Source organism: Pseudomonas baetica (genome assembly GCF_019733355.1).
Taxonomy (GTDB): Bacteria; Pseudomonadota; Gammaproteobacteria; order Pseudomonadales; family Pseudomonadaceae; genus Aquipseudomonas; species Aquipseudomonas baetica_A.
Window position 1 is genome coordinate 1 of record NZ_JAIHLQ010000044.1, and the last position, 52,314, is coordinate 52,314.

Below are 52,314 nucleotides of genomic sequence, written 5' to 3' on the forward strand. Positions count from 1 at the left end.
AGCCCGCTCCCACAGGGGAACGCATTCCAAATGTGGGAGCGGGCTTGCTCGCGAAGGGGCTGGTCCAGACACCACAAAAACCACTGCCCATCAGAGGCAGAGCACCTCAATAACCGTGAGGCAAAAAACCGTGATCGAGACCCTGAACCATCTTCCGCATCCGCACGAAAGCGCAGCCGCCCTCGCCGGCCACTTCACCGATCTGGCGCCGCCGCTCAATGCCCGGCAGGCGCATCTGGAAGCGTCGCGCTGCCTGTATTGCTACGACGCGCCCTGCGTCAATGCGTGCCCGAGCGAAATCGACATCCCGTCGTTCATCCGCAATATCCATCAGGACAACGTGCCCGGCGCGGCGCAGAAAATCCTCTCGGCGAACATCCTCGGCGGCAGTTGTGCGCGGGTTTGCCCGACCGAGATCCTTTGCCAGCAAGCCTGCGTGCGCAACAACGCTCAGGAATGCGCGCCGGTGCTGATCGGCCTGCTGCAACGTTACGCCGTGGACAACGCACACTTCAGCGAACACCCGTTCCAGCGCGCCGCCACCACCGGCAAACGCATTGCCGTGGTCGGTGCCGGCCCGGCCGGGTTGTCCTGCGCGCACCGCAGCGCGATGCACGGCCATGACGTGGTGATTTTCGAAGCGCGGGAGAAGGCAGGTGGCCTCAACGAGTACGGGATCGCCAAGTACAAACTGGTCGACGACTACGCGCAAAAGGAATTGGATTTCCTCCTGCAGATCGGCGGCATCGAAATCCGTCACGGGCAGAAACTCGGCGACAACCTGACTCTGAGCGAACTGCATCAACAGTTCGATGCGGTGTTCCTTGGCCTCGGCCTCAATGCCAGCAAACAACTCGGCCTGCACCACGAAGATGCGCCTGGCCTGCTCGCCGCCACCGATTACATCCGCGAACTGCGCCAGGCCGATGACCTCACACAACTGCCATTGGCTGAGCGCTGCATCGTCCTCGGCGCTGGCAACACCGCCATCGACATGGCCGTGCAAATGGCCCGTCTCGGTGCTCGCGACGTCAATCTGGTGTATCGCCGTGGCGTCGCGGACATGGGCGCGACCGGTCACGAACAGGACATCGCCAAAGCCAATCAGGTACGCCTGCTGACCTGGGCACAGCCGGAAGAAGTCTTGCTCGACGATCAGGGCAAGGTACGCGGCATGCGTTTCGCCCGTACCGATCTGGTCGACGGTCGCCTGCAAACCACGGGCGAAACCTTCGAACTGGCCGCTGATGCAATCTTCAAAGCCATCGGCCAGGCCTTCGACAGCAGCGCCCTCACTGACCCGCTGGCTCGCGAACTCAAGCGTCAGGGTGAACGGATTCAGGTCGACGCCAATCTGCGCACCAGCATTCCCGGCGTGTATGCCGGTGGCGACTGCACCAGCCTCGACCAGGATCTGACCGTGCAAGCCGTGCAGCACGGCAAACGGGCCGCCGAGGCCATCAACGCTCAACTGATGCTCAATGTGGAGGCTGCTTAAATGGCCGATCTCTCGATTGTCTTCGCCGGCATCAAAGCCCCCAACCCTTTCTGGCTGGCCTCCGCGCCGCCGACCGACAAGGCCTATAACGTGGTGCGCGCCTTCGAGGCAGGCTGGGGCGGCGTGGTCTGGAAAACCCTGGGGGAAGACCCGGCGGCGGTCAACGTGTCGTCACGGTATTCAGCCCATTACGGCAACAACCGCGAAGTGCTGGGCATCAACAACATCGAGCTGATCACCGATCGCTCGCTGGAAATTAATCTGCGCGAAATTACCCAGGTGAAAAAGGACTGGCCGGATCGCGCACTGATCGTCTCGTTGATGGTGCCGTGCGTGGAGGAGTCGTGGAAACACATCCTGCCACTGGTGGAAGCCACCGGCGCCGATGGCATCGAGCTGAATTTCGGCTGCCCTCACGGCATGCCCGAGCGTGGCATGGGCGCGGCGGTCGGTCAGGTGCCGGAATATGTCGAGCAAGTAACCCGCTGGTGCAAGACGTATAGCTCGTTGCCGGTGATCGTCAAACTGACCCCGAACATCACCGACATCCGCGTCGCCGCCCGCGCCGCCCATCGCGGTGGCGCCGATGCGGTGTCGCTGATCAACACCATCAATTCAATCACCAGCGTCGATCTGGAACACATGGTCGCCCTGCCGACCGTCGGCAGCAAAAGCACCCACGGTGGTTACTGCGGCTCAGCGGTCAAGCCGATTGCGCTGAATATGGTCGCGGAAATCGCCCGCGATCCGCAGACTCAAGGCCTGCCGATCTGCGGGATCGGGGGCATCGGCAGTTGGCGCGATGCGGCGGAATTCATGGCGCTGGGCAGCGGCGCGGTACAGGTGTGTACGGCGGCCATGCTGCATGGTTTCCGGATCGTCGAGGAGATGAAGGACGGCTTGTCGCGGTGGATGGACAGTCAGGGTTACGCCAACATCGCCGAGTTTTCCGGGCGTGCGGTGGCCAATACCACCGACTGGAAGTACCTGGATATCAACTATCAGGTCATCGCGAAAATTGATCAGGAGGCGTGCATTGGTTGTGGGCGTTGCCACATTGCTTGCGAGGACACGTCACATCAGGCAATCAGCAGCCTGAAGCAGGCTGACGGGACGCATAAATACGAAGTGATTGATGACGAATGTGTGGGCTGCAATCTGTGTCAGATCACCTGTCCGGTGGCTGATTGCATCGAGATGGTGCCGATGGAAACAGGCAAGCCATTTCTGGACTGGAATCATGATCCGCGCAATCCGTATCACGTTTCGGCTTGAGGCTTGAGGCGTCTGATCTGACGCCTTCGCGAGCAAGCCCGCTCCCACAGTTGGAATGTATTTTCCTGTGGGAGCGGGTTTGCTTGCGAAGAGGCTGGCAGCCACGCCACACGTCTCAAGGCTCCAACCCGATCCCGCGCAAGATCACGCTGGTCACCGTCTGCACGGCCCGCTCGAACTGCATGTCCGACAGCGGCTGGTGATCGTTGAGAATGTTCACCTGATGGTCGAAGTCGGCGTAGTGCTGGGTCGAAGCCCAGATCATGTACAGCAGGCTCGACGGTTCCACCGGCAAAATCCGCTTGTCCTCGACCCACTGCCGAATCTTCGCTTCTTTCATCTTCGCCCAGTCGTACAGGCTGGCGTCCAGCGCTTCGCCCAGCGTCGGCGCGCCGTGGATGATTTCGTTGGCCCAGACTTTCGAACCGTACGGCCGGCTGCGCGAGTGGTTCATCTTGGCGCGGATATAGCTGCTGAGCACCACACGCGGGTCGTCGAACATCTCGAAGCACAACGCATCCTGCTTCCACACTTCCAGCAGGTCGAACAGCACGGCGCTGTACAACTCACTCTTGGTACTGAAGTAGTAATGCAGGTTGGAGCGCGGCAGTTGCACTTCGGCGGCGATGTCGGCCATGGCGGTGCCACCGAAACCTTTTTCGGCGAAAACCTTTTCCGCCGCCAAGAGAATTTTCTCGACGTTACTGCGACGAATCTCGATCTTGTGATTGCCCATGTGGGCTCCCTGACAACAACGTTGTTGCAGACTAGCACCCGCTCTGCCACTGGGGCGACCGCTGAAAACAAAACTTCGTATACACGCAGTCGCATGGCTAAACTGCCCCCTTCTTCGATCCTGCCCCAGAGGTACCTTCGATGCTGTTCAAGAACGTTCTGACCACCACGGCCCTGCTCGCCTCGCTGTTCGCCGCCTCTTCGGTATGGGCCCACGCCCACCTGAAAAGCCAGACCCCGGCTGCCGACAGCACCGTCGCCGCACCTGCGGATCTGCGCCTGACGTTCTCCGAGGGTGTGGAAGCCAGTTTCACCAAAGTCACTCTGACCAAGAATGGCGTACCGGTCGCGGTCAAAGCGCTGACCACCCAGGACAAAGACAAGAAAACCCTGATCGTCACCCCAGCTGCACCGCTGACTGGCGGTGAGTACAAAGTCGAATGGCACGCGGTGTCGGTCGACACGCACAACAGCGAAGGCGCCTATCAGTTCAAGGTTGGTCAGTAATTCATGAGTGAAGCGCTGGTGCTGTGCCGCTTTGTACATTTCAGTGCGGTGTTGATGCTGCCTGGCGTCTGGTTGTTCAGGCCGAGGCTGCTCAAGGCGCCAGTGCCGGAGCTGGATCGGCAACTGACGCGACTGGCACGCTGGCTGACGAGCATTGCACTGTTGAGCGGTGTCGCCTGGGCATTGTTGATCACCGCGAGCATGGCCGGGTCGGCGGCGGCAGCGTTCGATCGGGACACCATTGGCGTCGTGCTGGGCGATACATTTTTCGGTCAGGTCTGGCGCTGGCATCTGATGATCAACGCGTTGTTGCTCGCATTGTTGTTCACGCCGTGGCGCTCCAGCCTGCCGTTGCGCCAGGGCTTGAGCATTATGCTGTTGTGGACACTGGCGCCGGTGGGCCATGGCGCGATGCTTGATGGCCTCAGTGGGCAGTTGCTGATCCTCAACCAGATCATTCACCTGACCTGCGTGGCCGTGTGGCTCGGCGGTTTGTTACTGCTGGTGCTGATACTGCGCCAACCGAGCGAACCGATGAGCCACATCCTGCGGCGTTTCAGCGGTGTCGGTTATGCAATGGTGGCGGGCTTGCTGATCACCGGGTTGATCAGCGTGCGTGTATTGACGGGCCAGTGGTGGCCAACGCCGCTGCTGAACGGGTTTGCCTTGATTCTGCTGATCAAATCCACGCTGGTGGTGTGCATGTTGGGATTGGCGCTGTTCAACCGCATGCAGATCAACCATTGCGAGCCGCGCATGGGCGCGCTCAAACGCAGTGTGATGCTGGAGTGGTTGTTGGGAATTGGTGCTGTGGCGGCCGTCTCACTACTCGGCACCCTGCCGCCGATGATTGCTGCCTGAACACCACCGCAAAGCCTTTGTAGGCGTTGTATTGATCAATGAGGCTGCGTGTCGCGCGCCGCCGTATCAATGCTCACCACCACCGACATCCCGGGCCGCAACCGTTCCTCGTCTTGCTGCCCTCATCAATTGCGATCCGCACCGGTTGCCAGTTGCGCGGGGCGCATCGACCCATTGAAAGACCTTGTGCTGATTTGGCTTGAGTGTGCCGTAAATCGTCCGGCAAACCCATCTCCCTTGAAGGAGCAGGCTCACGCCTACACAGCAATCATGTGAAGCCGGATTCGTAAAATTTGTTTAAAGGTCCTCTCGCCGACAGCGGATTTTTCCCGCGTCGGACGACTGCCATCCTTGCAACCCTTCTCAATCTGCAAGGTGCTCGTTATGAACACGCCCCACCCACAACGCTCACACGGCTTGCTGAAAAGCCTTCTGGCAGCCGCCCTGCTAATCCCCCCCCTCACCTTTGCTCAGGAACGCCCGTGGCCGGACGGTTCGCAACTGGTGATCTCGGTGTCGATGCAATTCGAAACCGGCGGCCAGCCCGAGGGTGCCGAAAGCCCGTTCTCAGGTAGCCCGCTGCCCAAGGGCTACCCCGACCTTCCGGCGCAGACCTGGTTTGATTATGGCTACAAGGAAGGCCTGTGGCGCATGCTTGACCTGTGGGATCGCACCGGAATCAAAGTCACCTCCCATGTGGTCGGCGAAGCGGCGCTCAAGCACCCGGAATTGGCCAAGGCAATAGCCCAGCGCGGGCATGAACTGGCCGCCCATGGCATGCGTTGGGCCGACTCCTACAACATGAGTTACGAGCAGGAAAAGCAGTTCATCGGCGACGGTGTGAGCGCGGTGGAAAAACTCACCGGCCAGCGCTCGGTCGGCTACAACGCCAATTGGCTGCGGCGCAGCCCGAACACGTTGAAGGTGCTGCAGGATCTGAACTTCACGTATCACATCGATGACGTCAGCCGCGACGAACCTTTCGTGACGATGGTGCGTGGGCACAAATTCGCCGTGGTGCCCTACACCCTGCGCAACAACGACATCGTCCTGGTCGAAGGTCGCCATTTTTCCGCAGACCAGTTCTACCGGCAACTGGTGCTGGAATTCGATCGCCTCTACGCCGAGGGCGCCAGCAAGCGACGGATGATGTCGGTGAGTCTGCATGACCGGATTGGCGGCACACCCGCGATGGTCGAAGCCATGGAGCGGTTCATCCGTTACGCGCAGTCTCATACGAAAGTCAGCTTCATGCGCAAGGATCAAATTGCGCAGATCGTGCTGACAGAGAAAAATCCGCTGATAGATAACAGCGAAGCGCTCTACAACAATTGATTGCGCCGAAAACAGCCCTGCTCAGTCCATGATCAGGGCTGCCCGCACTTTGAGAGTCATCGTATAACTTCCTGTTGACATTCCCCTGAAGCTCCGCAAATATCGCCTCCTAATGTTGTACGACAACGCACAACATAAATAAAAACAAGAAACAAGGGAGCGCCATAGTGAGCACATACGTCCGCAAATCCGTTCGTCATTCCCGCACGACTTTCATCCGCTCTCCCCTGAGCCTGATTGGCTGCAGCAGCCTCGTCTTGTTGGCGCCGCTGAGCGCCAGCGCTGAAGGCTTCGCCGATGATGCCAAAGCCACGCTGAACCTGCGCAACGCCTACTTCAACCGCAACTTCACCAACCCCAACAACGCACAAGGCAAGGCTGAGGAGTGGACGCAAAGCTTCATCCTCGACGCCAAGTCCGGCTTCACTCAAGGCACCGTCGGTTTCGGCCTGGACGTGCTGGGACTGTATTCGCAGAAGCTCGATGGCGGCAAAGGCACCGGCGGCACGCAGCTATTGCCGATCCACGATGATGGGCGTCCGGCCGACAATTTCGGTCGCCTGGGTGTGGCACTCAAAGCCAAGGTATCGAAGACCGAATTGAAGGTCGGCGAGTGGATGCCGGTGCTGCCGATCCTGCGCTCCGACGATGGTCGCTCCCTGCCGCAGACCTTCCGCGGGGGCCAGATCACCTCCACCGAAATCAACGGCCTGAGCCTGTACGGCGGCCAGTTCCGCGCCAACAGCCCGCGTAACGATGCGAGCATGGAAGACATGTCGATGAACGGCAAAGGTGCGTTCACCTCAGACCGTTTCAACTTCGGCGGTGGCGAATACACCTTCAATGACAAGCGCACGCTGGTCGGCGTATGGTACGCCGAACTCAGCGACATCTATCAGCAGCAGTACTTCAACCTCAGCCACAGCCAGCCTATGGGCGACTGGACCCTGGGCGCCAATCTCGGCTTCTTCAACGGCAAGGAGAATGGCAGCGCGCTGGCCGGCGATCTGGACAACAAAACCGCATTCGCCCTGCTCTCGGCCAAATACGGTGGCAACACTTTCTATGTCGGCCTGCAAAAGCTCAGTGGCGATAACGGCTGGATGCGGGTCAACGGTACCAGCGGCGGCACCCTGGCCAACGACAGTTACAACGCCAGTTACGACAACGCCAAAGAACGCTCCTGGCAGGTCCGCCACGACTACAACTTCGTCGCCCTCGGCATCCCCGGCCTGACCCTGATGAACCGCTACATCAGCGGCGATAACGTGCACACCGGGACAATTACCGACGGTAAGGAATGGGGTCGCGAGTCTGAACTGGCCTACACCGTACAGAGCGGGCCGCTGAAAAATCTCAACGTCAAATGGCGCAACGCGACGATTCGCCGGGACTTCAGCAACAACGAGTTCGATGAGAACCGGATTTTTATCAACTATCCGATTTCGTTGCTGTGAACCACTGAAGCCTCATCAAATCCCCTGTGGGACCGGGATTGGTCGCTCCCACAGTAGATCGCATGACGAGGCAGTTTTTTTGATTTGGCCCTTGCGTCATTTACACCAAAAGTCGCGTTGACAAGACCGGGAAACCCTACCGATACTTCGACGCAGTCATACGACAACCTACAACAAACCTAATAACAATGTGTTCAGGGATTGCCATGACGTCTGATTCTGATTCCCGCGCCCCCTTCAACCGCCTGCTGCTGACCGGCGCCGCTGGTGGTCTGGGCAAAGTTCTGCGTGAACGCCTGCGCCCGTACGCCCATGTCCTGCGGCTGTCGGACATCGCCGCCCTCACCCCGGCCGCTGATGATCGCGAGGAAGTCGTGCTCTGCGATCTGGCCGACAAACAGGCGGTTCACCAACTGGTCGAAGGCGTGGACGCGATCCTGCATTTCGGCGGTGTCTCCGTCGAGCGCTCGTTCGAAGAGATCCTTGGCGCCAACATCTGCGGCGTCTTCCACATCTATGAAGCGGCACGTCGCCATGGTGTGAAACGCGTAATCTTCGCCAGCTCCAACCACGTCATCGGCTTCTACCAGCAGGACGAGCACCTCGACGCCGGTTCTGCTCGCCGCCCCGACAGCTACTACGGATTGTCCAAGTCCTACGGCGAAGACATGGCCAGTTTCTATTTCGATCGCTACGGCATTGAAACCGTCAGCATCCGCATCGGATCTTCGTTCCCTGAGCCACAGAACCGTCGAATGATGCACACCTGGTTGAGCTTCGACGACCTCACCCAACTGCTCGAACACTCGCTGTATACCCCGAACGTCGGCCACACCGTGGTGTACGGCATGTCCGATAACAAGGACGTCTGGTGGGACAACCACTTGGCCAGCCACTTGGGTTTCGAAGCCCGGGACAGCTCCGAAGTGTTCCGCGACAAGGTCGAAGCGCAGCCAATGCCGGCGGCCGATGACCCGGCGCGGATCTATCAGGGCGGCGCTTTCGTCGCGGCCGGCCCCTTCGGTGACTAACCACTCTGCTGTCCACTTGATCCCCCTCCAATAAAAACCAAGGGAATGAGTATGCAAGCCGAATTGATCGTCGACGCCCGCAACGCGGTCGGCGAAAGCCCGGTCTGGGTCGCGCAGGAAAACGCTCTTTACTGGGTGGATATTCCCAATGGCGGGCTGCAACGCTGGAGCGCTGACAGCGGGCATGTCCACGCGTGGAAAGCCCCCGAAATGCTCGCCTGCATCGCCCGTCACAGCCGTGGCGGCTGGGTGGCGGGCATGGAGAGCGGTTTCTTTCACTTGCACCCGCATAGCGATGGCAGCCTCGACAGCGAATTACTCGCCCAAGTCGAACACAGCCGTGGAGACATGCGCCTCAACGATGGTCGCTGCGACCGTCAGGGCCGTTTTTGGGCGGGCAGCATGGTGCTGAACATGGGTTTGAACGCCCCCGAAGGCCGGCTCTATCGCTACGGCGCCGGCCAGTCTGGAGTGATCGAAGCGCAACTCGATGGCTTTATCGTGCCCAACGGCCTGGGCTTCAGCCCGGACGGCAAGACGATGTACCTGTCCGACTCGCACCCCAACGTGCAACGGATCTGGGCATTTGACTACGACACCGCCAGCGGCACGCCGTCGAACCGCCGCATGTTCGTCGACATGAATCACTACAGCGGTCGCCCCGATGGCGCCGCCGTTGACGCCGACGGTTGCTACTGGATCTGCGCCAACGACGCCGGACTCGTTCATCGTTTCACCCCCGACGGGCGACTCGATTACTCACTGCCCGTGCCGGTGAAAAAACCGACCATGTGCGCCTTCGGCGGTAGCCGGATGGACACCCTGTTCGTCGCCTCGATCCGCCCCGGCGACGATCACGACCCGCAGTCTCTGGCCGGGGGCTTGTTCGCTTTGAATACCGGCGTCAAAGGCTTGCCGGAACCGATTTTCGACAATTTGCTGTAACCCGCCTCTGCTGCACCGCTTTGCCTTGAACACAAAAATAACAAGACTGGAGACACCCTCATGGACTTCAAACGCACCTTGCTCGTCGCCGCATTTCCCCTCGCGTTCACCCTCAGCAGCGCCGTTCAGGCGCTGGAAATCAAGTTCGCCGATGTCCACCCGGCCGGATACCCGACCGTGGTCGCCGAAGAGCAACTGGGCAAAACCCTGGTCGCCGAGAGCGACGGCAAACTGACCTTCAAGATGTTCGCCGGTGGCGTGCTCGGCTCGGAAAAAGAAGTGGTCGAACAGGCTCAAGTCGGTGCGATCCAGATGGCCCGCGTCAGCCTCGGCATCGTCGGCCCGGTGGTGCCAGACGTGAACGTGTTCAACATGCCGTTCGTGTTTCGCGACCAGGCCCACATGCGCAAGATCATCGACGGTGAAATCGGCGACGAGATTCTCGACAAAATCACCAATTCCGAATTCAACCTGGTCGCCCTGGCCTGGATGGACGGCGGCACCCGTAACCTCTACACCAAAAAACCAGTGCGCAAACTTGAAGACCTCAAGGGCATGAAGATTCGTGTGCAGGGCAACCCGATGTTCATTGAAACCATCAACGCGATGGGCGGCAATGGCATTGCGATGGACACCGGCGAGATCTTCAGCGCCTTGCAAACCGGCGTGATCGACGGTGCAGAAAACAACCCGCCGACCATGCTTGAACACAACCACTATCAGAACGCCAAGTTCTACAGCCTGACCGGGCACTTGATCCTGCCCGAGCCAATCGTGATGTCGAAAACCACCTGGAACAAACTCACCCCGGATCAACAGACCCTGGTGAAAAAAGCGGCCAAGGCCGCGCAAGCCCAGGAGCGCACGCTGTGGGACGCCAAGACGGTGAGCAGTGAAGAAAAACTCAAGGCTGCCGGTGTCGAGTTCATTACCGTCGACAAAAAACCCTTCTACGAGGCCACCGCTTCGATCCGCGAGAAATACGGCGCGCCTTACGCCGATCTGATCAAGCGTATCGAAGCCGTTCAGTAACCCTCCCTGCCCTCAACGAAAGGCCCGGCAGCGCAGACCTTGATGGATGTCTGCGCCTGCCCGGTTACGGTGGAACCCGATGAAGAATCTGCTGCTGGGCATCAACGACCGGATCTACATGGCCTGCATATGGGTCGCCGGTCTGTCGGTGCTGACGATTTCCCTGATCATCCCTTGGGGTGTGTTTGCCCGTTACGTCCTCGGTACCGGTTCGAGTTGGCCGGAGCCGACGTCAATCCTGCTGATGATGGTCTTTACCTTCGTCGGCGCCGCCGCCAGTTATCGCGCTGGCGCACACATGGCCGTGGCCATGCTGACCGACCGCATGCCAGCGCCACTGCGCAAATGCATGGGCATCGTGTCGCAATTGCTGATGGCCACCATTTGCCTGTTCATGACCATTTGGGGCGCCAAACTGTGCCTGTCGACCTGGAACCAGTTCATGAGCGCCCTGCCCACTTTGCGCGTGGGTATCACCTACATGCCCATCCCGATCGGTGGTGCGCTGACCATGATTTTCGTGCTGGAAAAATTGTTTCTGGGTGACCAGAGCAACCGCCGCGTGGTGCGGTTCGATCTGGTTGAAGAAAACGAAGGGGCTGCCTGATGGACGCGTTGATTCTGTTGGGCAGTTTTATTGTCTTGATCCTGATCGGCATGCCAGTGGCCTACGCCCTCGGGCTGTCGGCGTTGATCGGCGCGTGGTGGATCGACATCCCGTTCCAGGCCCTGATGATTCAGGTGGCCGGCGGGGTGAACAAGTTTTCGCTGTTGGCGATCCCATTCTTCGTCCTCGCTGGCGCGATCATGGCCGAAGGTGGCATGTCGCGGCGGCTGGTGGCGTTTGCCGGGGTGCTGGTGGGATTCGTGCGCGGCGGCCTGTCGCTGGTCAACATCATGGCCTCGACGTTTTTTGGCGCGATCTCCGGCTCCTCGGTGGCCGATACCGCTTCGGTCGGTTCGGTGCTGATCCCGGAAATGGAGCGCAAAGGCTATCCGCGCGAGTTCTCCACGGCGGTCACCGTCAGTGGTTCGGTGCAGGCGTTGCTGACGCCGCCCAGCCATAACTCGGTGCTTTATTCCCTGGCGGCTGGCGGCACTGTGTCTATCGGCTCGCTGTTCATGGCCGGCGTCGTGCCCGGCCTGATGATGAGCGCGTGCCTGATGGCGCTGTGCTTGATCTTCGCGAAAAAACGCAACTACCCCAAAGGTGAAGTCATACCGCTGCGTGAGGCCCTGAAGATCTGCGGCGAGGCGATGTGGGGCATGATGGCGATGGTGATCATCCTGGGCGGGATTCTCTCGGGGATTTTTACCGCCACCGAGTCGGCGGCCATCGCCGTGCTGTGGTCATTCTTCGTGACGATGTTCATCTATCGCGACTACAAATGGAGCGAACTGCCGAAACTGATGCACCGCACCGTGCGGACCATTTCGATCGTGATGATCCTGATCGGCTTTGCCGCCAGCTTCGGCTACATCATGACCCTGATGCAGATCCCGGCGAAGATCACCACGATGTTCCTGACCCTGTCGGACAACCGCTACGTGATCCTGATGTGCATCAACGCCATGCTGCTGTTACTGGGCACGGTGATGGACATGGCGCCGCTGATCCTGATCCTGACGCCGATCCTGATGCCGGTGATTCTGGGCATTGGCGTTGACCCGGTGCAGTTCGGCATGATCATGCTGGTCAATCTGGGGATCGGGCTGATAACGCCGCCGGTGGGCGCGGTGCTGTTTGTCGGTTCGGCGGTGGGCAAGGTGAGTATCGAGAGCACCGTGAAAGCGCTTATGCCGTTTTATGCGGTGCTGTTTCTGGTATTGCTGCTGGTGACGTATGTTCCGGCGATTTCGCTGTGGTTGCCGCATTTGGTGCTGTAAACCGTAACGGTGGTGAGGGAGCGTGCGCCCCTCACCACAAGTTTCAACTCAAGCCCGCAGCAACATATAAGCGGCCACCACCACACACACACTGGCAAACCCCACCTGCAAGGCCCGCGCCGGCACCCGCGCGCTGAGCTTGCGGCCGATGATCATGCCGACAATGCTGGCGACGATAAACGCTACGCCCTGACTGTCGATTCGAACGCCGGCATGAAGCGCGCCGATCACACCGATGGCGGAAATCAGACTGATCACCATCAACGACGTCGCGACAATCCCGCGCATCTGCACATCGGTCAGTTGCTTGAATGCCGGCACGATCAGGAAGCCGCCCCCCACACCAAGCAACCCTGACACCACACCGGTAATCGCGCCCAGCGCCGCAAGCGTGGCGGTGCATTTGGCCGTCCAGTCCAAGCGCCCGGTTTGTTCATTGAGCATGCAATTCTTCTGGCCCCAACTGGCGTGGCCATGATCGCTGGGGCCCTGCTCCTGACGCTCACGGCGCAGCATGCGCCAGGCCACCATGACCATCAGCAGGCTGAACAGAATCATCAGGATCTTTTCCGACAATTGATGCGCGAAGTAGATCCCCAGCGGCGAAAACACGGCGCCCAGTGCGGCAATCAGCAGCGCCGCACGATAACGCACCAGGCCATGGCGCAAGCCGTCGATGGCACCGACCGCCGCCGCACTGCCGACCGCAAACAACGCCACCGGCGCTGCCTGGGTCATCGTCCAGCCAAGCCCGAGTACCAGCGCCGGCACCGCGAGAATCCCGCCGCCCGCACCCGTCAGCCCAAGAACCAACCCCATCAGCACACCAAACAGACTTGCCAGCAACATAAGGAGTCCTCAGTCAACTTTGGACAGGGAAGTTAGCCACTCGCGTCCCTTGAGCATGCCGTGCCAGTAGAACCACGGCAGCAACGTTGCCTTGAGTAACCACGCCGAACGACGCGGTACCGTTGGGTCAAGGGGAAAGGTCGGCAACAACTTCCCGGCATAACCGAACTCGGCGAGGATCACCTTGCCCTTCTCCACCGTCAGTGGGCATGAGCCATAACCGTCGTATTTCAGCGGCAGCGGCTGTTGCTTGCGTTGGGCCAACAGATTTTGCGCCACCACCACGACTTGCTTGCGCACCGCCGCCGCGGTTTTCGCATTGGTTGTGCCGCAGATATCACCCAGTGCGAACACCTCGGGATAACGCGGGTGCTGCAGGCTGTGCTGATTGACCTCGCACCAGCCGACGGCGTCGGCCAACGCACTTTGTGCGATGAAATCCGGGGAGACCTGCGGCGGCACGACGTGCAGCAGATCGAAGGTTTTTGCCTCACGGGTGACGTTGCCGTCAGCGTCCTTGATCTCGAACCATGCCGTTTTCCCGGGGCCGTCGACCTTGACCAGATTGGAATTGAAGGCCAGTCGGGCGTTGTACTTGTCGATGTACTTCATCAGTGGCGGCACGAACGTCGCTACGCCGAACAATGCGGCGCCAGCGAGGTTGAATTCAACATTGACGTTATTCAGCACGCCGGTTTTGCGCCAGTGATCACAGGACAGGTACAGCGCCTTTTGCGGCGCCCCGGCGCATTTGATCGGCATCGCCGGTTGCGTGAACAGCGCTTTGCCACCCCGCAATTTTTGCACCTGGTCCCACGTGTATTGCGCGTGCTGATAGCTGTAGTTGGAGGTCACGCCGTGCTGACCAAGGCTTTGCTGCAAGCCTTCGATTTTTTCCCAGGCCAGACGCAGGCCGGGGCAAACGATCAGGTTTTGATAGCTGACGATACGTTGATCGTTGAGGGTGAGTTGGCGAGTCTCCGGATCGACGTTGGTCACCGCTGCCTGCACCCAGTTGACTTGACGCGGTAGCACCTTGGTCATCGGTCTTAGAGTGTCTTTTACGTCGTAGGCGCCAGCGCCGACCAGCGTCCACGCCGGTTGGTAGTAGTGCTGGGCGCTCGGTTCAATCACGGTAACGTTCAAGTGCGGATCGCGCTTGAGCAAACTGGCGACGAAAGCGATGCCGGCCGTACCGCCGCCGATGACCACGATATCTGCACTGATGGATGGGCCACCGTGTTGATCGTTCATTGCTTGTTCCTTTTGCTGCACGCAAGAATGGTGTCGCCTTGACGCAAATCCAGATATGGCAGCGGGCTTGCTCGCGAAGGGGTTGCGTCAGTCAATCGAGAGGTCGACTGATCCACCGCTTTCGCGAGCAAGCCATCCCCCACACTGAGTTTGTGGGATGGCTGACATTTATGAGTGGCCCCAGCTTTTGACTACCGCCCCGCAATACAAACCGGAGAGGGTTTTCATCACCTGAATGACTTCAGGACTGGCCAGGCCGTAAAAAATGTATTTGCCTTCGCGGCGCGTCGCGACCAAACCTTCATCACGCAGGATGCCGAGTTGCTGAGACAAGGTCGGTTGACGCACGCCGGTCATTTTTTCCAGTTCGCCGACGTTGCGCTCGCCCTGAGTCAACTGGCACAGGATCAACAAGCGGTCCTCGTTGGCCAGGGCCTTGAGCAAGGCGCAGGCCTTGGAGGCCGAGGCGCGCAATTGCGCAACTTCACATTCGCTCAAACTGGATTGCATTTGCAGGAAGCCCTCAACGTCACTTAAGCTGCGAACATTATGTTTTTACATAAAGTGTTGCAAGCGACTTTTCGCCGCCTGACTTTTCTCCCCTCTGCACAGGTTCATGCCCATGCCCGCGCTGATTGAAGCTTTCCTCGACCCCACCTCCTGCACCTACACCTATGTGGTCTATGAGGCGGATGGCGGGCAATGCGCGATCGTCGACCCGGTGCTCGATTACGACGGCGCCGCCGGGCGCACCTGCACCGCTCAGGCCGACAAAATCATCACCTTTGTCCGCGCGCACAACCTGCAAGTGCAATGGCTGCTGGAAACCCACGCCCATGCCGATCATCTGTCCGCCGCACCGTATCTGCGTCGGGAACTGGGCGGGAAGATCGCCATTGGCGAATCAATCAGCAAAGTGCAGAACGTGTTCAAGGCATTGTTCAATCTGGAGCCGGAGTTCTGCGTCGACGGCTCACAGTTCGATCATCTGTTCGCGCCGAACGAGTCATTCAGAATCGGCAACCTCAAGGCCACCGCCCTGCATGTCCCCGGTCACACCCCAGCTGACATGGCTTACCTGATCGACGGCGAACAGATTCTGGTCGGCGACACGTTGTTCATGCCCGACGTTGGCACTGCGCGCTGCGACTTCCCCGGCGGCAATGCTCATCAGTTGTTCAACTCGATCCATAAACTCCTGGCCTTCCCGGCGAGTGTGAAACTTTACGTTTGCCACGATTACCCGCCTGAAAGTCGCCAGGCACACTGCCAGACAACCGTCGGCGAGCAGCGCAAAAGCAATATCCATGTGCATGACGGCATCGATGAAGCGGCGTTTGTAGACATGCGCACAAAACGCGATGCCGGGTTGGGCATGCCGACGCTACTGCTGCCGGCGATCCAGGTGAATGTGCGAGCTGGGAATTTTCCGGCGCCAGAGGACAATGGCGCGGTTTACCTCAAGATCCCCCTAAATCTGTTGTAGGAATATTCTCCTAACTATCTGAAGTAACAGACTTTCCTACATTCTCTGGCGATAGAGATGAACTGGAGAAAATCCCGCAGGCAGCCAGACTTCATTGGGCATACATTCAATGGAGTCTTTACAACATGGATATTCGTCAAAACCACCGTGACATGACAACGGCGCAAAAATCCGCCTTCATCGATGCGGTTCTGCTACTTAAAAACAACGTCGACAGCGTCCTGCGCCCCGGGCAACAAAGTCGCTACGATGACTTTGTACAAATCCACAAAAACTCGATGGGGCGAGGCAACCCACTGACGCCTGCCCCACATCGCAGCCCCTTGTTCTTCCCTTGGCACCGAATTCTGATCCGCCAGTTTGAACGGGCGTTGCAGGTTGCCGCCAACAACCCAGGCATTACCCTCCCTTATTGGAACTGGCAAATCACAGGGGCGGACAATCCCTTCACCTCAGGTTTCATGGGCGGGAACGGTGACAACACACAAGATCAGCGCGTAACAAGCGGCCCATTTTCCAGTGAGCAATCCCAATTCAACGTCGCCGTTTGGGACGAAGGCACCGGCAATCCGGGAATCCGCCGCAATCTGGGAGCAGTCGACACCTTGCCCTTACCCGAAACGGTTATTTCTGCCTTGAACAGAACGCCCTATTGGCAAGCCACCGATCAAGCAGGCTGGGAAAACTTCGCTGAACGCGAGCTTCACAATCCGGTGCATGCCTGGATCGGTGGCAGCATGGCCGAAGCCTCCTCGCCCAACGACCCGATCTTTTTCCTGCACCACTGCTACCTTGACCTGCTGTGGGAGCGCTGGAAGCACCAGCACCCCAACACCCCTTCCTTTCCATCGGATGAAGTGAGCGGATCGATACTGGTGTTTCACCCCGCCAACGAGCCTGCGCCCTGGACGCAAACCTACACCGTGCAGCAGACGCTGTTCACTGATGAACTCGATTACCGCTACGAATACGTCTGACGGTACCTGACGCTCAGTTGCCCAAGGTCAAACCGTTCGCCGGCAATGGCAACGCGGTTTTGTAGCGCACTTGCTTGAGTGCAAAGCTCGACCGGATGTTCGCCACTCCCGGCACCTTGGTCAGAAAATCCATCATGAACCGCTCCAGCGACTGAATGGTCGGCACCAGGACCCTGATCAGGTAATCCGGGTCGCCGGCCATCAGGTAGCACTCCATTACCTCGGGGCGGTCGGAAATCGCTTCCTCGAAATGCTGCAGCGCTTCCTCGACCTGCTTTTCCAGGCTGACATGAATGAACACATTGACGTGCAGGCCGAGCAGATCGGCGTCCAGCAAAGTGACCTGCTCACGAATCAGCCCCAATTCTTCCATTGCTTTGACCCGGTTGAAGCACGGGGTTGGCGACAGATTCACCGAGCGTGCGAGGTCGGCGTTGGTGATACGCGCATTCTCCTGAAGGCTGTTGAGAATGCCGATGTCGGTACGGTCCAGTTTGCGCATGAGACAAAACCACCTGTTTTTTATGTTTATGCAGAATATTTATCTGCAAATGATCTTCGGTGCAATAAAACAGAGATAAATATTCTTCTTGGCCGGGCCTATGATTGTTGTAGGACAAGATTTCTTTTATCGAAGAATGACTGCCAGCTCACTACAAGAAATTCACAAGATCGAGCGTAGAAGCCATGACCCAAGCGTATGAACCGCTGCGTCTGCACGTCCCTGAACCTTCAGGCCGCCCAGGCTGCAAAACCGACTTTTCCTACCTGCATCTGACCGATGCCGGTACGGTGCGCAAACCTCCCATCGACGTAGAACCTGCCGACACCGCCGACTTGGCCCGTGGCCTGATTCGCGTGCTCGACGATCAAGGCAACGCTCTTGGCCCTTGGGCTGAAAACGTGCCGGTGGAGATTCTCCGCAAGGGCATGCGCGCCATGCTCAAGACGCGGATCTATGACAACCGCATGGTCGTCGCCCAGCGTCAGAAAAAGATGTCCTTCTACATGCAGAGCCTCGGCGAAGAAGCCATCGGTAGCGCTCAGGCCCTGGCGCTGAATATCGACGACATGTGCTTCCCGACCTACCGCCAGCAAAGCATCCTGATGGCTCGCGAGGTACCGCTGGTCGACTTGATCTGCCAACTGCTGTCCAACGAGCGCGATCCGCTCAAGGGCCGTCAGTTGCCGATCATGTACTCGGTGAAAGACGCCGGGTTCTTCACTATTTCCGGCAACCTCGCGACCCAGTTCATTCAGGCCGTAGGCTGGGGCATGGCTTCGGCAATCAAGGGCGACACCAAAATCGCCTCGGCGTGGATCGGCGACGGCGCCACCGCCGAATCGGACTTCCACACCGCCCTGACTTTCGCTCACGTTTATCGAGCGCCAGTGATTCTTAACGTGGTCAACAATCAGTGGGCCATTTCGACCTTCCAGGCCATCGCCGGGGGCGAAGCCACCACCTTCGCTGGACGCGGCGTCGGTTGCGGCATTGCCTCGTTGCGCGTCGATGGCAACGATTTCTACGCGGTCTACGCCGCCTCTGCCTGGGCTGCCGAACGCGCCCGCCGCAACCTTGGTCCGACCATGATCGAGTGGGTCACCTACCGCGCCGGCCCGCACTCGACCTCCGACGATCCTTCCAAATATCGCCCTGCCGATGACTGGAGCCACTTCCCGCTGGGCGACCCGATTGCCCGCCTGAAACAGCACCTGATCAAAGTCGGCCACTGGTCGGACGAAGAACATGCCGCCGTCAGTGCCGAACTCGAAGCTGAAGTGATTGCCGCACAGAAACAGGCCGAACAGTACGGCACCCTCGCCGGCGGCCAGATCCCGAGCGCCGCAACCATGTTCGAAGACGTCTACAAAGAGATGCCGGAGCACTTGAAGCGCCAGCGTCAGCAGTTGGGGATCTGACATGAACGATCACAACAACAATATTCAGTTGGAAACCGCCATGACCACGACCACCATGACCATGATCCAGGCCCTGCGCTCGGCCATGGATGTGATGCTTGAGCGTGATGACAACGTCGTCGTGTTCGGTCAGGACGTCGGCTATTTCGGTGGTGTGTTCCGTTGCACCGAAGGCTTGCAAACCAAGTACGGCACCTCGCGAGTATTCGACGCGCCGATCTCCGAAAGCGGCATCGTCGGCGTCGCCGTCGGCATGGGCGCTTACGGTCTGCGCCCGGTGGCCGAGATCCAGTTCGCCGACTATGTCTACCCGGCTTCCGACCAGATCATTTCCGAAGCGGCGCGCCTGCGTTACCGCTCGGCTGGCGAGTTCACCGCACCGATGACCCTGCGCATGCCTTGCGGTGGCGGCATCTACGGCGGCCAGACCCACAGCCAGAGCATCGAGGCGATGTTCACTCAAGTCTGCGGCCTGCGCACCGTCATGCCATCCAACCCGTATGACGCCAAGGGCCTGCTGATCGCCTCCATCGAAAACGATGACCCGGTGATCTTTCTTGAGCCAAAGCGCCTGTACAACGGCCCGTTCGATGGGCACCACGACCGCCCGGTCACGCCGTGGTCAAAACATCCCGCCGCACAAGTGCCGGACGGCTACTACACCGTGCCGCTGGACGTCGCCGCGATCACCCGTCCGGGCAAGGATGTGACCGTGCTGACCTACGGCACCACCGTTTATGTGTCGCAAGTCGCCGCTGAAGAGAGCGGTGTCGACGCCGAAGTCATCGACCTGCGCAGCCTGTGGCCGCTGGATCTGGAAACCATCGTCAAGTCGGTGAAGAAAACCGGGCGCTGCGTGGTGGTCCACGAAGCCACCCGCACCTGCGGTTTCGGCGCCGAGCTGGTGTCGCTGGTGCAAGAGCATTGCTTCCATCACCTGGAAGCGCCAATCGAACGCGTCACCGGTTGGGACACCCCCTACCCGCACGCGCAAGAGTGGGCGTATTTCCCTGGGCCGTCCCGAGTGGGTGCGGCGCTGAAACGGGTCATGGAGGTCTGAATGGGCACGCACGTTATCAAGATGCCGGACATCGGCGAAGGCATCGCAGAAGTAGAACTGTCGCAATGGCACGTCAAGGTGGGCGATCTGGTCGTTGAAGATCAGGTGCTGGCCGATGTGATGACCGACAAGGCGATGGTCGATATTCCGTCGCCGGTACACGGTAAGGTCATTGCGCTCGGCGGTCAGCCGGGCGAAGTGATGGCAGTCGGCAGTGTGCTGATCAGCATTGAAGTGGAAGGCGCGGGTAACTTGAAAGAGTCCGCACCCCCTGCCCCCGTCAAAGAGGCAGCGGTTGCCGTACCTGCGAAAGCCGAAACTCCCGTTGAAAACAAATCCGCCGCCGCAGCGCGTCCAGCCCCTGCCTGCCAAGGCCCGATGGTCGCCCGTGAGGCCGATGAACGCCCGCTGGCCTCACCGGCCGTGCGTAAACATGCACTGGATCTGGGTATTCAATTGCGTCTGGTACGCGGCACTGGCCCGGCCGGCCGCGTCTTGCACGACGACCTCGAAGCCTATCTGGCGCAAGGTCAATCCAACGCCTCGGCGCCTGCATCGGCGGCCTACGCCCAGCGTCACGACGAAGAGCAGATTCAAGTGATCGGCATGCGCCGCAAGATCGCCCAGCGCATGCAGGACGCCACTCAGCGTGCCGCGCACTTCAGCTATGTCGAAGAAATCGACGTCACCGCGATCGAAGAACTGCGCGTGCATCTGAATGAAAAGCACGGGGCGAACCGTGGCAAGTTGACCTTGCTGCCATTTCTGGTACGCGCTCTGGTGGTTGCCCTGCGCGACTTCCCGCAGATGAACGCCCGTTACGATGACGAAGCCCAGGTCATCAACCGCCTCGGCGCAGTGCATGTCGGCGTCGCCACGCAAAGCGATGTCGGCCTGATGGTGCCGGTGGTGCGTCACGCCGAGGCGCGCAGCCTGTGGGACAGCGCCGCTGAAATTTCGCGCCTGGCCAACGCGGCACGCCATGGCAAGGCCAGCCGTGATGAACTGTCAGGTTCGACCATCACCCTGACCAGCCTCGGGGCGCTGGGTGGCATCGTCAGCACGCCGGTGCTGAACCTGCCGGAAGTGGCAATCGTCGGCGTCAACAAAATCGTCGAGCGGCCAATGGTCGTCAAAGGCCAGGTGGTGATCCGCAAGATGATGAACCTCTCCAGCTCCTTCGATCACCGTGTGGTCGATGGCATGGACGCGGCGCTCTTCATCCAGGCCATCCGTGGCTTGCTCGAACAACCCGCCACTTTGTTTGTGGAGTAAGGCGCGCATGCAAACTTTGAACACCACGCTGCTGATCATCGGCGGCGGCCCCGGCGGTTATGTGACGGCGATTCGCGCCGGACAACTGGGTATAGCGACGATACTGGTCGAAGGCCAATCGCTGGGCGGCACCTGCCTGAACATCGGCTGCATTCCGTCGAAGGCACTGATCCATGTGGCTGAGCAGTTTCATCAGACTCAGCATCACCATCAGCATTCGGCGCTGGGCATCAGCGTTTCGGCACCGACGCTGGACATTAACAAGAGCGTCGAGTGGAAGGATGGCATTGTTGATCGCCTGACCACAGGCGTCGCCGCCCTGCTGAAAAAGAACAAGGTTCAAGTCATCCAAGGCTGGGCCGACGTCATCGACGGCAAAACCGTCGAAGTGGCTGGCACTCGCATCCAGTGCGAACACTTGGTGCTCGCCACCGGTTCCACCAGCGTTAACTTGCCGATCCTGCCCATTGGCGGTCCGATCATTTCCTCCACCGAAGCACTGGCGCCAAAGTCAGTGCCCAAGCGTTTGGTGGTGGTCGGTGGCGGTTACATCGGTCTGGAGTTGGGTATTGCTTATCGCAAGCTCGGTGCCGAGGTCAGTGTGGTCGAAGCACAGGATCGCATCCTGCCGGCCTACGACGCCGAACTGACGCAACCGGTGCACGAAGCGCTGAAGCAACTGGGCGTAAAACTGTATCTCAAGCACAGTGTTCTGGGTTTCGACGGCACTTTGCAGGTGCGTGATCCGAACGGCGACACCCTGAATCTGGAAACCGATCAGGTGCTGGTCGCAGTCGGTCGCAAACCCAACACTCAGGGCTGGAACCTCGAAGCGCTGAATCTGCAGATGAACGGCTCGGCGATCAAGATCGACAGCCGCTGCCAGACCAGCATGCGCAACGTCTACGCCATCGGGGACCTGAGCGGCGAGCCAATGCTGGCTCACCGCGCCATGGCTCAAGGCGAAATGGTCGCCGAGCTGATCAGCGGCAAAACCCGCGAATTCAACCCGACCGCCATCGCTGCCGTGTGCTTCACCGACCCGGAACTGGTGGTGGTCGGCAAGACGCCGGACGAGGCCAAGACAGCCGGGCTGGACTGCATCGTTGCCAGCTTCCCGTTCGCCGCCAATGGCCGGGCGATGACTCTGGAGTCGAAAAGCGGCTTTGTGCGGGTGGTCGCTCGTCGGGACAATCATGTAATTGTCGGCTGGCAGGCGGTGGGTGTCGGCGTTTCCGAATTGTCGACTGCGTTTGCGCAGAGCCTGGAAATGGGCGCGCGCCTGGAAGACATTGGTGGCACGATTCACGCGCATCCGACACTGGGTGAAGCGGTGCAGGAAGCGGCGTTGCGTGCCCTTGGACATGCGTTGCATCTGTAAAGGAGGGTGGCAGTGATGGCCTCTTCGCGAGCAAGCCCGCTCCCACTGGGGGAATGCATTTCAAATGTGTGCGGGCTTGGTGGCGAATTCTTGAGGCCAACACGATTTATCTGTCTGTCATCCGATAGTCCGGGCTGCGAAACCGCTCAAGAATGAAGTATTGTTGTGCCCATCCAAAAAACGTCAGAAGCCTTGAACCGTTTCGACGGTTGTTCAGTGATAGAGGGTGTCATGGGTAACGAAAGCATCAATTGGGACAAGCTGGGTTTTGACTACATCAAGACCGACAAACGCTATCTGTCGTACTTTCGCGATGGCGAGTGGGACAAAGGCACCCTGACCGAAGATAACGTGCTGCACATCAGCGAAGGCTCGACGGCCCTTCACTATGGCCAGCAGTGCTTCGAAGGCATGAAGGCCTATCGTTGCAAGGACGGTTCGATCAACCTGTTCCGCCCGGACCAGAATGCCCTGCGTATGCAACGCAGCTGCGCGCGTCTGCTGATGCCAATGGTGGAAACCGAGCAGTTCATCGAAGCCTGTAAGGCTGTGGTTCGCGCCAACGAGCGTTTCATCCCGCCGTACGGCACTGGCGGCGCGCTGTACCTGCGTCCGTTCGTGATCGGTGTGGGTGACAACATCGGCGTGCGTACTGCTCCCGAGTTCATCTTCTCGATCTTCTGCATCCCCGTTGGCGCCTACTTCAAAGGCGGCCTGACCCCGCACAACTTCCAGATTTCCAGCTACGACCGCGCCGCCCCACAAGGCACCGGTGCAGCCAAGGTCGGCGGTAACTACGCGGCCAGCCTGATGCCCGGTTCCAAAGCGAAGCAGGCCCACTTCGCCGACGCTATCTATCTGGATCCGATGACCCACACCAAGATCGAGGAAGTCGGTTCGGCCAACTTCTTCGGGATCACCCAGGACAACAAATTCGTGACCCCGAAGTCGCCATCGGTACTGCCGGGCATCACTCGTCTGTCGCTGATCGAACTGGCCAAATCGCGTCTGGGCCTGGAAGTGGTTGAAGGTGATGTGCTGATCGACAAGCTCTCCGACTTCAAGGAAGCCGGCGCTTGCGGCACTGCTGCCGTGATCACCCCGATCGGTGGCATCAGCTACAACGACCATCTGCACGTATTCCACAGCGAAACCGAAGTCGGCCCGGTGACCCAGAAGCTCTACAAAGAGCTGACCGGCGTGCAAACCGGCGACATCGAAGCGCCAGCGGGCTGGATCGTCAAGGTTTGATCTAACCGCTGATGTACGAAAGCCCCCGCGGAGTGATCCGTGGGGGCTTTTTATTTGATCTTTTATTTATGCGCAATACGTTTACCCGACCGACCAGCAATCCCGCTCGCTTGCCCATCCTGTTGCTTGCCCATGCGCGCCTGAGTAATAAGCCCGGGAATCAACTCCCCCTCCGGCAGGTTCTTCCAGAAGCGCACCGGCAAATGCCCTTGCATGACTTTTGGATTCAACCGCGCCGGGTTGAAGATGTGGCTGTAATAGGTCAACCAGAGATCGCCATGCGGATCATCGACGTTCTGCGCCAATTGCTGCCACTCCACGGGGCACCGGCGCTGATGAATCAATTGTTCGCCGTCGTAATACACCCCATCACGGGGTGTGGCAATCAACCAGCGATGGCGGCCCATGCGTGCGACGAAATGCTCACTGGCGCGGTGCAGGATGTCGTGGGCCGGTTCATGCCACGCCACGTATTGCGGCCCTGGCAGATCTTTCGGTCGCTCGATGAAGCGCACGAATGCATGGAGGTGATGCGCTTCGCGCTGTACTTGCTTGATCCGTCGCTGCAATTCACTGCCCAGTTTGTCGCCCGCCATCATCGCCGTGCGGTCGCCATGACTGACGCGCCACAACACTTCATACAGCAGGCTCCAGCGCTGATCGCCCCGATAACTGGCCGCACGCTCCAGGGTGTCGAGCAAGGTACGCGGGATGCGTGCCTGAAACGGCCCTTGGCCTTTAGGCACAGACTGGTCGCCGGCAAACAGATCGCCCACCCCTTCCGAGGCCCAGCTCACCAGGCTCGGATCGATTTCATGGCTCAGTAACCAGCGAGCCTGTTGCCGCCAGGTGTCGAACAGGTCATCGCAATCCAGATCGATCATCCCCACAACCCCATCTGTTGCGGCATCGGCCGGTCGCGCAATTGCTGATACAGCATATGACTGGTGACCTCGGCTTGCTGCGGATGGTAATCGCTGGTGATGATGAACGGCTTGGCTTTGGCCAGTACGCACCGCATGCGCGCCACGTCCTCGTAGCGAATCCGCCGCTGTCGGCGCAGCTCCACCAGGCGTTCGGTGGTGCGCAGGCCAATGCCGGGAATACGGGCGATCAGGGCCGGTTCAGCACGATTGAGGTCCAGCGGAAACACCTCGCGATTCTGCAACGCCCACGCCAGTTTCGGATCGATATCCAGCGCCAGATTCCCCGGCCCCTTGAGCAGCTCACCGGCGCTATAGCCATAGCTGCGCAAGAGAAAATCGGCCTGATACAACCGATGCTCACGCATCAAGGGGGGCGCAGCAAGCGGTACGCTTTTCGGGCTGTCGGGGATCGGACTGAACGCCGAATAGTAAACCCGGCGCAGCCGGAAGTTGCCGTACAACGCCTGCGCACTGTGGAGGATGGTGCTGTCGTCGGTGTCATCGGCCCCGACGATCATCTGGGTGCTTTGTCCGGCCGGCGCGAATTTAGGCGCGCGTGGTTCGTTGCGCACGGTCTGCTCACCGGTGTAGATGGTCTGCATCGCCTGTTTGATCGAGACAATCTGTTTCTCCGGCGCCAGGGTTTGCAGGCTGGCATCGGTGGGCAACTCGATGTTGACGCTCAAGCGATCAGCGTAACGTCCGGCCTCCTCGATCAGCGCCGGGTCGGCTTCGGGAATGGTCTTGAGGTGGATGTAACCGCGAAACTCGTGCTCTTCACGCAGAAGCTTCGCAACCCGCACCAGTTGCTCCATGGTGTAGTCCGCCGAACGGATGATCCCGGAGCTGAGAAACAGCCCGCTGACACAGTTGCGCCGATAGAAATCCAGGGTCAACGCCACGACTTCTTCCGGCGTGAAACGGGCACGCGGCACGTCGCTGGAACGGCGGTTGACGCAGTATTGGCAGTCATAAAGACAGAAATTGGTCAGCAGAATCTTCAGCAGCGAGACGCAGCGCCCGTCCGGCGTGTAGCTGTGGCAAATGCCCATGCCATCGGTCGAGCCTAATCCGCTCTTGCCCTCGGAACTGCGCTTGGGCGCACCGCTGCTCGCGCAGGATGCGTCGTACTTGGCGGCGTCGGCGAGGATGCTGAGCTTGTCGATGATTTGCATGGCGAAGGCTCTTTACTGGTTGCATATACAGTATCGAGTCTATTGGATTGGCACAAGCTGCAAAAACAGATCAAAAGATCGCAGCCTACGGCAGCTAAAGGGGAACGCTGTGATCTGCAGGCGTTGCCGCGACTTGCGATTTTTTGATCTTTGCTTGCGCCGCCAACTCGATACCGAATCGCGCACTGAGCGCTCTGTGCCCCGCTGCTGTCAGCGCCAATGCCCGACTGTCCAGATCCTGCGTCACCCATTTGCGCTCCAACGCTGTTTGCAGCAGCGCAGCGCCCAGCGAACCCCCCAAGTGCGGCCGGCGCATGCTCCAGTCCAGGCACGGGCAGGCAAACTTGCGGCGCAGTGCATTCAAGTTCTGCACTTCAATACCCAACCCTGCAAATAACGCCGCGCCACTGTCACTCAAGCGATACGCCTGCTCGTCGGTATCCACCAGCCACCCGGCATCGATCAAACGGTCATGCAGCAACACCGCCAACGTTCCGGCCATGTGGTCGTAACAGGTGCGGGCAAATTGCAGGCGATCCGGCGTGTCCGGCTTGAAGGTCGGCGCGGCGCTCTGGCCAATCACCATCAGGGCTTCCAACGCCCGGGCGACGCGTTTGTCGGCGAGGCTGTAATAACGATGGCGGCCCTGCACATGCAGTCGCACCAACGCCAGATCCTTCAGTTTGCTCAGGTGCGCGCTGGCGGTGGACGCACTGACTTCGCCGATAGCCGCCAGCTCCGTGCTGGTGCGGGCGTGACCGTCCATCAGCGCGCAGAGGATTTTCGTCCGGGCCGGTTCCGCGATGGCGGCGGCCACTTGCGAGACGCCGATGTCTTGATGTTCTGCGTGCATATTTCGCTCCCCGACGAATCATCGCCGTTACGGACTGGAGATAGTAGCAACACTTTCCCCTCCGACAAGGCTACAAACATGGACCCGATCATCGCTGCGACTCATGCCGACCCCTACCCGTATTACGAAACACTGCGCGCCGAGGGTGGGCTGATGTTTCATCCCGAACTGAAATTGTGGGTCGCCAGCACAGCCCGTGCAGTTTGTGCGGTACTGGCTCATGCCGAGTGTCGGGTGCGTCCGGCACACGAGCCGGTGCCCAAAGCGATTGCCGAGGGCATGGCCGGTAAAGTCTTCGGCCAGTTGATGCGGATGAACGAGGACGAACACCAGCGCTGTCCACGTTCGGCCATCGAGCCGGCATTGACGCTGATCAACAGCGGTGAAGTTCAGGCGTTGGTGAACGCACGCCTGATCTGCGCGAACGCCGATGGCGTACACAAAGCCATGTTCAGGGGGCCGGTCTGTGTGGTCGCGGTGTTGCTCGGGTTCGCTCCCGCACAGGCTCGGGCAATCAGTGAGTTGACCGGGGATTTTGTCGCGTGCCTGTCACCGTTGAGCAATGACGTGCAACTGGCGGCCGCCCACGCAGCGGCGCAGCAGTTGCACGGATATTTCACTGAGTTGCTCGCCGGCCCGCGGGAGCAAACGACTTTGCTTGCCGGCATCACGCAGCGATTCGAGGGGAGCGAGCAAACCCTGATCGCCAACCTGATCGGTCTCTGTTCACAGACGTTTGAAGCGTGCGCAGGATTGATCGGCAATGCGCTGGTGGCTTTGCGGCGAGCGCCAGCGCTACGCACAGCCTCCATTGAGGCGCTACTGGCTGAAGTGCAGCGCTTCGACCCTGCGGTGCAGAACACCCGGCGATTTGTCGCGACCTCCTGCGACATCGACGGGATTCGCCTTGAGGCGGGCGAGGTGATTGTGCTGCTACTGGCCTCGGCCAACCGTGATCCTGCACTCAATGAAAACCCCGACCGGTTTGCACTGGATCGCCCCAACCGCCGCAGTTTCAGTTTTGGCAGCGGTCGCCATCAGTGTCCGGGGCAAGCGCTGGCGATGACGATTGCCAGCGCAACGGTCAAGGCAATCGTCGATCTCGGCATCGATCTTGATCGCCTGAGCTGGCACTACCGCCCTTCTCTTAACGGGCGCATTCCACTGTTCAGCGAGGTACAGCGTTAGGCGCTGTGCAATTCGATGGTCAGGTGCGATAGCTCATGCACCGGCGCCAGCCGTTCGCGAACGGCCTCAGCGGTGATACCTGCACTTGCCACCACGCTGACAATCGCCGCCCGCGCCTGCGGGCCGACCTGCCAGACGTGCAGATCGCTGATCCGCATATCGCCCGAGGTTTCCAACAACTCCCGGATTTCGGCGGCCACCGGCTCATCGGTGGCGTCGAGCAATACGGCAGCGCTGTCACGCATCAGGTTGTAGGCCCATTTGGCGATGACAATGGCGCCGACAATACCCATGGCCGGGTCCAGCCACACCCAGCCGAGATAGCGCCCGGCCAGCAACGCGGCAATCGCCAGCACCGACGTCAGGGCGTCGGCCAGCACATGGACGTAAGCCGAACGCAGGTTGTTGTCGTGATGGTGATGATGATCGTGACCGTGGTCGTGATGATGCCCATGGTCATGACCGTGGTGCCCCATCAGCAAAAAAGCGCTGACCAGATTCACCGCCAGCCCCACCACTGCAATCACCGTCGCCTCGCCAAATGCCACGCTGGTGGGCTGGAACAGCCGCACAATGGACTCACCGGCAATCGCCAGTGACACCAGACCGAGCACCATGGCCGAGGCGAATCCTGCCAGGTCACCGACCTTGCCGGTACCGAAACTGTAGCGGCGGTTGTTGGCATTACGCCGGGCAAAACCGTAGGCCGCCGCCGCAATGCCCAACGCGCCGGCATGGGTCGCCATGTGGAAACCGTCGGCCAACAGCGCCATGGAACCGGTGATGTAACCTGCGGCGATTTCGCCAATCATCATCACAAAGGTCAGCACCACCACCCATAACGTGCGACGGGCATTGTCGTCGTGGGAGGCGCCAAGAAACTGGTGATCGTGGCTGAACGGGTCAGCCTTGGAGGTCAGGGTCATGATATGGCGCTCTATTTGGAGTAGCGACGGATGGCTTGCAACAGGTCTTCTGCGCCTTGGGCACGCGCCTCGTCGCTGAGATCAGGATGGGCCACATGTTCGCGGGTGTGGGCTTCGATAAATTGCTCCATCAAGCCATTGACCGCGCCGCGAATCGCCGCCACCAGGTGCAACGTCTTGGCGCAGTCGGCGTCCCCTTCCAGCGCCTTCTCCACCGCTTGAACCTGTCCGGCAATGCGCCTTACGCGGTTAAGCAGTTCGTCTTTGTGTTCGTGGATGTGCGACATACCTATACCCCCTACCCCTATATGACGGGCATATTCACCGATTGCATCGGCAGGGGCAAGGTGGTTGTGGAAAGAGAAGACGAATGGACCTCACGGCAAGCCTCAAACGCCCCCCTACATCGCATGGGCGGGCTTGCTCGCGAAGGTGTTCGAATTGATTACTCAGTCAGACGCTCAGACCGCCAACTGCAAAATCAGCCAGCTATTGGCCCCGCTGATCAGCACAAACAAGCCCCACGCCAGCACACGGGTCGGCCAGCGGTTCACGAATGGCCCCATCAGTTTCTTGTCGTTGGTCATGCGAATCAGCGGATACAAGGCAAACGGCAGTTGCAGGCTCAACACCACCTGGCTGAGCACCAGCAGTTTGCCCACTGCGCCGTCACCCATGAGCCAAACACCGATGAACGCCGGAATCAGCGCCAGTCCTCGAGTGATCAGCCGCCGTTGCCAGCAGGGAATCCGCAGATTCAGGTATCCCTCCATGATCACCTGGCCGGCGATGGTGCCGGTAAAGGTCGAACTCTGCCCAGACGCGAGCAACGCCACACCGAACAGCACGCTGGCCAGCGCGCCGCCAACCAGTGGGTCCAGCAAGTGATAGGCATCCTGAATCTCTACTACGTCGGTATGACCGGACTGGTGAAAAGCGGCCGCCGCGAGGATCAGAATCGCCGCGTTGACCAACAACGCCAACGCCAGCGAACCGATGGTGTCGATGCGCGCAAGTTTCACCGCGTCCTGTTTGCTCGCCAGATCCTTACCGATCATTCGTGTCTGCACGATGGACGTGTGCAAATAAAGGTTATGCGGCATGACGGTGGCACCAAGAATGCCGATTGCCAGGTACAACGGCGCGGCGTCGCTGATGGCGGCCAGTGACGGTTTGAAGCCCTGAGCCACGTCCGGCCAGTACGGCTTGATCAGCAACAATTCAACGAAAAAACACACGCCAATGGTGGTGACCAACACCAGCATGATCGCTTCGAGGCGGCGGAACCCGCGATTCTGCAGGGCCAACACCAGCAACGTATCGAACGCTGTCAGCGCGATACCGAAAGTCAGCGAACAACCAAGCAACAAGTGAAACGCCAGCGCGCAACCAAGGACTTCGGCAAGGTCAGTGGCAATAATCGAGATCTCCGCCAACACCCATTGCAGCCGCGCCGTCGGGGTGCTGTAGCGCTCGCGGGACAATTGCGCCAGATCGCGGCCGGTGGCGATGCCCAGACGCGAACACAGGCATTGCACGACCATGCCTGCCAGACTCGCCAGCAGCACGACAAACAGCAGGCTGTAGCCAAACCGCGAACCCGCTTCGATTGCCGTCGCCCAGTTGCCCGGATCCATATAGCCGATCGACACCAGCAAGCCAGGGCCGGCGAAGCGCAGCACGCGCTTGAAAAACGAGGCATTGGGATCTACCGCAACGCTGCCAGCCACTTCCGGCGGGCAAAACGGCGCGGTGGCGATTTTGGGCAAGCTGAATTTCACGCACACATCCAGAAACAAGTCGAAAGACGCAGCTTAGACGTTTCGCCCCCTGTGATGAAAGCTCAAGATCCGGCCACACCCAGTAGTTGCTGACGCAATTCGGGACTGCGTGTACGTGGACTCAACCAGATATCAAAAAATGCGCGGGCGAACTGCGGGTCGTCGATTTCGTGCTGCAACTGTTGGCCAACAAAAAACCGCGCCCCCTGCCCCGGCAAATAAACCCCGGTAATGCGGGTGCCTGCGCGGACGTCGACGAACGCCTGCTGCATCTGCGTCTGCCAGACGGCCAGTTGCGCCGGGCTGATGGAAGAACCCGCCAGACGTTTGATCTCATCAACACTGGCCTCGACCAGATCGTCGCGAGAAATCTTGCGCAGGTAGATCAGCTCCAGGGCAAAGGGCTGCCCGTCCACCAGAGGCTGCGCGGCGCTCCACAGCCGCGCGTTATAAACGTCGAATCCAAACACACTGAAATCACCGGTGCCGATGATTTTGGCGCCAGGCACTTCGTCCTGCCAGTTGGCCCAGGCAGGTGCCACCAGCAAGGCCCACAAGCCGATGGCGCAGCACCCACGCCAGACATTCTGTGTTCTGCTCATCACGTCATCGACTCCGGCAAACCCTGATAGACGAAGCATAGCCTGTATGCCTCCGAGACTTTGTATACAAAAAATACCCACGTGTGCAGCAATCCACTGACAGCGATGCTACCGTGACCGCCTCTCACCGGACGGAGACACCTGCGTGCTGATCCTCAAGTTGCTGTTGATTCCCGGTTTTCTGCTGCTGATATCTTTGGCGGGTAAACGCTGGGGGCCGAGCGTGGCCGGGTGGCTGTCGGGGTTGCCGGTGGTCGTTGGGCCGATCCTGTTTTTCCTCGCCATCGAACAGGGCGCGCCGTTTGCCGCGCAATCAGCGGTGGCCGCTTTGTCAGCGATGTTCGCGATGATTGCGTTCTGCATCACCTACGCGCAGGTCGCGCAGCGGGCCAACTGGCCTTGGGCGTTGAGCATTTCCCTGACGGTCTGGGCCTTGCTGGCGCTGGTACTGTCACTGATTCCGGCATCAATGCCGTTTTCGGTGCTGGCGGCGGCGGTTGCCCTACTGGCGGCGCCCTACCTGTTTCCCAACGTGCAGCCGCCGCTCAGCAGTCCGGTTCCGAAGTCGGACAGATTGATCTGGCGGATGCTCGCCGGCGCTGCGCTGACGCTGGTGGTGACCATGCTCGCAAGTACCGTCGGCGAACGCTGGAGCGGCCTGCTTGCGGTGTTCCCGGTGCTTGGCAGTGTGATGGCGGTGTTTTCCCAGCAAACCCGTGGCCCTGAATTTACCGCCGCGCTGCTACGGGCGACCGCGACGGGGATGTATTCGTTTTCGGCGTTTTGTCTGGTCTCGGCACTGACATTGCCGAGCCTGGGCCTTGGTGGATTTGCCTTGGGAGTGGCGGTGTCGGTGGCAATGCTGGGCGTCACCAAGCGGCTACTGGCCCGCCCCGCCCCCAGGCAACAGACGCAATAACCCGTCAGACGAATCGCGCTGGAATGCCCTGCATGCTCCGTGGGATGATCGCCCGCCTCGCGCGACCATTCACCGGAGATTCCCATGTCATTGCTGAGCAAAAAAGCCGTCGTCCTGTTAGTCGCGGCTGTCGCCGGTCTCGGCGCCATCAACGCTCAGGCGGCCAAGCCCAAGGAAAAAGCCGCCACCGAGAAGGTCTCGATGCTGGGCGGCAAGTTCACCTTCGTGCTGCCCAAAGGCTTCGTTGCCGACCCGCTACCCGCTAGCCCGACCGGCGCCAAGGGCACCATGTACACCAACCAGGCGACTAAAACCGTGGTCATCGCCGCCGAAAACCAGATTCCCGAAGGCAACAACGTCAAGGACAACGACAGCGAGTTCCTCGACGGTAGCGTCTCTGACTTCATCGACGCCCAGCGCAAAGCCTTGCCGGACTTCAACAAACTCAGCGAAAAAAGCCTGACCCGCAAAGGCACTGGTCTGGGCCTGCGTCAGGTCGACAGCACCGCCACCCAGGGCGGCGGCCAGACGCTCAACACCACGTTGATGGCCGGTTCCGGTACGAAGATGGCACTGGTCCAGGTGATCTCGCGGGTCAGCGACAAGCAAGGTCACGATGCGCTGGTGAAAACCATCCTCAAGGATTGAGCTGCTGCAACCAGCCATTCAGATCCCGCAGTTCGGCCGCGCTGATGCTGTGGCCGACCCCGGGATAAGCGTGAAACTGCGGTGTGTACTTGAGCTTCTGCAGCCGCTCGTTGGCGGCAGTGCCGTCGCGATACGGCACGCGATCATCGGCGGTGCCATGGCCGATGAAGATGCTCAGCGGCAGCGGTTGTTGTTCAGGCTTGAGCTCGGTTTTCAACACCGGCAATAAACGCCCGCTCAACGCCGCGATGCCGCCCACGGCCACGGGTGGGCGCAGTCCCACCTCGTAGGTCATCATGGCGCCCTGACTGAAACCGATCAGGTACACCTTGTCCGGCGTGGTGTGATATTTCTTCGCCGCTTGCGCGACAAAATCCCTTAGCTTCTGACCGCTGACCTTCAGATCATCAGTCTCGCCGTTGTAGGCGCCTTCGCCTTTTTTGCGAAACCACTGGAATCGCCCTTCACCCAACGCCAACGGAGCCTGCACGGAGAGGTAGTTGTACTGCGCCGGCAGCTGGAATTTCATGCCGATCAGATCGGCCTCGTTACTGCCGTAGCCGTGCAGGAATATCACCAGCGGACGCGGATCGGCGTCTGGGTGAACTTGTTCGATGTACTTGAGCGGCAGATCGCTTTGCAGAGTGGTTTGAGCCTGAACAGCGCTGGACGCCAGCAGGGTCAACAGAGCAAACACCTTCAACATGAGTTTTCCTTCACGGGGTGCAGGGTTTGGGGTGAGCCTAACACCCTGAAGCGAGGGTCCAAATGACGGGGGGTTGCTGATGTCGCCTTCACTGGCAAGCCAGCTCGCACAATAATCTGTGCCACTCACAAAACCCGTGGGAGCGGGCTTGCTCGCGAAGAGGACCTTGAACACAGCAAAAATCTGTCAGTCGTTCGTCAGTTTGCCCGTGCGAAACGGCACTCGCCCCGCCACTTTCGCCTGCCAGATGCCCGGCTCGGTATAGCGCCCGCGATCAATCGCAAACAATACCCCGCTGGTGCCGGCGTGGATCGTGGTCACACGATCCTGCAACGGATCAACCACTTCAAACAACGCATCGCCCTTCTCTACCCACTCGCCCGCATTGCGCAGGAAACTCACCACACCGTGGTGCGGCGCGAACAGGTATTCGGTGCCTTCGAACGGCATGCCTTCACAGCACTCTTTCGGCGTTGCCGGCCATTCGCCGCTGATGAACCCTTGTTCGGCGAGAAACCCGAGAATGGCCTCGCAATTGGCCTGAGCCTGATCGACGCGCGTATCGCCCATGCTGCCCAACTCCAGCGTTGTCGCGAGGTTGGCCGGTGGAATCGCCGCGTTGGGGAACGCCCGCGCCAGGCGCAACCAGGGCGTCGAGCAGGACTCATCGAACGAACTGCCGCCGGAGTCCTCACACAGCAACGCCACGCCAGCCTTCAACCGCGCCGCCAGCGATTGCCACCGCGGCCAGTGTTGCGGCAACGCGTAGAGGTGAATCGAGGCTTCAAAATCGCAATGCAGGTCGAGGGTGATGTCGGCATCACAGGCATGGCGCAGCAACAACCGGTGCAGCGCTTCCAGTGGCGAGGCCGGTGCCGGCAGGTCATCGAAGACCTGGCCCATGGCCTGGCGAATCAGCGCGATGTTGGCGTCAGCATCGGCGCCCAATTGATCACCGATCAACGCCGCCACCGGGGCGCTGAGCTCGACGAAGGCACGGTTGAAATTCTTGCCGCTGCCCAGTTCGAAACGGCCCATGTGCGCGCCTTGCAGGTGTTGATCCAGGCCGATCGGGTTGGCCACCGGCACCAGCTCAACCACACCTTGCAAACGGCCTTGGGCTTCGAGTTCGTTCAGGCGTTGTTTGAGCTCCCACGCGGTGCGCATGCCTGGCAGTTCATCGGCGTGCAGGCTGGCCTGGATGTAAACCTTGCGGGTGCCGGCACCGTAACGAAACACGCTGAGGGAACGTTCGCTGCCCAGGTGGCTCCAGGGCAGAACATGGTCGATGCGTTGCATGGGTAACTCCTGAATAACGGATCACTGAGATCCCCTGTGGGAGCGGGCTTGCTCGCCAATACGGTGTATCAGCCAACGAAGCGGTTGAATGTCAAACCGTATTCGCGAGCAAGCCCGCTCCCACAACGTTCTCGTGTTGATCAGAGCGTAAAAAAGTGGCCACCGCGTTAACGGGGCCACTTTTTTCTACGGCGTATTAATGGCCGTACACGTCAAAGTCGAAGTACTTGTCCTGCACTTGCTTGTACTTGCCGTTGGCGCGGATTTCGGTGATGGCCTTGTTGAATTGCTCAGCCAGCGCGGTATCGCCCTTGCGCACTGCAATACCGGCGCCGCCGCCGAAGTATTTGGCGTCTTCATAGGTCGGGCCGACGAATTCGAAGCCTTTGCCGGCGTCGGTTTTCAGGAAACCGTCGCTCAGGTTGACCGAGTCGGCCAGCATCGCGTCGAGGCGACCGGAGACCATATCGAGGTTGGCTTCCTGCTGCGAGCCGTAGCGCACCAGATCAATACCGGCCGGGACCAGCACTTCGGTGGCGTAGCGGTCGTGGGTACTGGCACGCAGTACGCCGACTTTCTTGCCTTTGAGCTCGGTCAGCGGGTCTTTGACACCTGAACCTTCCTTCATCACGAAACGTGCAGGCGTGTGGTAGTACTTGATGGTGAAATCGACGTTTTTCTTGCGATCGTCAGTGATGGTCATCGAGGACAGGATCGCGTCGATTTTCTTCACTTTCAGCGCCGGGATCAGGCCGTCGAATTCCTGCTCGACCCAGGTACATTTGACTTTCATCTGCTCACACAGCGCATCGCCGATATCCACGTCGAAGCCGGCGAGTTTGCCGTCAGGGGTTTTCATCGAGAATGGCGGGTAACCGGCTTCGATACCGATGCGGATCGGCTTGGCGTCTTCGGCCACAGCGGTCAGGGACAACATCGACAGTGCCAAGGCACCAAACATCACTAGCTTCTTCATTTATAACTCCTGTGTGCGGAGGCTTTTATTGGCAGCTTCGATTCAACGTTCGGTCATGGCCAGTTAACGGCAAAAAACCGAAGTGGCCGGCAGTCTATGGCGGCGCGCACAGGGCAAATTGTTTTTAAGCGACAAATACTTACAGAAGATCGGCGCACCGGCTGACCGGGGTCAACAGGTGCGCCGTCGTGGTGCAAAGGCTGTAGGACAAGCGCTGCTTTCGTTCAAAAAATCTTGAAAAGCGTCAGCATTCGCAACCGAGTGACACTGCGGCAACAGACGAATCACTGAGCGAAAATCCCTCATCCAGCCAGCCGGTCACGCCGCCGATCATTTCCTTGACCGGGTAACCCAGCGCCGCCAGTTTCACCGCTGCCTTGTTGGCGCCGTTGCAATGTGGTCCCGCGCAATAGACCACGAACAGCGTGTTTTTCGAGTAACTCGCCAACCCTTGAGCCGTCAGCAAACGCCCCGGCATATTGATCGCGCCCGGCACATGGCCACGCTCGAAAGCCAACGGTCCGCGCACATCAACCAATACAAAGTCGACCTCACCGGCCTCTTGGCTGCTGAATACGTCGGAACAATCGGTTTCGAAGGTCAGACGGTTGCTGAAATGCATCAGGGCAATCGCCGAGGGAGCGGCAGGAATTTCGCGAACAAGGCTGGGCATCGGGTATTGCTCCTTCATCTGATCGGGTATGAACAGACTTTATCGAGCCGCAGCCTGCCGCTACAGTGGCGGACAAGACACTCATCGGGAATTTTCCGCCAAATGCCAACATCACCAGGTCTGGTCGCGATTCTGGCCTACGACGGCCTCTGCACTTTCGAGTTCGGCATCGCCGTGGAGATCTTCGGCCTGGCCCGGCCGGAGTTCGATTTTCCTTGGTACGAGCATGCGATTGCTGCGGTCGATCAAGGGCCGATGCGCGCCATGGGCGGGATTCAGGTGTTGGCCGACGGTGGTCTGGAACTGCTCGCCGAGGCACGCACCATCATCATTCCCGGCTGGCGCGACCGAAATGCGGCGGTGCCTCCAGCCTTGATCGATGCGTTACGGCAAGCCCATGAGCGTGGCGCTCGCTTGTTGTCGATTTGTTCCGGGGTATTTGTCCTGGCAGCCACCGGCCTGCTCGACGGCCACGGCGCCACCACCCATTGGCGCTACACCACGGAATTAGCGCAACGCTATCCGGCGATTGCGGTTGATCCGGATGTGCTCTACGTCGACGCCGGCCAGTTGATTACCTCGGCAGGCAGCGCAGCCGGCATCGACGCCTGCCTGCACCTGGTGGCGCGGGACTGCGGCACTCAAGTCGCCAACTCGGTGGCGCGACGCCTGGTGATGTCGCCGCAGCGTACCGGCGGGCAGGCGCAGTTCATTCCAACCCCGGTGAGCGCGACGCCACGCAACGATCTTTCGCGTGTTATGCATTGGGCACGCGAGCGTTTGCATGAGCCGTTGGAAGTGCGCGATCTGGCGAGTGAAGCGGCGATGAGTGAGCGCACGTTTTTGCGGCGCTTCAGCGAGGCCAACGGTCAGTCGCCCAAGGCGTGGTTGCAGCACGAACGTCTGGCCCGAGCACGGGAGTTGCTGGAAAGCACCGATCAACAGAACGAGCAAATCGCCGAGCGCTGTGGCTATCGGTCGGTGGAGAGCTTTCGCGTGGCATTTCGTGGCGTGGTCGGGGTGCCGCCGTCGGTGTATCGGGAGCGGTTTGGGCGTGGGAGCAAGGCGATTTCTTGAGATGGCCTTGAAGGGCTCTTCGCAAGCTCGCTGCCACAGGAATCGGTGGGGTTTGCGGATTTTGTGAACACCCTACAAACCTGTGGGAGTGAGCTTGCTCGCGAAAGCATCGGCACATGACTGCTGGAGTAACAGACGGGTGCGAGCCTCAATCCTCCCGCGTCAAAACCTCCAGCAACTCGATCTCAAACACCAGATTCGAATGCGGCGGGATCTTGCCCATCGTCCGCTCGCCGTACCCCAAATGCGCCGGCACCAGCAGTTTGCGTTTGCCGCCGACCTGCATGCCCATCAATCCTTGATCCCAACCCTTGATCACCCGGCCAGTGCCGATCACGCACTGAAAAGGTTTGCCCCGGGTGTGGGACGAATCGAACTCCGTGCCGTCTTCCAGCCAGCCGGTGTATTGGGTAGTGATCAGCGCGCCTTTGACGGCGGCTTTGCCCTCGCCTACCTGAAGATCGATGACCTGCAGTTCATCATTCATGACATTCACTCTATTGTTCAACTGGCCGCCGTTTTCCCAGAATTGCCGGGTATTGGCAAGCCGTCAGCGACGATCAACGTGGTATCCGAACCGAGTGATGAACCCTTAACATAGCCAACCGCCATTACTTCCCGGATCGACTTGCCATGCTGGCAGCGCCCAAATGACTCAGCTATTGATCAGCCTTGCCATCGGCGCGGTGATGCTTGCCGTCATCGCCCTGTTGATCTGGCGCGAGCGTGGTTTGCGCCAGCAGCTTGCCCAATACCGTGATCTGCTGACGCGCGCCGCCGAAGGCCGGAACATTCATCAGGACGGCGACGCCGAGCGTTTCAAGCGCAGCCAGTATTTCGCGCGGATCGGCACATGGGATTGGGAAGTCGACACTGACCGGCTGTACTGGTCAGACGCGATCTACGGCATGTTCGGTTTCAACATCGGCGAAGTGACACCTTCCTATGCGTTGTTCTGTTCCTGCGTGCATCCGGACGACCGCGTCAGGGTGCGCGCCGGCGAACTGCGTTGCCTGGAAACCGGTGAAAACCACGACGAGGAATATCGCGTGGTCTGGCCTGACGGCACGATTCGCTGGCTACGGGAAACCGGCAATGTGGTGCGCAATGAACACGACGCGATGATCAAAATGATGGGCGTAGTGCGCGACATTACCGAAGAAAAAGCCTCGGCCAGTTACCTCAAACACCTCGCCCACTTCGACCCGTTGACCGGTCTGCCCAATCGGCTGGTGCTTGAAGAACGGCTCTGCGAAGCGCTGGACCATGCGCGCCAGAGCTGCACGCGGGTGGCGCTGGTCTTCGTCGACCTCAACGGTTTCAAAACCATCAACGACCAGTACGGCCACGCTGCCGGCGACCGGGTTCTGATCACCACCGCCACTCGCCTGAAACGCATCCTGCGCGCCAGCGACACCGTCGCGCGCATCGGCGGCGACGAGTTCGTAGTGATCCTGCAAGACCTCGCACCCGGCATCAACCTGCAGGACGAAGCCCGCAGCATCTGCCAAAAGATCTTCATCGAACTGTCTCCACCGATCAGCATCGGCAACGACCAGCGCCATATCGGTACCAGCCTTGGCGTGGCGGTTTTTCCCGATCATGCGACGGCGATGGATCGGTTGCTGCACATTGCCGATCTGGCGATGTATGAGGCCAAGCGCAGCGGGAATAATCAGTATCGGTTGGGTGAGGAAAGCCCTGCGCGTCTAAAGGCGCAGGGCTTTTGAATCCTGGGTTTAACGCGGAACCGGTTTCATCTCGACAATGGTCCCGTTGGTGATCATTACCATGACGTACTGGTCATTGATCTGCACCCACTGGGCCTGGTCGACCGGTTTTTTCAGGCCCTTGGCTTTCCAGTCGAGGGCTTTCTCGCTGCGCTGATAAACGTCTGGTGCGCGGTCATTGACCTTCAACTCGCGGTCACTGACCGGAGATTGCACGGCGGGTTCGCTTGAGGTTTGCGCCGCTTGAACGAGTGGGCTGATCCCGGCGATGCCGGCGACGAGGGCCAGGCTGGCGATTAGGGTTTTGCTGTTCATCGGTGAACCTCCTGAGATGTCTGATACCTGAACTCCGACTGCGCGGTGCTGGAATCATTCCTTGTTTTTTTCGGGGCTGGCTGGGGGATTGTAGTTGTCCGTCGGGACGCGATCGCAGGCAAACCAGGCTCCCACAGGATGGCGCGATGTTCAAACGATGTGTAATCAGCTCGATCCACTGTCAGCGTGATTTTTTTGCGCTACCATGCCGCGCAAAATCGCACCGCGTGAACAAGGACATCACCGTGAAAACCTATCTCGTCGTCAGTCTGGTTTTGCTCGGACTCTGCGCCCTCTATGCCGTCAGCCTTTTCAACTCGCTGGTGGCGCGGCGCAATGAAATCAAGAATGCTTTCGCCCAAGTCGAAGTCCAGCTCAAGCGCCGTTACGACTTGATCCCCAATCTGGTGGCCGTTGCCAAGGGTTATATGGCCCACGAACGCGAAACCCTCGAAGCGGTCATCGCTGCGCGCAACGCTGCAGTGGCCGTACTTGAGGCCACGCAAGCGCAACCGGGCAACGCAAAAAACATCGAGCAGTTGGGCCAAGCGGACAGCACGCTCAGCAGCGCGGTGGGTCGGTTGCACCTGACGCTGGAGGCCTATCCCGATCTCAAGGCCTCGCAGAACATGCAGCAACTCAGTGAAGAGCTGAGCAGCACCGAAAACAAAGTGAGCTTTGCGCGGCAGGCTTACAACGATGCGGTGATGACCTACAACACCCTCAAACAGGGTTTCCCTGCGGTGCTGCTGGCAACCGGTTTCGGTCATGGTACCGATGCGGCTCCGCTGAAATTTGCTGACACGCTGGCCATCAAGGTCGCCCCGAAAGTCTCTTTCTAACCCTCGTTACCCAAGGACGGCCCATGAATTTTTTTGAAAATCAACGCAGGGCCAGACGCCAGACGACACGCTTGGTGAACCTGATGATCTTGTCGCTGCTGGCTCTGACAGTCCTCACCAGCCTGCCTTTCGTCTTCCATGGATTCGAAAATTACCTGAGCGGCACCGGCAGCCTGCTGGATGCGCTCATGGCGATGGCCGTCATTGCATCAGTGGTCAGCGGCATCGTTCTGATCGGCGGCCTGCTGAAATACCACGAACTGCGGGCGGGCGGAAAAGTGGTCGCCCAGAAACTCGGCGGACGATTGATCAGCGACAACGGCAACACATTGGATGAGCAACGACTGATGAACATCGTCGAGGAAATGGCGATTGCCTCAGGTACCGTCGTGCCTGCGGTGTATGTGTTGCCGGAAGAAAGCATCAACGCCTTCGCGGCGGGGTTCACCCCCCAAGATGCGGTGATCGGCGTGACCCAGGGCGCAATTTCACTGTTGTCCCGAGACGAGCTGCAAGGAGTGATCGCCCATGAGTTCAGCCACATCTATAACGGTGACATGCGGCTAAACACTCAACTTGTAGCGGTTGTCTACGGCCTGCTGATCCTCGGGATTGCGGGCGCCTATATTCTCGCCAATCAACTCAAAAGTAATAAAGGTGAAAAACGTGATTCGGGGATCATGATTCTGCTGGGGGTTTTCGGTCTGGTGCTCTGCGTTGCCGGATTTATCGGTAATGTTTTCGGCAGCCTGATCAGGGCAGCAGTGAGTCGCCAACGCGAGTTCCTGGCGGATGCCAGCGCGGTGCAATTCACGCGCAATCCGCAGAGCATCGTCGGCGCCCTGAAAAAAATCGGTGCGCAAGGTTCATCTATCAGTGCTGCCCGAGCCGGTGAGTACAGTCACTTGTATTTCAGCGCGGGCGTCTCGAACCCGCTGAGTCGCCTGTTCGCTACCCACCCTGAGCTGAACGAGCGCATCCGGCGGATTGATCCGCACTGGGATGGCAGCTTCACCGTTCGCAATGCCGCTGAGCAAGCAAACGGTCAGCAGTAGAGGCCGACAGGTTCAATGGATTGATTGGCAAAACTTATGCCATCGCTGCAAGCCAGATCCCAGAGCGGTTCAGCGCCCCTCACTGATCCGCTTTGCGCATCAATCCATACCAACAATGCAATTAACAGATTGTTACACCTGCGCCACTATCCACCCCAATAAAAACCGTGCGCCGCTTCCCCGTAGCGCACGTCATAAAAGCGGTGGAGTACTTTGTCATGACAGCCTCAATCCCACACGGCGGCTCGCGGGCCGGCGCCATTTTCCGGGTGACCTCGGGCAACTTCCTCGAACAGTTCGACTTCTTTCTGTTCGGTTTCTACGCCACCCAGATCGCGGCGGTGTTCTTTCCGGCGAGCAGTGAATTCGCCTCTCTGATGATGACCTTTGCGGTGTTCGGCGCAGGCTTTTTGATGCGCCCACTGGGGGCCATCGTGCTCGGTGCGTACATCGATGACGTCGGTCGTCGCAAAGGGTTGATCGTTACGCTATCGATCATGGCCAGCGGCACGATATTGATCGTGCTGGTGCCCGGATACGAAACCATTGGCCTGTTCGCCCCCGCACTGGTGTTGATCGGACGGCTGCTGCAAGGCTTCTCGGCCGGTGCCGAATTGGGCGGGGTTTCGGTTTATTTGTCCGAAATCGCCACGCTCGGTCGCAAAGGCTTTTTCACCGCTTGGCAGTCGGCCAGCCAGCAAGTGGCAATCATCGTTGCCGCCGCGCTGGGCTACGCGCTGAACGCGTGGATGGCGCCGGACGTGATTGCCGATTGGGGCTGGCGCATTCCGTTTTTAGTGGGCTGCATGATCGTGCCGTTCATCTTTGTGCTGCGCCGTAACCTGGCGGAAACCGAAGCGTTTGCGGCGCGCAAACACCGCCCTAGCATGAAAGAAGTGTTCCGCACTCTCGGCCAAAACTGGGGCGTAGTGCTCGGTGGGATGCTGATGGTCGCCCTGACCACCACCGCGTTCTATCTGATCACGGTGTACGCGCCGTACTTTCGGCAAAACCGTGCTGCACCTGAGCACCTCCGACGCACTGTTGGTGACCTTGCTGGTGGGCGTGTCGAACTTCTTCTGGTTGCCGATTGGCGGCATGCTGTCCGACCGCATTGGCCGTCGCCCGTTGCTGATCGCCATGTCGCTGCTGGCGCTGGCCACGACTTATCCGGCGCTGTCCTACCTGGTGCAGGCACCGAGTTTCAGCCACATGTTGCTGTCGCTGTTGTGGCTGTCGTTTATCTACGGGATGTACAACGGCGCCATGATTCCAGCCCTCACCGAGATCATGCCCGTGGAGGTGCGCGTCGCCGGTTTCTCGCTCGCCTACAGCCTGGCCACCGCGATTTTTGGCGGTTTCACCCCAGCGATGTCCACCTTCCTGATCCAGTACACCGGCGACAAAGCCGCGCCGGGTTACTGGATGAGCATCGGTGCACTGTGCGCGTTGTGCGCCACCCTCTATCTGTATCGCCGCGCCGGCGGCCGTCTGCAACCTGCCGTTGCTTAAGGAACGTATCGCCATGAAAAAACTGTTCAACCTGACTGTCCTCGCCCTCCTCGCTTTCAGCGCACTGGCACACGCCGAAGAGGTACGGGTGATGACCTCGGGCGGCTTCACCGCCGCCTACAAAATCCTCGGGCCAAAATTTGCCGCCGCGACGGGCAACACGCTCGACACCACCCTTGGCCCGTCGATGGGCAAGTCCCCGGAAGCGATCCCTAATCGCCTGGCGCGCGGCGAACAGGCCGACGTGGTGATCATGGTCGGCTACGCGCTCGACGACTTGATCAAACAGGGCAAAGTCGACCCGGCCTCACGCGTTGAACTGGCGGATTCGCGGATCGGCCTGGCGGTGCGCCAAGGCGCGCCGAAACCGGACATCAGCAGCGTCGAAGGCCTGAAGAAAACCCTGCTCGACGCACAATCGGTGGCCTACTCCGACAGCGCCAGCGGTGTATACATCGAGCAGCAGTTGTTCAAGAAACTGGGCATCGAAGATCAACTGAAACCAAAAGCGAAGATGATCACGAAAATCCCCGTGGGCTCGGTCGTTGCCACGGGCGATTATCAGTTGGGCTTTCAGCAGGTCAGCGAGTTGCTGCCGGTGCCGGGGGTGAGTTTTGTGGCAAAGATTCCTGAGTCGGTGCAGTCGGTCACGCGGTTTGCTGCCGGGATTCCAGTTGGCGCACAGCATCCGCAAGAAGCCAAGGCGCTACTCGCCTACCTCGCTGCACCGGCCGCCCAGGCTGACGTGCAGGCCACCGGGATGGATTCGGTCAAGCCTTGATCGTTGGCGGCTGGACTTTCATTTCCACCACCAGCCGCTCCAGTTCCAACGCCGCCGGGGTCAATGTGCGACCCCGGCGCTTGAGGATACCGACACTGCGCATCACTTGCGGGTCGGTCAATGGCACCCGCGTCAGGATCGGATGATCCGGCCCCGGAAGCGCCATCATCGGTACCGCCGCCACACCTAGACCGGCCTCCACCAGACCAATCATTGTCGTCACATGCCGGGTTTCGCAGATGCTTTGGCGCTGCGGCACCACACCGCTCAACGCCTGATCGAGCAGAAAACGATTGCCGGACGTCTTGTCCAGCGAGATGTAGTCCTGCTGATAGAACTCATCCCACGTCACGCTGTTGCGTCCGGCCAACGGATGATCACGCCGGCAGGCAACCACATAGCACTCCTGCACAAGCGGTTCAAAATCGACTTTGGCATCCTGTGTGCCCATAAAACTCAAACCGAAATCCGCCTCGCCGTTGACCACTGCGCTGAGGACGTCGTGAGCGCTGGAATCGAGCACTTTGACTTTGATCCGCGGGAACTGCTGGTGATAACGGGCAACCACCCGCGGCATGAAGTAGTAAGCGGCGGACGGCACGCAGGCGACAGTGACATGGCCCAATCGGGTCGAGGCAACTTCGCTGATCCCCAGCAACGCCACGTCGAGATCATCCAGCAAACGCTCGACACTGGGCATGAAACCGCGCCCGGCCTGGGTCAGGCTGACTTTTCGGGTGGTGCGTTCGAACAGCTTTACGCCAAGCGCGTCTTCGAGTTTTTCGATGCGCCGGCTCAGCGCCGGTTGCGACAGACGTACGGTGTCGGCGGCCTTGCGGAAACTGCCCTGTTCGACCACGGCGCGAAAGGCTTGCAAGTCGTTGAGATCGAAGTTGATGGCCATGGCAGGACTCGGCGGATTGATTCACAAAGATTATTAATGTAACCAATTGATGCAAATTATTACAGGCTTCACGAAGATCTCGCCGCGGGAGCGGGCTTGCTCGCGAAGGTGATGTGTCAGGTGACATCTATTTCAACCGACCCGCCGCATTCGCGAGCAAGCCCGCTCCCACAGTGGATCTTCAGTGGATTGGAGGTCTGCCTAGACCTTATCCTTGTCGCCCCCGCCGTACCGCTGTCAGGAGTCAATCAATGCCCCATGAAGGCAATCTGTTGCAAGCCGCTGTCGTGTTTCTGTTCGCGGCCGTACTCACCGTGCCACTGGCCAAGCGCCTGCAACTGGGCGCGGTGATCGGTTATCTGCTTGCCGGGGTGATCATCGGCCCGTCGGTGCTGGGCCTGATCGGCAATCCGCAAAGCGTTGCGCATATCTCGGAACTGGGCGTGGTGTTGCTCCTATTCATCATCGGCCTTGAGTTGTCGCCACGACGGTTGTGGGTGATGCGCAAATCGGTGTTCGGCGTTGGTCTGGCGCAGGTGCTGCTGACCGCCTCGGTAATCGGCGTACTGGCGCTCTCGGTCTTCGGCCAACCGCTCAACAGCGCGATTGTGCTGGGCCTTGGCCTCGCGCTGTCGTCCACCGCGTTCGGCCTGCAAAGCCTTGCTGAACGCAAGGAACTGACCAGCCCTCACGGGCGCTTGGCGTTTGCGATTTTGCTGTTTCAGGACATCGCCGCGATCCCGTTGATTGCGCTGGTGCCCATGCTCGCCGGCAGCGCTGAGAACACCAGTAGCGCCGAAAGTCTGAATCACGCGTTACAGGTACTCGGCGGGATCGCTGTGGTGGTGGTGGGCGGGCGCTATCTGCTGCGTCCGGTGTTCCGAGTGGTGGCGAAAACCGGCTTGCCGGAGGTGTCCACCGCCACGGCATTGCTGGTGGTGATCGGCACGGCGTGGTTGATGGATCTGGTCGGTGTGTCGATGGCGTTGGGGGCATTTCTTGCCGGTCTGCTGCTGGCGGATTCGGAGTATCGCCATGAGCTGGAAGCGCAGATCGAACCGTTCAAAGGCCTGCTGCTCGGGCTGTTTTTCATCAGTGTGGGCATGGGCGCCAACCTTAGCCTGCTGCTGAATGCGCCATTCACGGTATTGGGGCTGACGCTGCTGCTGATCGGCCTGAAGCTGCCGTTGCTGTTTGTGGTGGGGCGTCTGGCGGGTGGGTTGAATAGAGTCAGTGCCATTCGCCTCGGTATCGTCCTGGCTGCCGGAGGGGAGTTCGCCTTTGTGGTGTTCAAGATCGGCCGCGATCAGGGCCTGTTCGAGCCGCGCCTTTACGACTTGCTGGTGCTGACCATCACCCTGTCGATGGCGGTGACGCCGTTGCTGCTGTTGGTCTGCGCACGACTGGTCAGCCCCAAAGTGCAACCGGTGGAGGTGCCGGAAAAATTCCGTGAAATCCAAACCGATGCACCGCGCGTGGTGATTGCGGGCATGGGCCGGATGGGCCAGATCGTGGCGCGGATTCTGCGGGCACAGAACATCAAGTTCGTGGCATTGGACACCTCGGTGGAAACCATCGAACTGTCGCGCAGTTTCGGTGGCGTGCCGGTGTTTTATGGCGACCCGATGCGCCCGGAAATCCTCAACGCCGCCAAGGTCGGCGAGGCGGAATATTTTGTGATTGCCACGGATGATCCGGACACCAACATCAAGACCGCGGAGATCGTGCGCAAGCTCTACCCGCACATGAAGATCATCGCCCGGGCGCGTAACCGTCAGCATGTGCACCGCTTGGTGGATATCGGCGCTGAAGCGATTCGAGAGACGTACTATTCGAGCCTGGAAATGAGCCGGCGCACGTTGGTCGGTCTTGGGCTGACACACGCTCAGGCCGATGCGCGGATCAAGCGCTTCAAGCACCACGACGAACAGGTGCTGGAGGCGCAACACGCGGTCTACGACGACGCGGCCAAAGTCCTGCAAACCGCCCAGGAAGCCCGGGCAGAACTGGCGCGTTTGTTTGAGTCGGATCAGTTGGAAGAGGAATCGCGCCAGGCCTGAGAATCAGGCGCCGCGCGGGCCGCCATCGCGGACAAGCCCGCTCCCACAGGGTTTCGCGTCGTGTACAGAATGCTGCTACGACTCGATCACTGTGGGAACTGGCTTGCTTAGGTCAGGCCATCTCTAATTCGAGCGCTGGCTCGACCGGTGCCACTTCAAACCGATCCGCCAGAAACGGCGTGATGTCCAACGGCAATGGCTCATCGTTGACCAGTTTGTCCAGCAGTACACCGGTAATCGCCGAAGTCAGAATGCCGGTGCGGAAATGTCCGCAGGCATTCAGATAGCCCTCCACCCCGCGCATCGGCCCAAGGATCGGCAACTCATCCGGCGACCCCGGACGCAACCCCGCCCAGGTGCGTTTGAGATTGACGTCCTTGATCTCCGGCAGGCAGCGCACCGCGCCCTGCACCAGCCCGGCGATTTCCGGGTAGGTGGTGGTGACATCGAAGCCTTTGTCTTCGGTGGTGCTACCGATCAGGATCTCGCCGTTGTCCTTTTGCGCCACATAGCAGTCACTGGTGGTCAGGCAACCGTTGAGGATCTTCGGCATGCGCTCGGTCAGCAGAATCTGGCCTTTTACCGGCTTCACCGGGATGCGGATGCCGGTCGCCCACTCACTCAAATCCGCCGCCCAGGCGCCGCCCGCGTTGATCAGCGTCTTGCAGTGGAACACACCCGCCTCGGTCGTCTGCACGCCGGTCACGCGGGTGCCGTGGTGCAACACGCCTGTGACGTTGGTGTTGACGAAGATGTCGACGCCATTCTGCCGCGCGCCTTCCATGTAGGCATCGGCGAGGCGGAACGGGCTGACCTGGTGATCGCAGAGAAACTCCAGCGCCCCGCGCGCTTCATGGCTGACGCTCGGTTCCGCTTCGCGCAGTGCGGCTTGATCAAGCCAGCGCACCTGATCGGCCAGATGCGCAATGCAGCCGACGATGTGTTCGGCGTAGAGCCGATCCTCGTCGTCATAAATCACGAATTTCAGGCCGGTCTTTTCGAACTTGAAATCCATGCCGTGGTTGTCCTTCAACTCGCGGTGCAACGCCGGGTAAAGCGCGTTGGATTGCAAGGCGAAATCGAAGAACGATTCCGGCAGGATGTGCGGCGTGCTGGCGTCCACCGCCACCGCCGCGCCCTGGGTTTCGCGCTTGCGGTTGGCCGACATCATGCGGAAGAAAATCACCCCGCAGCCAAGCCCTACCGACTCACCGATGGCCCACAAACCGCCGGCCGAAGCGCGGGTCGCGTTGCCCGGACGCTTGGCATCGATCAGCGCGACCTTGAGGTTTTTGCGTTTGGACAATTGATAGGCGCAGGACGCCCCGATTACGCCGCCACCCGCAATGACCACGTCATAGAACTTACTCATGGGAAGCGGCCTCCGTGCCGATATTCTGAAACGCGGAAAAAGGGATCGGATCAATCGGGAAGCGCGGGCGCAGCCAACCGACGTCCTTGCGCCCGGTGGCCTGGCGCAGTCTGTCACTGCAATAGCCGACGCACATGCGCCCCTGGCAATCGCCCATGCTTACGCGGGTACGCATTTTCAGGCTGGCGATGTCTTGAACACCCTGCTCCAGCGCACGATCAATGTCGGCACGGGTGGCGTGCTCGCAACGGCAGATCACCGTGTCTGGAGCCGGTAGCGCGGTCTGGCCGACGCCTCGTTCGGTATAACGATCCACCGCCGCACGGAAACGCACGATGGCTTTGAGTTTGCCCAGATAACGATCACGGCGAACGCGGGCCAGTTCCTCGTCGAGAACACCGCGTTGCAGCAGGATCGACGTCGCGGCGATCTTGCCGGCGAGCATTGCCGCTTCACCACCGCGAATGCCGCCCATGTCGCCGGCCAGATGCACATGAGGTTCGTTGCTTTGCTGCCAGATGTTCGCGTTGGCGCGCAGGTAACCGTCGTCGCTAAAGCCGTGATCCAGGCCCATTTGCTGGCTGAGTTGGGTGCGAGGAATGAATCCGTAGCCGACCGCCAGGGTCTTGGCTTCAAAGCGCTCGACGCGGGACATGTCCGGTTCCCAAGTGGCCGAGTACGGGGCGACGCTGACGCTTTTCAGTTCGCCCTCGCCGTGGGCTTCGACCACGCCCCAACCGTAATTCATCGCGATGCCGTGCAGTTTCAGGTAAGCGAGCATGCTCAAGCCGTCGAGGAACAGTTGCGGCTTGTTCAGCAGCGCCAGGCTCTCGCGGGCGATCTTGCCGAATGCACAGGCCTCATACACCCCCGCGACCTTCACGCCAGAAGCGTGCAACTGAGTCGCCACCAGCGGCAGCAACGGCCCGGTGCCGGCGATTACCACCGGCCCCTGCGGCTTGACCACGCCACTCTTGATTTGCAGTTGCAGACCGCCAAGCATGATCACCCCCGGCAGCGTCCAACCGGGAAACGGCACGCTGCGTTCATGGCAACCCGCAGCGAGCAGCAATTGCGGGTAGTGGATCTCGTGCAGTTGCTCGTCGCCATCCAGCACTACCAGTGCACGGGTGCCCTCGGCGCCGACCACACGATGGTTAAGGCGCACGTCGATCAGGCCGGCTTGCTCCTGGAAGTCGCCGTGCAGTTTGCCCAACGCTTCAGCGTAACGCGGCCCCAGATAATCCAGTTGCACGCCATCACGCAGCGGGCCGCGATAGACCACACCGCCCAGGCGCGAAGCTTCTTCGAGCAACGTGCAGCGCACCCCGTGGCGCGCCAGTTCGATGGCCGCTGCCATTCCCGCCGGCCCACCGCCGACGATGACCGGTTGCAGGCTCATACGACCTCCTGCCCGGCGATGCGGTTGACCTGGGTTTCGATCTGCATACCGTCACGCACGACGGTCTGGCAGGCGCGGCGTTTGTGCCGGCCATTGATTTTCACCAGGCAGCACTGGCACACGCCCATGCCGCAGTAGGCGCCGGTGATCTGGTCATGATCGTTGCGTGCAATCTGACGCACACCGAGGGATTGAATAACGCTGAGGACGGTTTCGCCGATGGCGGCGGAGATCGGTTGACCGTTGATGTGGACGGTCATATCCGTCTGGGCCAAGGGCTGGATATCAAAGGTTCGTTCTAGGCAGTGCATTGCGGTGTTCATCCGTGAAGGTTCGGTTGAGGTTGTGTCAGCTCCTTGCTGCACTACACCTTGTCGACGCATTTTTTGCTGTGATTAGGGCGTCGACGCGGATACTTCGTCAGCACAGCGAGGTGCGCGACAAGCAATGTAGTTCATTCCTCAGCAAAGGCCTGGATCATTTAAGTTAGGCGAAATCGCCAGGAAAAACATTGATCCAGGCCAGTGAAAGCAGTCGGATTGTTCAACGATCAGTTGGAGAAGACGAACTGCCCTTTGATCTTTTTCGCGCCGATGAACCCCAGGTCCGGAAACAGCAGAGTTTTCAGCCAGGCCGCGTAGCCCACTATCGCCAGGGTGATGCCAACGCCGATCAGGGTAGACACCGGGTCTTCATCGAAGCCTTTGAACATGCGCGACAACTGGCTGATCGTCAGGATCACGTAGACGGTGTAAACCGCAGCAATGTTCTTGTAGAAGCCCCAGGCGAACAACAAGGGAATGCCGCCCGCCAACAGCATGACTATCAGGGCCATGCCCGCACTGACTTCATAAAACAGGAAGAACCCGGCAAAGGCGCCGATCAATGCCTGAATGCAGGTCAGCACCACCAGAATCGTGACCTTGAGTGAATGACGCTCTCTGAGAGCGGGGTCAGGCCGGCCGCCAATCCATGCAGCCAACACCCGATCCTTGACGTTCCCACCCGAGAGCGCCTTGAAGATTTCGGTTTTAGAGCGGCCAGCGTCGAGCATCTCGACCAGTTGCCGCTTGATTTCCTTCTTGTCCAACGTGCTCATCCTTAACTAACAGTGAAAGCGGCCAATCCACCTCCGCCGGCGATTCTCGCCGTTGGCCGTCCAGAAAGCAAAAAGCCGCTTCCACCCGAAGGTGGAAGCGGCCGAGGCATAAGCCTCAATAAAGCAATCAGTGCACGAACAGCGCGATCAGGATGATGATCGGGATCGGTACACCGAGGAAAAACAGCAGAAGTGAGCGCATGGTGATTCTCCCTTTTTAACGGACTGGAGGCAGTGTGGTGGTGGCGTAGGTATCGATTTCGACGTACTCGACCGCATCCCGGCGGCGACCGCCGAACGTGGCCGCGAGGCTGGCGAAGAAGGCACCGGCCAGCAGCGCGATGAACATCCACAGCGACGTCCAGGCAGCGACTTTGGCGGCGGTGTCGGCAGCTTGCTGGGCTTTGAGCTTGGCGTCGGCGATGGCTTTCTGGGTTCGAGCGTAGACCTCATCGACACGACGCTCAGCATCGGCCTGAGTCAGGTTGGTCCGTTGTGCGACCAGTTGGGCAAGGTAGGTACGGTCTTCGGCGCTGAGCTGACCATTGGCCAGGCTTTGCGCGAAGATCCGCGCCACCGCACCATGAGCGGCGTCATCGCTGACGGAGGCTGGGCGATCATCACGGAACAGGCTGTCAATGAAGTAGCCATATTGATTGCTGTTGGTGTTCGTTGCCGCAGTACCGGCCGCTTGGGTCATGGCGCTGGCGGCGCCACTGGCCACACTGGCACCGGCCTGCACGCCGCCACTGATGACGCTGCTGACCGAACCGACCACGAGGATCGCCGTCACCAGCGTTGCCACACACCAGGCGAGGAAACCATGGGCGGTGTCACGAAAGTAAACCTCGTCACCGTGCATGTTTGCCCACTTCACCCGCAGACGACCGGCAATATAACCGCCCATGCCGGAAGCGATGATTTGCGTCACCGCCAACCAGATGATGGTCGAAATGCCCAAGCCCTTGGCGCTGACGCCCTCCCCGGCCCACGGTGAAACGGCAGAGAAGCCCAAACCAAAGCCCAGCAGCACCAGAATCATCGACAGTGCCGCGGCTGCCGCGGCACCTGCGAAAATGGCGCCCCAGGACACACCTGAAACGCTGCTGGACTGTTCGTAGGCAGGATAAAGCCCATCAGAGGATCTATTCATTGTTGTTCTGCTCCAGGCATGAAAAATGGTGTTACAACTGGTCACAACGGGAACTGCAGTGACCGTGCCATTCACCAACAACAAATAAATTCGTTATTTTCAATCACTTACAAAAGATGAACTTCTCAGGACATTGCAATTTGCAAAGTAAGGGAAGGTCTGAAGTAAGACCTTCTTTTTCCAGCAAATCGGGCGTCAGGCTGTAAAAAAGAGAGCACTTCGCTGAAACTCTAGAAATATCGACTTTTTTCGATGAATAAGCCTGTTTTAAGCACTTATTAATCCTTAATTTCCATACTGCGGACGCACCTGTCCTATAGG

At 59.7% G+C, this 52,314-nt stretch carries 52 protein-coding genes and 1 pseudogene; 28 read left to right on the top strand and 25 right to left on the bottom strand.

The annotated features are described in order from the left end of the window. The first annotated feature begins 130 nt into the window (after nt 1-130). Together K5E40_RS28595 and preA are read left to right on the top strand one after the other, a co-directional pair. A complete protein-coding gene (locus tag K5E40_RS28595; protein WP_221733595.1) occupies nt 131-1,498 on the top strand; it encodes an NAD(P)-dependent oxidoreductase in 1,368 nt (455 codons plus the stop codon). Further along, a complete protein-coding gene (gene preA, locus K5E40_RS28600; RefSeq protein ID WP_221733596.1) occupies nt 1,499-2,773 on the top strand; it encodes an NAD-dependent dihydropyrimidine dehydrogenase subunit PreA in 1,275 nt (424 codons plus the stop codon). Between the two features lie 115 nt (nt 2,774-2,888). On the opposite strand, the gene K5E40_RS28605 is transcribed toward preA, so the two are convergent. Continuing rightward, the gene (locus K5E40_RS28605; RefSeq protein ID WP_221733597.1) at nt 2,889-3,509 is read right to left on the bottom strand and encodes a TetR/AcrR family transcriptional regulator; all 621 of its coding nucleotides are present in this window, start codon (nt 3,507-3,509) and stop codon (nt 2,889-2,891) included. A 140-nt stretch (nt 3,510-3,649) separates the two neighbouring features. On the opposite strand from K5E40_RS28605, the gene copC reads away from it, so the two are divergent. From copC to K5E40_RS28650, 9 genes are all read left to right on the top strand, one after another. Beyond that, the gene (copC, locus tag K5E40_RS28610; RefSeq protein ID WP_221733598.1) at nt 3,650-4,015 is read left to right on the top strand and encodes a copper homeostasis periplasmic binding protein CopC; all 366 of its coding nucleotides are present in this window, start codon (nt 3,650-3,652) and stop codon (nt 4,013-4,015) included. A gap of 3 nt (nt 4,016-4,018) precedes the next feature. Then, on the top strand, nt 4,019-4,876 hold the full coding sequence (gene copD / locus K5E40_RS28615) for a copper homeostasis membrane protein CopD (protein WP_221733599.1): 858 nt from the start codon (nt 4,019-4,021) through the stop codon (nt 4,874-4,876). 384 nt (nt 4,877-5,260) lie between these two features. Continuing rightward, nucleotides 5,261-6,211 (top strand): polysaccharide deacetylase family protein, encoded by a 951-nt coding sequence (locus K5E40_RS28620; protein ID WP_221733600.1) that lies wholly within the window; start codon nt 5,261-5,263, stop codon nt 6,209-6,211. 167 nt (nt 6,212-6,378) lie between these two features. Next, nucleotides 6,379-7,668 (top strand): OprD family porin, encoded by a 1,290-nt coding sequence (locus tag K5E40_RS28625; protein WP_221733601.1) that lies wholly within the window; start codon nt 6,379-6,381, stop codon nt 7,666-7,668. Nucleotides 7,669-7,874: 206 nt separating this feature from the next. Next, the gene (locus K5E40_RS28630; RefSeq protein WP_221733602.1) at nt 7,875-8,699 is read left to right on the top strand and encodes an NAD(P)-dependent oxidoreductase; all 825 of its coding nucleotides are present in this window, start codon (nt 7,875-7,877) and stop codon (nt 8,697-8,699) included. A 51-nt stretch (nt 8,700-8,750) separates the two neighbouring features. Next, nucleotides 8,751-9,644 carry an SMP-30/gluconolactonase/LRE family protein gene (locus K5E40_RS28635; RefSeq protein ID WP_221733603.1) on the top strand — a complete coding sequence of 298 codons (894 nt, stop codon included), beginning with the start codon at nt 8,751-8,753 and terminating at the stop codon, nt 9,642-9,644. Between the two features lie 60 nt (nt 9,645-9,704). Next, nucleotides 9,705-10,676 carry a TRAP transporter substrate-binding protein gene (locus K5E40_RS28640; RefSeq protein ID WP_221733604.1) on the top strand — a complete coding sequence of 324 codons (972 nt, stop codon included), beginning with the start codon at nt 9,705-9,707 and terminating at the stop codon, nt 10,674-10,676. A 79-nt stretch (nt 10,677-10,755) separates the two neighbouring features. Beyond that, nucleotides 10,756-11,283 (top strand): TRAP transporter small permease, encoded by a 528-nt coding sequence (locus K5E40_RS28645; RefSeq protein WP_221733605.1) that lies wholly within the window; start codon nt 10,756-10,758, stop codon nt 11,281-11,283. Continuing rightward, nucleotides 11,283-12,563, top strand: a complete 1,281-nt coding sequence (locus K5E40_RS28650; protein ID WP_221733606.1) for a TRAP transporter large permease — start codon at nt 11,283-11,285, stop codon at nt 12,561-12,563. Before K5E40_RS28645 ends, K5E40_RS28650 begins: the two co-directional genes overlap by 1 nt. A 48-nt stretch (nt 12,564-12,611) precedes the next feature. Here K5E40_RS28650 and K5E40_RS28655 read toward each other — a convergent pair whose 3' ends face one another. The 3 genes from K5E40_RS28655 to K5E40_RS28665 form a co-directional block, all read right to left on the bottom strand. After that, complete coding sequence (locus tag K5E40_RS28655) at nt 12,612-13,412, bottom strand: sulfite exporter TauE/SafE family protein (RefSeq protein WP_221733607.1); 801 nt, start codon at nt 13,410-13,412, stop codon at nt 12,612-12,614. A gap of 9 nt (nt 13,413-13,421) precedes the next feature. Next, nucleotides 13,422-14,666 (bottom strand): FAD/NAD(P)-binding oxidoreductase, encoded by a 1,245-nt coding sequence (locus tag K5E40_RS28660; protein ID WP_221733608.1) that lies wholly within the window; start codon nt 14,664-14,666, stop codon nt 13,422-13,424. A gap of 168 nt (nt 14,667-14,834) precedes the next feature. Beyond that, nucleotides 14,835-15,176: a helix-turn-helix transcriptional regulator gene (locus K5E40_RS28665; protein WP_221733609.1), complete on the bottom strand. Its 342-nt coding sequence runs from the start codon at nt 15,174-15,176 to the stop codon at nt 14,835-14,837. A 112-nt stretch (nt 15,177-15,288) separates the two neighbouring features. On the opposite strand from K5E40_RS28665, the gene K5E40_RS28670 reads away from it, so the two are divergent. Both K5E40_RS28670 and K5E40_RS28675 read left to right on the top strand, forming a co-directional pair. Beyond that, nucleotides 15,289-16,152, top strand: a complete 864-nt coding sequence (locus K5E40_RS28670) for an MBL fold metallo-hydrolase (RefSeq protein WP_221733610.1) — start codon at nt 15,289-15,291, stop codon at nt 16,150-16,152. Between the two features lie 125 nt (nt 16,153-16,277). Beyond that, nucleotides 16,278-17,129, top strand: coding sequence for a tyrosinase family protein (locus K5E40_RS28675; protein ID WP_221733611.1), 852 nt, complete (start codon nt 16,278-16,280; stop codon nt 17,127-17,129). A gap of 13 nt (nt 17,130-17,142) precedes the next feature. On the opposite strand, the gene bkdR is transcribed toward K5E40_RS28675, so the two are convergent. Further along, nucleotides 17,143-17,631 carry a Bkd operon transcriptional regulator BkdR gene (gene bkdR / locus K5E40_RS28680; RefSeq protein WP_007915088.1) on the bottom strand — a complete coding sequence of 163 codons (489 nt, stop codon included), beginning with the start codon at nt 17,629-17,631 and terminating at the stop codon, nt 17,143-17,145. Nucleotides 17,632-17,816: 185 nt separating this feature from the next. Here bkdR and K5E40_RS28685 point away from each other — a divergent pair, with 185 nt between their 5' ends. From K5E40_RS28685 to K5E40_RS28705, 5 genes are all read left to right on the top strand, one after another. Continuing rightward, a complete protein-coding gene (locus K5E40_RS28685; protein ID WP_221733612.1) occupies nt 17,817-19,052 on the top strand; it encodes a 3-methyl-2-oxobutanoate dehydrogenase (2-methylpropanoyl-transferring) subunit alpha in 1,236 nt (411 codons plus the stop codon). Between the two features lies 1 nt (nt 19,053). After that, nucleotides 19,054-20,112 carry an alpha-ketoacid dehydrogenase subunit beta gene (locus tag K5E40_RS28690; RefSeq protein ID WP_007952909.1) on the top strand — a complete coding sequence of 353 codons (1,059 nt, stop codon included), beginning with the start codon at nt 19,054-19,056 and terminating at the stop codon, nt 20,110-20,112. After that, nucleotides 20,113-21,387: a dihydrolipoamide acetyltransferase family protein gene (locus K5E40_RS28695; RefSeq protein ID WP_221733613.1), complete on the top strand. Its 1,275-nt coding sequence runs from the start codon at nt 20,113-20,115 to the stop codon at nt 21,385-21,387. A 7-nt stretch (nt 21,388-21,394) separates the two neighbouring features. After that, entirely contained in the window at nt 21,395-22,768 is a 1,374-nt protein-coding gene (gene lpdA / locus K5E40_RS28700; protein WP_221733614.1) for a dihydrolipoyl dehydrogenase, read from the top strand. A gap of 231 nt (nt 22,769-22,999) precedes the next feature. Continuing rightward, nucleotides 23,000-24,019: a branched-chain amino acid aminotransferase gene (locus tag K5E40_RS28705; protein WP_221733615.1), complete on the top strand. Its 1,020-nt coding sequence runs from the start codon at nt 23,000-23,002 to the stop codon at nt 24,017-24,019. 62 nt (nt 24,020-24,081) lie between these two features. On the opposite strand, the gene K5E40_RS28710 is transcribed toward K5E40_RS28705, so the two are convergent. The 3 genes from K5E40_RS28710 to K5E40_RS28720 all read right to left on the bottom strand — a co-directional run bounded on the left by K5E40_RS28710 (nt 24,082) and on the right by K5E40_RS28720 (nt 26,973). Further along, on the bottom strand, nt 24,082-24,903 hold the full coding sequence (locus tag K5E40_RS28710) for a TIGR03915 family putative DNA repair protein (protein WP_221733616.1): 822 nt from the start codon (nt 24,901-24,903) through the stop codon (nt 24,082-24,084). After that, nucleotides 24,900-26,120 carry a putative DNA modification/repair radical SAM protein gene (locus K5E40_RS28715; protein ID WP_221733617.1) on the bottom strand — a complete coding sequence of 407 codons (1,221 nt, stop codon included), beginning with the start codon at nt 26,118-26,120 and terminating at the stop codon, nt 24,900-24,902. Before K5E40_RS28715 ends, K5E40_RS28710 begins: the two co-directional genes overlap by 4 nt. A gap of 94 nt (nt 26,121-26,214) precedes the next feature. Next, entirely contained in the window at nt 26,215-26,973 is a 759-nt protein-coding gene (locus K5E40_RS28720; protein ID WP_221733618.1) for a helix-turn-helix transcriptional regulator, read from the bottom strand. Nucleotides 26,974-27,051: 78 nt separating this feature from the next. Here K5E40_RS28720 and K5E40_RS28725 point away from each other — a divergent pair, with 78 nt between their 5' ends. After that, nucleotides 27,052-28,161: a cytochrome P450 gene (locus K5E40_RS28725; RefSeq protein ID WP_221733619.1), complete on the top strand. Its 1,110-nt coding sequence runs from the start codon at nt 27,052-27,054 to the stop codon at nt 28,159-28,161. On the opposite strand, the gene dmeF is transcribed toward K5E40_RS28725, so the two are convergent. From dmeF to K5E40_RS28745, 4 genes are all read right to left on the bottom strand, one after another. After that, a complete protein-coding gene (gene dmeF / locus K5E40_RS28730) occupies nt 28,158-29,087 on the bottom strand; it encodes a CDF family Co(II)/Ni(II) efflux transporter DmeF (RefSeq protein ID WP_221733620.1) in 930 nt (309 codons plus the stop codon). The two genes, K5E40_RS28725 and dmeF, sit on opposite strands and share 4 nt — an antisense overlap. 11 nt (nt 29,088-29,098) lie before the next feature. After that, nucleotides 29,099-29,374 (bottom strand): metal/formaldehyde-sensitive transcriptional repressor, encoded by a 276-nt coding sequence (locus tag K5E40_RS28735; RefSeq protein WP_042559693.1) that lies wholly within the window; start codon nt 29,372-29,374, stop codon nt 29,099-29,101. 174 nt (nt 29,375-29,548) lie between these two features. Further along, nucleotides 29,549-30,817, bottom strand: a complete 1,269-nt coding sequence (locus tag K5E40_RS28740) for an Nramp family divalent metal transporter (RefSeq protein ID WP_409339153.1) — start codon at nt 30,815-30,817, stop codon at nt 29,549-29,551. A 113-nt stretch (nt 30,818-30,930) separates the two neighbouring features. Next, on the bottom strand, nt 30,931-31,470 hold the full coding sequence (locus K5E40_RS28745; RefSeq protein ID WP_221733622.1) for a chalcone isomerase family protein: 540 nt from the start codon (nt 31,468-31,470) through the stop codon (nt 30,931-30,933). 145 nt (nt 31,471-31,615) lie between these two features. Here K5E40_RS28745 and K5E40_RS28750 point away from each other — a divergent pair, with 145 nt between their 5' ends. Next, nucleotides 31,616-32,389 (top strand): hypothetical protein, encoded by a 774-nt coding sequence (locus K5E40_RS28750; protein WP_221733623.1) that lies wholly within the window; start codon nt 31,616-31,618, stop codon nt 32,387-32,389. 84 nt (nt 32,390-32,473) lie between these two features. Further along, on the top strand, nt 32,474-33,037 hold the full coding sequence (locus K5E40_RS28755) for a hypothetical protein (protein ID WP_221733624.1): 564 nt from the start codon (nt 32,474-32,476) through the stop codon (nt 33,035-33,037). Here K5E40_RS28755 and K5E40_RS28760 read toward each other — a convergent pair. The 4 genes from K5E40_RS28760 to K5E40_RS28775 form a co-directional block, all read right to left on the bottom strand. Next, a complete protein-coding gene (locus K5E40_RS28760; RefSeq protein WP_221733625.1) occupies nt 33,027-33,743 on the bottom strand; it encodes an alpha/beta hydrolase in 717 nt (238 codons plus the stop codon). The genes K5E40_RS28755 and K5E40_RS28760 overlap by 11 nt on opposite strands. 186 nt (nt 33,744-33,929) lie before the next feature. Beyond that, the gene (locus tag K5E40_RS28765) at nt 33,930-35,042 is read right to left on the bottom strand and encodes a succinylglutamate desuccinylase/aspartoacylase family protein (RefSeq protein WP_221733626.1); all 1,113 of its coding nucleotides are present in this window, start codon (nt 35,040-35,042) and stop codon (nt 33,930-33,932) included. Between the two features lie 196 nt (nt 35,043-35,238). After that, a complete protein-coding gene (locus K5E40_RS28770) occupies nt 35,239-36,018 on the bottom strand; it encodes an ABC transporter substrate-binding protein (protein WP_221733627.1) in 780 nt (259 codons plus the stop codon). 244 nt (nt 36,019-36,262) lie between these two features. Continuing rightward, nucleotides 36,263-36,691, bottom strand: a complete 429-nt coding sequence (locus K5E40_RS28775; protein ID WP_221733628.1) for a rhodanese-like domain-containing protein — start codon at nt 36,689-36,691, stop codon at nt 36,263-36,265. A gap of 102 nt (nt 36,692-36,793) precedes the next feature. Here K5E40_RS28775 and ftrA point away from each other — a divergent pair, with 102 nt between their 5' ends. Then, nucleotides 36,794-37,768, top strand: a complete 975-nt coding sequence (gene ftrA, locus K5E40_RS28780) for a transcriptional regulator FtrA (protein WP_221733629.1) — start codon at nt 36,794-36,796, stop codon at nt 37,766-37,768. Between the two features lie 148 nt (nt 37,769-37,916). Here ftrA and K5E40_RS28785 read toward each other — a convergent pair whose 3' ends face one another. Then, complete coding sequence (locus tag K5E40_RS28785; RefSeq protein ID WP_221733630.1) at nt 37,917-38,255, bottom strand: FKBP-type peptidyl-prolyl cis-trans isomerase; 339 nt, start codon at nt 38,253-38,255, stop codon at nt 37,917-37,919. Nucleotides 38,256-38,418: 163 nt separating this feature from the next. Between K5E40_RS28785 and K5E40_RS28790 the strand changes: the two genes are divergently transcribed. Beyond that, nucleotides 38,419-39,498, top strand: a complete 1,080-nt coding sequence (locus tag K5E40_RS28790; RefSeq protein WP_221733631.1) for a sensor domain-containing diguanylate cyclase — start codon at nt 38,419-38,421, stop codon at nt 39,496-39,498. Between the two features lie 9 nt (nt 39,499-39,507). Here K5E40_RS28790 and K5E40_RS28795 read toward each other — a convergent pair whose 3' ends face one another. Then, entirely contained in the window at nt 39,508-39,813 is a 306-nt protein-coding gene (locus K5E40_RS28795; RefSeq protein WP_221733632.1) for an RcnB family protein, read from the bottom strand. A 245-nt stretch (nt 39,814-40,058) separates the two neighbouring features. Here K5E40_RS28795 and K5E40_RS28800 point away from each other — a divergent pair, with 245 nt between their 5' ends. The 4 genes and pseudogenes from K5E40_RS28800 (at nt 40,059) to K5E40_RS28815 (ending at nt 44,003) form a co-directional block, all read left to right on the top strand. After that, on the top strand, nt 40,059-40,655 hold the full coding sequence (locus K5E40_RS28800) for a LemA family protein (protein WP_311775986.1): 597 nt from the start codon (nt 40,059-40,061) through the stop codon (nt 40,653-40,655). Between the two features lie 23 nt (nt 40,656-40,678). Then, on the top strand, nt 40,679-41,710 hold the full coding sequence (locus K5E40_RS28805; RefSeq protein WP_221733634.1) for a M48 family metallopeptidase: 1,032 nt from the start codon (nt 40,679-40,681) through the stop codon (nt 41,708-41,710). A 218-nt stretch (nt 41,711-41,928) separates the two neighbouring features. Next, nucleotides 41,929-43,222 (top strand): annotated as a pseudogene (locus K5E40_RS28810) (MFS transporter). Between the two features lie 13 nt (nt 43,223-43,235). Beyond that, nucleotides 43,236-44,003 carry a substrate-binding domain-containing protein gene (locus tag K5E40_RS28815; protein WP_221733635.1) on the top strand — a complete coding sequence of 256 codons (768 nt, stop codon included), beginning with the start codon at nt 43,236-43,238 and terminating at the stop codon, nt 44,001-44,003. Here K5E40_RS28815 and K5E40_RS28820 read toward each other — a convergent pair. Next, nucleotides 43,993-44,907 carry a LysR family transcriptional regulator gene (locus tag K5E40_RS28820; protein WP_221733636.1) on the bottom strand — a complete coding sequence of 305 codons (915 nt, stop codon included), beginning with the start codon at nt 44,905-44,907 and terminating at the stop codon, nt 43,993-43,995. The two genes, K5E40_RS28815 and K5E40_RS28820, sit on opposite strands and share 11 nt — an antisense overlap. Before the next feature lie 251 nt (nt 44,908-45,158). On the opposite strand from K5E40_RS28820, the gene K5E40_RS28825 reads away from it, so the two are divergent. Next, complete coding sequence (locus tag K5E40_RS28825) at nt 45,159-46,967, top strand: monovalent cation:proton antiporter-2 (CPA2) family protein (RefSeq protein ID WP_221733637.1); 1,809 nt, start codon at nt 45,159-45,161, stop codon at nt 46,965-46,967. A 112-nt stretch (nt 46,968-47,079) separates the two neighbouring features. On the opposite strand, the gene hcnC is transcribed toward K5E40_RS28825, so the two are convergent. The 6 genes from hcnC to K5E40_RS28855 all read right to left on the bottom strand — a co-directional run. Continuing rightward, nucleotides 47,080-48,339 carry a cyanide-forming glycine dehydrogenase subunit HcnC gene (hcnC, locus tag K5E40_RS28830; RefSeq protein WP_221733638.1) on the bottom strand — a complete coding sequence of 420 codons (1,260 nt, stop codon included), beginning with the start codon at nt 48,337-48,339 and terminating at the stop codon, nt 47,080-47,082. Continuing rightward, a complete protein-coding gene (gene hcnB, locus K5E40_RS28835) occupies nt 48,332-49,741 on the bottom strand; it encodes a cyanide-forming glycine dehydrogenase subunit HcnB (protein WP_221733639.1) in 1,410 nt (469 codons plus the stop codon). Before hcnB ends, hcnC begins: the two co-directional genes overlap by 8 nt. After that, entirely contained in the window at nt 49,738-50,052 is a 315-nt protein-coding gene (locus K5E40_RS28840) for a (2Fe-2S)-binding protein (protein ID WP_221733640.1), read from the bottom strand. Before K5E40_RS28840 ends, hcnB begins: the two co-directional genes overlap by 4 nt. Before the next feature lie 239 nt (nt 50,053-50,291). After that, nucleotides 50,292-50,831 (bottom strand): hypothetical protein, encoded by a 540-nt coding sequence (locus tag K5E40_RS28845; RefSeq protein ID WP_221733641.1) that lies wholly within the window; start codon nt 50,829-50,831, stop codon nt 50,292-50,294. A 226-nt stretch (nt 50,832-51,057) separates the two neighbouring features. After that, a complete protein-coding gene (locus K5E40_RS28850) occupies nt 51,058-51,993 on the bottom strand; it encodes a hypothetical protein (protein WP_221733642.1) in 936 nt (311 codons plus the stop codon). Nucleotides 51,994-52,096: 103 nt separating this feature from the next. Continuing rightward, nucleotides 52,097-52,314: hypothetical protein (locus K5E40_RS28855; protein WP_221733643.1), on the bottom strand; the 218-nt coding region annotated here is incomplete at its 5' end.

Coding starts and splice junctions, on each gene's coding strand:
- preA (WP_221733596.1), top strand. CDS start 1,499: ATGGCCGATCTCTCGATTGTCTTCGCCGGCATCAAAGCCCCCAACCCT.
- K5E40_RS28605 (WP_221733597.1), bottom strand. CDS start 3,509: ATGGGCAATCACAAGATCGAGATTCGTCGCAGTAACGTCGAGAAAATT.
- copC (WP_221733598.1), top strand. CDS start 3,650: ATGCTGTTCAAGAACGTTCTGACCACCACGGCCCTGCTCGCCTCGCTG.
- copD (WP_221733599.1), top strand. CDS start 4,019: ATGAGTGAAGCGCTGGTGCTGTGCCGCTTTGTACATTTCAGTGCGGTG.
- K5E40_RS28620 (WP_221733600.1), top strand. CDS start 5,261: ATGAACACGCCCCACCCACAACGCTCACACGGCTTGCTGAAAAGCCTT.
- K5E40_RS28630 (WP_221733602.1), top strand. CDS start 7,875: ATGACGTCTGATTCTGATTCCCGCGCCCCCTTCAACCGCCTGCTGCTG.
- K5E40_RS28635 (WP_221733603.1), top strand. CDS start 8,751: ATGCAAGCCGAATTGATCGTCGACGCCCGCAACGCGGTCGGCGAAAGC.
- K5E40_RS28640 (WP_221733604.1), top strand. CDS start 9,705: ATGGACTTCAAACGCACCTTGCTCGTCGCCGCATTTCCCCTCGCGTTC.
- K5E40_RS28645 (WP_221733605.1), top strand. CDS start 10,756: ATGAAGAATCTGCTGCTGGGCATCAACGACCGGATCTACATGGCCTGC.
- K5E40_RS28650 (WP_221733606.1), top strand. CDS start 11,283: ATGGACGCGTTGATTCTGTTGGGCAGTTTTATTGTCTTGATCCTGATC.
- K5E40_RS28655 (WP_221733607.1), bottom strand. CDS start 13,412: ATGTTGCTGGCAAGTCTGTTTGGTGTGCTGATGGGGTTGGTTCTTGGG.
- K5E40_RS28660 (WP_221733608.1), bottom strand. CDS start 14,666: ATGAACGATCAACACGGTGGCCCATCCATCAGTGCAGATATCGTGGTC.
- K5E40_RS28665 (WP_221733609.1), bottom strand. CDS start 15,176: ATGCAATCCAGTTTGAGCGAATGTGAAGTTGCGCAATTGCGCGCCTCG.
- K5E40_RS28670 (WP_221733610.1), top strand. CDS start 15,289: ATGCCCGCGCTGATTGAAGCTTTCCTCGACCCCACCTCCTGCACCTAC.
- K5E40_RS28675 (WP_221733611.1), top strand. CDS start 16,278: ATGGATATTCGTCAAAACCACCGTGACATGACAACGGCGCAAAAATCC.
- bkdR (WP_007915088.1), bottom strand. CDS start 17,631: ATGCGCAAACTGGACCGTACCGACATCGGCATTCTCAACAGCCTTCAG.
- K5E40_RS28685 (WP_221733612.1), top strand. CDS start 17,817: ATGACCCAAGCGTATGAACCGCTGCGTCTGCACGTCCCTGAACCTTCA.
- K5E40_RS28690 (WP_007952909.1), top strand. CDS start 19,054: ATGAACGATCACAACAACAATATTCAGTTGGAAACCGCCATGACCACG.
- K5E40_RS28695 (WP_221733613.1), top strand. CDS start 20,113: ATGGGCACGCACGTTATCAAGATGCCGGACATCGGCGAAGGCATCGCA.
- lpdA (WP_221733614.1), top strand. CDS start 21,395: ATGCAAACTTTGAACACCACGCTGCTGATCATCGGCGGCGGCCCCGGC.
- K5E40_RS28705 (WP_221733615.1), top strand. CDS start 23,000: ATGGGTAACGAAAGCATCAATTGGGACAAGCTGGGTTTTGACTACATC.
- K5E40_RS28710 (WP_221733616.1), bottom strand. CDS start 24,903: ATGATCGATCTGGATTGCGATGACCTGTTCGACACCTGGCGGCAACAG.
- K5E40_RS28715 (WP_221733617.1), bottom strand. CDS start 26,120: ATGCAAATCATCGACAAGCTCAGCATCCTCGCCGACGCCGCCAAGTAC.
- K5E40_RS28720 (WP_221733618.1), bottom strand. CDS start 26,973: ATGCACGCAGAACATCAAGACATCGGCGTCTCGCAAGTGGCCGCCGCC.
- K5E40_RS28725 (WP_221733619.1), top strand. CDS start 27,052: ATGGACCCGATCATCGCTGCGACTCATGCCGACCCCTACCCGTATTAC.
- dmeF (WP_221733620.1), bottom strand. CDS start 29,087: ATGACCCTGACCTCCAAGGCTGACCCGTTCAGCCACGATCACCAGTTT.
- K5E40_RS28735 (WP_042559693.1), bottom strand. CDS start 29,374: ATGTCGCACATCCACGAACACAAAGACGAACTGCTTAACCGCGTAAGG.
- K5E40_RS28745 (WP_221733622.1), bottom strand. CDS start 31,470: ATGAGCAGAACACAGAATGTCTGGCGTGGGTGCTGCGCCATCGGCTTG.
- K5E40_RS28755 (WP_221733624.1), top strand. CDS start 32,474: ATGTCATTGCTGAGCAAAAAAGCCGTCGTCCTGTTAGTCGCGGCTGTC.
- K5E40_RS28760 (WP_221733625.1), bottom strand. CDS start 33,743: ATGTTGAAGGTGTTTGCTCTGTTGACCCTGCTGGCGTCCAGCGCTGTT.
- K5E40_RS28765 (WP_221733626.1), bottom strand. CDS start 35,042: ATGCAACGCATCGACCATGTTCTGCCCTGGAGCCACCTGGGCAGCGAA.
- K5E40_RS28770 (WP_221733627.1), bottom strand. CDS start 36,018: ATGAAGAAGCTAGTGATGTTTGGTGCCTTGGCACTGTCGATGTTGTCC.
- K5E40_RS28775 (WP_221733628.1), bottom strand. CDS start 36,691: ATGCCCAGCCTTGTTCGCGAAATTCCTGCCGCTCCCTCGGCGATTGCC.
- ftrA (WP_221733629.1), top strand. CDS start 36,794: ATGCCAACATCACCAGGTCTGGTCGCGATTCTGGCCTACGACGGCCTC.
- K5E40_RS28785 (WP_221733630.1), bottom strand. CDS start 38,255: ATGAATGATGAACTGCAGGTCATCGATCTTCAGGTAGGCGAGGGCAAA.
- K5E40_RS28790 (WP_221733631.1), top strand. CDS start 38,419: ATGACTCAGCTATTGATCAGCCTTGCCATCGGCGCGGTGATGCTTGCC.
- K5E40_RS28795 (WP_221733632.1), bottom strand. CDS start 39,813: ATGAACAGCAAAACCCTAATCGCCAGCCTGGCCCTCGTCGCCGGCATC.
- K5E40_RS28805 (WP_221733634.1), top strand. CDS start 40,679: ATGAATTTTTTTGAAAATCAACGCAGGGCCAGACGCCAGACGACACGC.
- K5E40_RS28815 (WP_221733635.1), top strand. CDS start 43,236: ATGAAAAAACTGTTCAACCTGACTGTCCTCGCCCTCCTCGCTTTCAGC.
- K5E40_RS28820 (WP_221733636.1), bottom strand. CDS start 44,907: ATGGCCATCAACTTCGATCTCAACGACTTGCAAGCCTTTCGCGCCGTG.
- K5E40_RS28825 (WP_221733637.1), top strand. CDS start 45,159: ATGCCCCATGAAGGCAATCTGTTGCAAGCCGCTGTCGTGTTTCTGTTC.
- hcnC (WP_221733638.1), bottom strand. CDS start 48,339: ATGAGTAAGTTCTATGACGTGGTCATTGCGGGTGGCGGCGTAATCGGG.
- hcnB (WP_221733639.1), bottom strand. CDS start 49,741: ATGAGCCTGCAACCGGTCATCGTCGGCGGTGGGCCGGCGGGAATGGCA.
- K5E40_RS28840 (WP_221733640.1), bottom strand. CDS start 50,052: ATGCACTGCCTAGAACGAACCTTTGATATCCAGCCCTTGGCCCAGACG.
- K5E40_RS28850 (WP_221733642.1), bottom strand. CDS start 51,993: ATGAATAGATCCTCTGATGGGCTTTATCCTGCCTACGAACAGTCCAGC.